This window comes from Thermovibrio guaymasensis, assembly GCF_003633715.1.
GTDB lineage: Bacteria > Aquificota > Aquificia > Desulfurobacteriales > Desulfurobacteriaceae > Thermovibrio > Thermovibrio guaymasensis.
The window spans coordinates 501,042-558,228 of the sequence record NZ_RBIE01000001.1; the positions used below are offsets into that span (position 1 = coordinate 501,042).

Sequence of the window (57,187 nt, forward strand, 5' to 3'; positions counted from 1 at the left end):
TATCTATAAGGGTGTAGATATCAGCTCCCTTACTTCTTAGCTCTCTAAACCTTTCGTAAGCCCAACCTACGTTTAGGTTGTAGATGTAGTCTTTTACAGATTCGTACAGGGAGTTGTAAACTTTCAGGCATGCAGAAGACCCTTTTGCTTTTAAACACTTACCTCCTCTGAATGCGTAGATTCCAAAGGCGTTGTTTGCCTCTGTGAAGAACCTTGAAGTCCCCCAACCACTCTCTACTGCTGCCTGGGCAAGGACAAGACCTTCAGGCACTGTATTTACCCTTTTAAGGAGTTCTCCTATATCCTGTGTTCTGTATTTCTCCATAAGTTTTTTAAGTCTTTTCTCTTCCTCAAAAGTTAACTCCTCTTTATCCTTAACTTTAAGCAAAAACTCTCTCTCCCTTAAAACTTCCTCGTTTGCCCTTCTAATTAGCGGTAACATTACCCTTACAAACTCTCTTTTCCTCTCCTCTATAGGAAGTTCCTTTAAAGAAATGTGGGACGGTAAGGGCCTCTTTACTTCTACCTCTTCCTTAACTTCTACTTTTGGCTCAATAGGAGGCACTAATTGGGCTTCTGTCTGACTACCTTCCTTCTTATCACTACTGTTAATTCCTACAAAAACTCCGGTTAAAACAACCACAGGTGCTAAAAGCGCTGCAGACTTAAACCTCAAGCCTAAACCTCTTATTTGGTTTTTCAGCGGTAAATTTATTTCCTTTTGTTATACTTGAGCGAAAAAGGAAAGGAGGTTTTGCATGTCTGCAATAAGGATTAAAGCTCCTATTACTGACGATTCTGTAGTTGAAAATTTAAAGGCGGGCGATTTAGTTTTAATCTCTGGAGTTATCTATACTGCAAGGGACGCAGCCCATAAGAGGATTGTAGAGGCACTTGATAGAGGGGAGAAGCCTCCAATAGAGTTGAAGGGGCAGATTATCTACTACGCCGGTCCTGCTCCTGCTAAGCCTGGAAGGCCTATAGGTTCAGTAGGACCGACTACTAGTTACAGGATGGATCCTTATGCTCCAAGACTCCTTTCTGAAGGTTTAAAGGGGATGATAGGCAAGGGAACGAGGAGTCAGGAAGTTATTGAAGCTATTAAGAAGTACAAAGGCGTTTACTTTGGGGCCGTTGGTGGAGCCGCAGCCTACCTTGCCCGCTGTGTGAAGAGTGCGGAGGTTGTTGCTTACGAGGACTTAGGACCTGAAGCAATTAGAAGGCTTGTTGTTGAGGACTTTCCAGCCTTTGTCGTTAACGATATCTACGGTAACGACCTTTACAGGATGGGAAGGTGTCAGTTTGAGGAGATTGAGGATTTGGAGCTCTCCAAGTGCAGGTAAGTTGTTAAAAATTTGTTAAAATTTGTATCGCTTTTCTTTTATATTAAAAGATCGTGGAGATGGTAAAGTGGAGAGTTACTTAATCCTCTTCGCCTTTTTCCTTATAGCTCTTACGGTAGCCATTGTCGTTCCAAACGTTAACTTTATTACTAACAGGTTTTTAAAGATAAACAGGGAAGAAAGGGACAAGTACGAACCTTACGAGTGTGGGATACCGAAAGTCTTTCCCTTTGACAGGCATTACTTTGCCTTCTTTTACGTAATTGCTCTTGTCTTCCTCCTTTTTGACCTTGAGACTGTTTTTCTCTTTCCCTGGGCAGTAGCTTTCAGGGAGCTAGGGGTATTTGGGGTTATTGAAGCGTTTCTCTTTGTTGGGATTCTTTTAGTCGGATTTCTCTACGCTTTAGTAAAGGGAGCTCTAAAGTGGGAATAGGAGAGGGAATTTTCTTAACTAAGCTTGAAGAACTTATCAACTGGGGAAGGAAAGGTTCTCTATGGCCCCTTGCCTTCGCGACTGCCTGTTGCGGAATTGAGATGATGGCAGCTGCTGCTTCCCGTTACGACTTTGACCGTTTCGGCGTTATCTTCAGGAACACACCGAGGCAGTGTGACCTCCTAATAATGTGTGGAACGATAAGCAGGAAGATGGCTCCGATCATAAAGAGGCTCTGGGATCAGATGCCGGACCCTAAGTGGGCTATTGCGGTAGGTAGTTGTGCTATAAGCGGTAACATCTTCCAGACCTACTCTACACTAAGGGGGCTTGACTGTATAGTTCCGGTAGACGTCTACGTTCCAGGGTGTGCTCCAAAACCTGAAGCTTTCTACGAGGCTTTAATTCTCTTAAAGAAGAAGATTAAGAGGGATAAGCCAATAATAGTTGGCGGTGGAGAAGGATGCTCTACTTAAGTGATAGTCTGGTTGAAGTTCTAAAGGAAGAATTTAAAGGAAAGGTAAGGGAACTTCCGAACTTAAGGGGTGAGACCTCCCTTGAGGTTGAAAAGGAAGTTCTCTTAACCTTTATGGGCTTTTTAAAGCACGATGACAGGTTTAAGATGGATATGCTTGTTGACCTGACTGTAGTTGATTACCCCGATAGAAATCCCCGTTTTGAGGTTGTTTACCACCTCCGTTCCCTTTCCCTTAGGCACAACTTAAGGGTTAAGTGCTGGGCAGAGGGTGAAGAAGTTCCTTCCGTTGTAGAGCTCTGGAAGGCTGCTGATTGGCTTGAGAGGGAAGCTTACGAGATGTTTGGAGTAAAGTTTACAGGAAGGGAGCTGAGAAAACTCCTCTTACCTCAAAAGTACCCTTACTTTCCCCTTCGTAAAGACTTTCCACTTGAGGGCAAGGAAGCCCCCTGTGACGTTTGGGATTGGGAGTAGATAATGGAGAGAGAGAAGGCCGATTTAATACTAAATATGGGGCCTCAACACCCTTCAACCCACGGAGTTTTGAGGCTCATTCTTGAACTAAAAGGAGAGAAGATAGTTAACGCCGACACGGTAATCGGTTACGTCCACAGGGGTGTTGAGAAGTTAGCAGAACACAGGAAGTACATGCAGATCCTTCCCGTCTTTGATAGGGTTGACTACGTCTCTGCCAATTCCAACGAACTCGGTTTCGTTCTAGCCGTTGAGAAGTTGCTGGGGATAGAGGACAAAATTCCTCGTAGGGCCCAGTTTTTAAGGGTAATAATGGCTGAACTTACCCGTATCTCCTCCCACCTAATATGGCTTGGGACCCATGCCCTTGAGCTTGGAGCTATGAGCGTTTTCCTCTACGCCTTCAGGGAGAGGGAGAAGATACTTGACCTCTTTGAGGAGATTGCCGGTGGAAGGCTCCATACGGGCTATATGAGGATTGGCGGAGTTGCTGCAGATACGACGGATAGGTTTTTAGATGAGCTCAACCATTTCCTTGAGTTTTTCCCTGAGAAGTTAGACGAGTATGAAACTCTCTTAACTGAAAACAGGATTTGGCTGTCAAGGACTAAGGGAGTAGGGATAATTGATAAGGAGACTGCCATAAACTGGGGGATAACTGGGCCAACTTTAAGGGCTGCAGGTTGCGATTACGACGTTAGGAAGTACTACCCCTACTGCGTTTACGATGAGCTTGACTTTAAGGTTCCTGTCTATACCGGCGGTGACGTTTACGACCGTTACAGGGTTAGGATGGACGAGATGAGAGAATCTCTAAAGATTATAAAGCAGTGCCTTGAGAGGATGCCGGAAGGTCCGGTTCAGATAGAGGATACGACTGTCATCCTTCCTCCTAAAGAGGAAGTTTATAACACTATGGTTGGCCTAATACAGCAGTTTGAACTTGTAATTCACGGTATAACTCCACCTCCAGGTGAGGTCTATGCAGCTGTTGAAGGACCGAGGGGAGAGCTGGGCTACTACATAGTGAGTGATGGTTCAAATAAACCTTACAGGCTGAGGATTAGACCTCCTTCCTTAATAAACATCTCAATACTACCACAGCTCTTAAAGGGTCACTACCTTGCAGACGTTATTTCAATAATTGGAAGTCTTGATCCACTGATGGGAGAGGTTGATAGATGACCTATGAAGAGTTTAGGGAGGAGATTAAGAAGTTAAAGGCTTCAAATAAATACCCGAGCCTAAAATCTTACACTCTACCTTCGCTCTGGATTGCTGAGAAGAACTTTTCAAGGATTGATCCGGAGATCATCAGGATAATCGCTCAGGAACTTGAACTTCCTTTAGTTGAGGTTGAAGAAGCTGCCCGCTTCTATGCAATGTTTCATACTAAGGAGAAGGGAAAGTACGTTATAAGAGTCTGTACGAACCTCTCCTGTATGCTAAACGGTGCTGAGGACATCGTGAGCGAGCTTAAAAGGTTGCTTGGGATAGAGGTTGGCCAAACTACTCCTGACGGTCTCTTTACCCTTGAGGAGTACGAGTGTATGGGCCTCTGTGACGGAGCTCCAGCCTTAACGATTAACGAGGAGAGGTTTTTAAGGGTTAAGAAAGAGGAGCTTCCGCAGATTTTGAAGAAGTTTGGCTGGAAAGGGGAGTAGTTGATGGAAAAGCTTTTGCTCAGGAACGTTGATAAGGAAAACTCCCATACCATAGATGTCTACCTATCGGGCGGCGGGTATCGGGCCTTTAAGAAGGCCCTTAAAGAGATGACCCCAGATGACGTGGTAGAGGAAGTTAAGATAAGCGGACTAAGGGGTCGTGGAGGAGCAGGTTTTCCCACAGGTATGAAGTGGGAGTTTGCGGCTGCAGACGTTAAGGAGCCCAAGTTCTTTGTCTGTAACGCCGATGAAGGGGAACCCTGTACCTTTAAGGATAGGGTAATAATTGAAAAGGATCCCCACGCCCTGATTGAGGGAATGTTAATCGGTGCCTATGCAACAGGGTGCCGCTACGGGTACATCTACATAAGGGGTGAATACCCTATAGGGAGGAAGATTTTAGAGAGGGCAATAGCTGAGGCTTACGAAAGGGGTTTTTTAGGAGAGAACATATTAGGAACTGACTTCTCCTTTGACCTTTACGTTCACAGCGGTGCAGGAGCCTACATCTGCGGTGAAGAAACTGCACTTATTGAGTCGTTGGAGGGGAAGAGGGGAGAGCCAAGGATAAAGCCTCCCTTTCCCGTTAATGCAGGTTACCTGTGGAAACCTACAGTAGTTAACAACGTGGAGACCCTTGCCAACGTTCCTCTAATAATTGAAAGAGGAGGAAAGTGGTACTCCCAGATAGGTTCTCCAGACTGCCCTGGTCCGAAGCTCTTTCCGGTTAGCGGGAAAGTTAAGAGGCCTGGGGTTTATGAGCTTCCTATGGGAACTCCTTTAGAGGAGATAATTTTTGAACATGCCGGAGGGATAGTTAAAGATAGGAAGCTAAAGGCGGTTTTCCCGGGAGGAGCCTCAAGCTCCGTTTTAACCAGTGAGGAGATAAACGTCCCTATGGACTTTCCTTCCCTTGCTAAGGCAGGAACAATGCTCGGTTCAGGGGCAATTATGGTTCTTGATGAGACGGACTGTATAGTTAAGGCTACCCTCAGGCTAACTGAGTTCTTCAGACACGAATCCTGCGGTAAGTGTACTCCCTGCCGTGAGGGAACAGACTGGCTGGTTAGGATTTTAAGGAGGATAGAAGAAGGTAAGGGAAGTGAGGATGACCTTGATGTTATCCTCTCTATCTCTGAGACTATGGAAAACTCTTTCTGCGGTCTTGGAATGGCAGCTCACAACCCAGCTGCCTCAACGGTCCGGAAGTTTAAAGATGAGTACCTTCTGCACGTTAAACTTGGAAGATGCCCCTTTAGGAGTGTCTAATGGAGAGCTTTAAGATAGTTATTGACGGTAAGGAGTGTGAAGCTTTTCCCGGAGAAACCGTTTTAGAGGTTGCTCAGAGGAACGGAATAATAATTCCCGTATTCTGTCACCACAAGGAGCTCCGTCCAGAGGGGGCCTGCAGGGTCTGTCTGGTTGAAGTTGAAGGAGCTCCCCGCCTAGTTACCGCCTGCACTTTAAAGGCTATGCCGAACATGGTCGTTAGGACCAATACTGAGAGGGTCCGCCTTGCAAGGGCTAGAGTTATTGAGATGATTCTGAATAACCATCCCCTTGAGTGTCCCATCTGTGATAAGTCTGGTGAGTGTGAACTTCAGATGACGGGCTTTAGGAACGGTCCTAAGAAGAGTCGCTATAGAGAGCCCCGCCGTGAGAAGGATATAGTGATTCAAGGGCCTTTAATTGAGATAGACAACGATAGGTGCATCCTCTGCCGCCGCTGTATAAGGATGTGTGGCGAGAATATGGGTAACAGGGTCTTGGGAATTTTAAATAGGGGATACAGGGCATACATATCTCCCTTTAATGGAGATTTCCTTGAGAGTGGCTGTGAACACTGTGGAAGTTGTGTAGACGTCTGCCCTGTAGGTTCTCTCCTAGATAGGGCTTTTAAGTACAAGGATAGGCCCTGGAGAATGACTAAGACCTGGACTACCTGTTCCCTCTGCGGTAGCGGGTGTAGGGTTGAAATAGACACTTATCACAAGAAAGTTAAAAGGGCTGTTGGAAGAATAGGAATCAACGAAGGCCACAACAAAGGTTATCTGTGCGTTAGAGGGAAGTGGGGTTGGGATATTATCTACTCTGATAAAAGGTTGAAGGAGCCCCTTTTAAAGGAAGGTGGAGAGCTTAAGAAGATTTCCTTTGACCAAGCTCTAGAGGTTCTAAAGGAAAGAGTTATCGGAAAGAGAGTGAACCTCTTCTTAGAGAGTTCCTTAACTAACGAGGAGCTAGATAGGCTTAAAGCTGTTTTTGGAAATCAGGCTGTTAGTGACTCTTTAGGTTACTTTAACCTCCTAAGGGGAATTGCATCTGTAACGGGAGTTCTTAAAACAGATTCCCTATCTTCAATCTATGACTCAGACGTAATCTTCCTAGTTGGAGATTTTGTGGAGGAAATAACCCCTGTTGTCTCAACCCTTTTAAGGCTTGCCGTTATTCAGAAGGGGAAAAGGTTAATCCGCCTTGGTTCTTTCCCTTCAAAGCTTGATTCGGTCTCTTTCTCCACCCTATCTGTTCCTCAAACGGAGATAGTGGATACTTTGAAACACTTAATATTGGGAACTTTTGATACTTCCTACACGAGCGGTAGTAAGGATATAGACTCCGTTGCCAAAGTTTTAAGGGGTAAAAGGGTAGCTTTCATCCTTGCCGGTTTAACACCTTACTCTGTTGAAGCTGAAGAGATAGGTAAAACTGTTGCTTACCTTGCAGATAGGGCCGGTAACTGTAGTTTAGTTGCCGTTCCGCCAAAAGCCAACTCCTTAGGAGTTATTAATAGCTTTAACCTAAAAAGGCCTAAAGAGCTTGAAGGTGAGGTGAACGTTATAGTTAATGCTGAGTTTGATAGGGACTTCTTCGGCCTTGAACTTCCGGAGGCTGGGTTTACAGTTCTCTTTACTCCTTTCTATACCCACGAAGTTCCTCTTGCAGACCTCGTTATTCCTATTGAACTGGGACTTGAGAAGGGGGGAACTTTTACAGGAATTGAAGGAGAACTTTCCCTTAACACCGACTTGGAAGTTGAAAGTTCCCTAATAGACTTCCTCTCTCAACTTCCCGTTTGTGAGATTGAGAGTGAAGAGAAGGTTGAGATTAAAGTCACTAAAGAGCCGGGAGTAAGGAAGTTGGACAGGAAAGAAGGAGATTTCCTCCTCACAGTCCTACCAAACAGAACCGGTTGGAATTCTGTAAGCTATTACTCTAAAAACGTTGCAAAGGTAGCCGGTGAGAGGACTTTATACCTTAACCCGGATGACTTTAAGGGAGAGTTGGTAGTTTTAAAAACAGAAGGCGGTGAAATTACCGTTAAGTCGGTTAAGGATGAGAGAGTTCCTAAAGGTCATGCTCTCCTTAGGGTAGAGAGGTTTACTAGGGACGTTTCAAACCTCTTAGGGGGGGCTTTCCCATTCTTAACGGGAGTTAAATGTGAAATTTCGGAGGAATAGATGGTTAAAGTAGAGCTTGCGAAGGAGTTCCCACTTTTTGAGAATTTTACGGAGAAGGAACTTCAGGAGATAGCCAACTACCTTGATTATAAGGTCTACCCAAAGGATGAGGTTCTATTTGAGGAAGGAGACCCTGGGGATAAGATATTCTTCATAGTTAAAGGAAGGGTGGGCCTTTACAGGCCTGATCCCTTTGGAAATATGGTGAGGGTTGCCGTTAGTGAGGAGGGGACTCCTCTTGGGGAGCTCTCATTTTTCAGCAACAAACTCCACTCTTCAAAGGGAGTTGCCCTTAAAGAGACTCATGCCCTCATTCTAACTAGAGAAGGGTATGAAAAGTTGAAGGAGGAGGATCCCCAACTTGCCATTAAACTCCTTGAGGAGATAGCAAGGATAATTGCCGAAAGGCTTAAAGAGATGAATAAGAAGTTCGTTGATACTACCTGTTTTATCTGGGGAGGTCCCAAGAAGTGATTGATAACTTCTTAAGCCTTCTTTTCATCGTTCTCTTAATGTTGGTTGCCGTTCCTCCTATAACTTACCTTGAGAGGAAAGTATTAGGTCATATGCAGCAAAGACCCGGCCCTATGGTTGTAGGCCCCCACGGAATACTTCAGCCGATTGCCGATGCAATAAAGCTGATTTTCAAGGAGGACGTTATCCCGAAGGGCTCTGATAAGTTCCTCTTTATAGTTGCTCCCTCCTTTAGCGTTTTTTCAGCTCTCCTTGCTGCAAGCGTTGTTCCTATAGGGTTTATAAATGCCGTTCCGATGAAGTCAGGTTTGCTCTTTGTTATGGCGATGAGTGCGATATCAATCTACGCCCTTTTCCTTGCAGGTTACTCCTCAAACGACAAGTACTCCTTTTTAGCTGGGATGAGAGCTGCTGCTCAGGTTCTAGGGTATGAACTTCCTATGGGATTTGCCCTTATGGCAGCTGTAATCCTATTTGGCTCTTTTGACTTTAACGAGATCGTAAAGTGGCAGCAGTCCCACGGTTGGGGAATTCTCTATCAGCCTATAGCCTTTTTAATCTTTTTAGTTATGATGATTGCCGAGATAGGTAGACCTCCCTTTGACCTTCCTGAAGGTGAAAGTGAGCTGGTTGGTGGTTTCCACACAGAGTACTCTGGAATGAGGTTTGCTGCTTTCTTCTTCGGCGAGTACATAAACATTATCGTTCTATCCTTAGTTGTTTCCCTGCTTTTCTTTGGAGGCTGGAGCGGTCCTTTTGCGAAGGAGTATCCAATTCTAGGGGTTCTCTACCACTTACTTAAGGCTAGTTTCTTCGTATTCTTATCCTTTTGGTTGAGGGCAACTTTTCCTCGTTACAGGTTTGACCAGATGTTAGGCATTATGTGGAAAGTTTTCCTTCCCCTTTCTATACTGAACATCTTTATTGCTGCTGCAGAGGCCTTACTCGTTGGTTAGAAGAGGAGAGAAAATGGGAGTTTTGAAGAAAGTTACCTTTTCAGACCTGTTAAAGGGGATGAAGGTTACGCTTAAGACGATGTTTAAGCCTACTGTGACTGTTCACTACCCTTACGAGAAAGTCCCTCCGAGGGATAGGTTTAGGGGGATACACGCTCTAAAGCTTAACCCTGATGGCTCTTATAGGTGTGAAGCCTGTTTCTTGTGTGCCGAAATGTGTCCGAGCAACGTTATAGACATGGAAATGACCGAGGGGAAGGACGGTAAAAAAGAGCTTGTTGACTTTACTGTAGACTTAACCAGGTGTCTCTTCTGTGGCCTTTGCGTTGAGGCCTGCCCGAGGGACGCTATAGTTATGACCGATATCTACGAATTTTCCCAGTATAGGTTAGAGAAGCTCATTCTTCATAAAGAGGACCTTTTAGAGCTGGGGAAGTACTATCAGGAGTGGGAGAGGAAGAGGAAATGAATGACGTTTTCTTCTACTTATTTGGTTTCCTTTCTGTGGTCTTGGCCCTGTTGGCAGTTACCCAGAGGAACGTTATAAGAGGAGGAGTTTTCCTGCTTGGCTCTTTCGTTTCCCTTGGAGCGGTTTACTTTGCCTCAGGAGCCGAGTTTATAGGAATTGTTCAAGTAATTGTTTACGGTGGGGCTATTATAGTTCTCTACCTCTTTGCCCTTATGACTATGGATTTGAAGAAGATTAGGGAGCAACCTTTAAGTTTAGGATTTGTTTCTCTGGGAGGTTTCCTCTCAGGTATCCTCTTCCTCCTGATTGTTTATGGTCTAGCTAACTTAGGTAGAGTTCCGAAGGTAGAGATTTCAGGGGCAAGGGAGCTTGCATCTCCACTCTTTTACAAGTTCCTACTGCCCTTTGAGGTTATCTCTGTTCTCCTTCTCGTAGCTACCATTGGTGCCGTTGCCGTTGGAAGGAGGGAGAAATGATCGGTTATGTAATACTCAGCGCTCTTTTCTTCTGTATAGGCCTTTTTGGGATTGTTGTAAGGAGGAACGTAATCTCCCTCTTTTTCTCTCTGGAGCTCCTTTTAAACAGTGCAAACGTTCTCTTTGTAGGTTTTTCAAAGGTTCATGGGAATCTTTACGGGGAAATCTTTGTCTTTTTCGTCCTTGCTGTTGCTGCAGCTGAAGCAGCCGTTGGCCTTGCTATAGTAGTTGCCCTCTACAGGTTGAGAGGGAGTGTTAATACTGAAGATTACAGCTCTCTGAGGTGGTAGGGATGGGAATAACGTTCTGGATAGCGGCTTTACCCCTTATCTCTTTCCTAATATCTGGCCTTGGGGTCTTCTTTAAAGTTGGTTCCTTAAAGAGAAAGGGCCACTACTTTGGCCTTGTTACAGTTGGTATCTCCCTCCTTCTATCCACTTACCTCCTCTTTGAAGTTATGGGGGGAAGAGTTATAAGTGAGAACTGGTTTACCTGGCTGGTTTCCGGAGGTCTTTCTGCCTCATTTGGAGGGTACGTTGATTCCTTAACTGCTGTTATGCTTTTTGTCGTTAACTTCGTCTCCTTCTTTGTTCACCTCTACTCTATAGGTTATATGGAAGAAGACCCTGGGTACGATAGGTTTTTTGCCTACTTAGGCCTCTTTACATTTTCAATGCTCGTTTTGGTTCTATCACCGAATTTCCTTCAGCTCTTCTTCGGTTGGGAGGCAGTCGGCCTTTCCTCTTACCTGCTTATCGGTTTCTGGTTTAAAAGGAAGAGGGCCGCCGATGCTGCAATTAAAGCCTTCCTGATGAACAGGGTTGGTGACTTCCTGTTTATTCTTGGATTGGTTTCTATTTTCTGGGTTTTCGGTTCTCTAGAGTTTGATCAGGTCTTCTCTCAGGTTTCAAAGGTTTCTGCAGGGGTTCTCAGTTTGATAGCCCTTCTCCTCCTTGGAGGAGCAGTTGGTAAGTCTGCCCAGTTCCCTCTCCACACCTGGCTTCCTGACGCAATGGAGGGACCTACTCCGATTTCGGCCCTCATCCACGCAGCAACCATGGTCGCTGCTGGAGTCTTTATGGTGGCTAGGTGTTGGCCTATTTACGATGGCAGTAGCGTTCTTGGTGTTGTTGGGATAATTGGGGTAATTACAGCCTTTGGAGCGGCCACCGTAGGTTTGACCCAGTTTGATATAAAGAGGGTTCTTGCGTACTCAACCCTTTCTCAGCTTGGGTACATGTTTGCAGCCTTAGGTGTAGGGGCTTACGTTTTTGCCATGTTTCACCTCTTTACCCATGCCTTCTTTAAAGCCCTTCTCTTCCTTGGTTCTGGAAGCGTAATTCACGCTATGGACGGTGAGCAGGACATAAGGAAGATGGGAGGGCTCTTCAAGTACATGAAAGTTACCGGAACCACTTTCATAATTGGAAGTTTGGCTCTGGTTGGAATTCCTCCCTTTGCCGGCTTTTTCAGTAAGGACAAGATAATCCTTTCAACTTACGCAAACGGTTACCTGTTGTGGTGGCTCTTTTTGACCCTCGGAGCTCTCCTGACTGCCCTCTACATGGGTAGGTTAATCTTCCTCGTCTTCTTCGGGGAAGAGAGGTTCGGCCAAAGGGAGAGAAAGCACCTCCATGAATCTCCCGCTGTTATGACGGTTCCGTTAATTGTCCTCTCCGTCCCTTCCATTTTTGCCGGTTTCCTTGAGGGATGGTTTACTGAGTTTTTGGGAAGGAGCGTTCCCAACCACTTGAGGGAGGTTTCCCACTCTACTGAACTTTCCTTAGTATTCATAACGGTATCCCTTGCCCTTTTGGGCCTCATAGTTGCCGCCCTCTTCTACTACTGGAGGAAGCTATCTCCAGAAGTTATTACGGAAAATCCCCTCGTAAAACCCCTCTACACTGTCGTTTACAACAAGTACTACTTTGATGAAATATACTACTACCTGTTTGTTAGAGGGGTTGGCTTTAGAGTTGGTAGGATTTCTGCCTTCGTTGATAAGTACGTTATAGACGGAATTGTGAACTGCGTTGCCCTCTTCAGCAAGTATTTTGGAGAGGTTTTAAGGCTGAGCCAAACGGGGGTTGTTAACGCCTACGCCCTTTACTTTGCTCTCGGTTTAGTCCTTGTTATAACAATTATCTGGCTGGTTTAGGGGTGGATTGATGGTTAGCTTAATGTTGATTTTGCCTCTTTTTGGAGCTCTCTTAGTTGCCCTCTGTAGGAGTGAGGAGAGGGCTAAGTGGATAGCTTTGGTTACCACAGGTCTCGTCTTAGTCCTTGCCGTTTTACTACTCTTCCAGTTTGACCCTTCTAAGTCCTCCTCCTTCCAGTTTATTGACTACGGCCACTGGTTGCCGAGCCTCTCAATTAAGTACAAGGTTGGAGTTGACGGTCTTAGTTTGGTGATGGTCCTCATGACCGCCCTCTTAACTTTCATAGCCGTTCCCTCTGCCTGGAACTACATTGGTAAGAGGAAGAAGCTCTTCTACGCCCTCCTTCTCCTCTTAGAGACTGCCATGTTAGGGGTTTTCGTTTCCCTTGATCTCCTACTCTTTTACATCTTTTGGGAAGCGATGTTAGTTCCGATGTCCTTGATAATTGGAATTTGGGGAGGGGAGAGGAGAATTTACTCTGCCTTAAAGTTCTTCATATACACCTTTGCAGGAAGTATCTTCCTCCTCGTCGGAATGGTTGTTTTGGTCGTCTTTTACACCTCTTTAACTGGAAACTTCACCTTTGACCTTCAGCACCTCCTAAGCGTAAAACTCCCTCTGGAGCTCCAGAAGTGGCTCTTCTGGGCCTTCTTTATAGCCTTTGCAGTTAAGGTTCCCGTTTTCCCTTTTCATACTTGGCTTCCAGATGCCCACGTTGAGGCTCCAACTCCCGGTAGTGTAATACTTGCCGGAGTTTTACTGAAGATGGGAACCTACGGATTTTTGAGGTTTTCCCTTCCCCTCTTTCCAGAGGCTTACAGGATGTACGCTCCCATAATTTTCGTTTTGGGGGTTATTGCTGTTATCTACACTGCACTTGTAGCCCTTGTTCAGAAGGACCTTAAGAAGGTTATTGCCTACAGTTCTGTTTCCCATATGGGGTTCGTTATGATAGGTCTTTTCTCTCTGACTGTTCAAGGGATAGAGGGAGCCATCTTTCAGATGTTAAGTCACGGTCTAGTTAGTGGGGCCCTCTTCTTCTTGGTAGGAGTTATCTACGAAAGGCTCCATACCAGGGAGATATCAAAGATGGGAGGGTTAGCTGCCCTTGCTCCAAAACTTGCTACCCTTGGTATGCTCTTTACTATGGCAAACGTTGGCCTTCCTGGAACGAGCTCCTTTGTAGGGGAGTTCCTTACAATACTTGGAGGTTATAAGGCTTCGCACCTTACTGCTTACCTTATGGCCCTTGGCGTTATATTTGGAGCTGCTTACATGCTCTATACCTACAGGAACGTCTTCTTCCTTGAGCTGAAGGTTCTCTCCTTTAAAGACCTTGATAGGAGGGAGCTCCTTTCGTTAGGCCTTTTAGCGATTTTAGTGGTTTGGTGGGGCTTTAACCCCGAATTTATAATGAAGTTTCTTCACGTATACACCCATGAGCTTTTAGGGGGCGTTTAAGATGAACTTAAACATTTCTCTCTTTGTTCCTGAGCTTTTTCTAGTTAGCTCTGCTATTCTCTTAATTCTTCTAGACCTATTCTTACCTTCAAGGGGGAAAAACGGCCTCTTTTCCACTATAACTTTTGCCGTTACCTGTGTTGCTGTTGTTCTCGTTGCCCTTTACTCTCCCTTCTCCCCTCAAGAGGCCTTTAACGGCTTTATAAAGAAGGACCTCCTCTCTGCTCTAGCGCAGCTTTTAATACTCTTTACTCTCCTTTTAACCGTTCTGGTCTCTTACGACTACATTGAGAAGTTTCCAACGGGCTACGTCGGGGAGTTTTACTATACGCTTATATTTGCTGCCCTTGGTGGGATGTTGATGGTGGAGGCCAACGAACTTGCCACCCTCTTCGTCTCCCTAGAGGTAATGTCAATTTCAATCTACATCCTTATGGCCTTGTTTAGGGGAGACTACAGGGGTAAGGAGGCGGCTTTAAAGTACTTTATTCTAGGTTCAATCGGAGCAGCGGTTATAGCTTACGGTTTTGCCGTCCTGTACGGAATTACAGGTAGCACTCTCTATCCAGAGGTCTCTTCTAGCTTAAACTCCAACTTCTCTGTGGCTGCCTTAATTGGAATAGCTCTCGTTCTATCTGGTTTCCTCTTTAAAGTCGGTGCTGTTCCCTTTCACGGATGGATGCCGGATGCCTATCACGGAGCTCCAACTCCGGTTACCCTCTTTATGGGAGCTTCAGTTAAAGTTGCCGTCTTTGTTGCCCTTTTAAAGCTCTTTTTCCCGGTATTCCTTCCGGCCTTTGAAAGGTGGGATGAGGCCGTTCTTATCTTCGGTCTAGTTTCAGCCCTGTTTGGGGCCTTTGCAGCTTTGGAACAGGAGAACTTTAAGAGGATGCTTGCCTACTCCTCAATATCCCACGCTGGAGTTATCCTTACTGCCGTTGCAACCCTTCCAGCCCTTGCGGTTTATTCTGTTTTCTTCTACCTTTTTGCCTACACATTTATGACGATTGCAGCCTTTGGAATTATTTCACTTTTAACCGTGAAAGGCTTTAAAGGAGAGAACCTCACAGAGTGGAGGGGTCTCTACGGGAGGAGTCCCTTCTTGGCCCTCCTGTCCGTAGTCATCTTTATGGCACTTGCCGGAATTCCGCCTCTTCTTGGTTTCTGGGCTAAGTTCTACGTTCTTGTTGCCCTAATAAAGGCTGGAAAGGTCCTTCCTGCTGTTATCGTTATGTTGGCAAGCTTAATCTCCCTCGGTTTTTACTTAAAGCCGATAGTCTTTGCCTTTATGAAGGAGGGGAGAGAGGAAGGAGTTCCGGTTGGCTTTTCCTCCTACGTAGCAGTTTTTATATCCTCATTTATACTAATAATTCTGGGGCTTTTCCCCGAAGTTGTTTCTCAAGCCTCTTTGGTTAGTTTAGCCTCTTTTATAAAGGGGACAATGTAGATGGAGGAGCTCTACAGGCAAATTCCGAAAGTTGATAAGTTTTTAAAGGATAAGGACTTAATTGAAATCCTTGACGGTCAACCTGCTTTTTTCCTGAAGAAAGCGGTAAATCAAGTTCTTGGGGAGCTCCGCTCCCAAATAGGCAAAGGAGAGGTTAAAGAGGTTAACTATGAAGAATTAAAGTTGCGGGTAAAAAGGGTACTTAAGGAGCTCCTAAGGCCGAGACTTCACAGGGTAATTAATGCAACGGGAGTAGTCCTTCATACCAACCTTGGAAGGGCTCCCATCGGGAATAAGGTTGCCGAAAACCTAGTTTCTGTAATAACTGGTTACTCTAACTTAGAGTACGACCTTGAAGAAGGAAGGAGGGGGTTAAGGTACAGGAACCTTGAGTGGATTTTGAAGGAACTAACGGGTGCTGAGGACGTTTGTGTAGTTAACAACAACGCCGGAGCAGTTCTTCTAGTTCTCTCTGCCCTTTCAAAGGGTAAGGAAGTCATAGTTTCAAGGGGAGAACTGATAGAGATCGGAGGTTCCTTCAGGATACCCGACGTAATGGCGCAGAGCGGGGCCATTTTAAGGGAGGTTGGAACTACGAACAAGACTCACACTTGGGATTACGAATCTGCTATAAACGAGAATACCGGTCTCCTCTTAAAGGTCCACACCAGTAACTACAAAGTCCTCGGGTTTACCCACTCTGTCTCAACTAAGGAGCTAGTTGAGCTTGGAAGGAAATACGGAATTCCTGTTTATGAAGACCTTGGAAGCGGTAGCTTTATAGATGTTAGGAAACTGGGGCTCTCCTACGAGCCTACAGTTCAGGAAGTTTTAAAGGCTGGAGTGGACGTTGTCTCTTTTAGTGGTGATAAGCTCCTCGGGGGAGCTCAAGCCGGGATAATTCTCGGAAAGAGGGAGTTTATTGAAAAAATAAAGAAGCATCCTCTAAACAGGGCTTTAAGGGTTGATAAGATGACCCTATCCGTCCTTGAAGCTGCTTTAAGGTATTACCTTGATGAGAAGCTTGCCCTAAAGGAAATTCCCGTTTGGAGGTTTCTCTCCCAGAGTAAGGAAGACATCTTTAACAAGGCAAGGGAGCTCGTTAGAGAGCTTAAGCTTAAAGGCTTTAGGGGAAAGGTGAGGATAGTTGAGGATGAGGCTGAAGTTGGAGGGGGAGCTCTTCCTCTTCAAACTCTTTCAACTTACTGTGTTGCAGTTGAGGTTGACGGTTTGTCCCCTCAAGAAATTGATAGGAGGATGAGGAGATGTCAGGTTCCGGTAGTTGGTAGAATAAAAGATAATATCTATCTGGTTGATATGTTGACAGTTTTTGAAAAGGAAATTCCTGAGATAGCTGCAAACTTCCTTAAGATTTTGGAGGAAGAATGAAGAGAATTCTCCCTTTAGTTATTTTGTCTATCCTCCCCGTTGAAGCTTCTCTTTCTCAGGAGAACTTTTCCTACTACATTCTCAATCAGGAGCTTAAGGTCCTCTCTGCTACCGGTGAGGAAACCTCACTTTCAGAGGTTCCAAGGCATACCATCGTTATAACTAGGGAAGAGATAGACCGTTTAGGGGCAAAGAACCTTTTTGAGCTCCTTGATAAACTTCCGGAGTTTTACGTTCGCAGGTCTTTCTTCGGCTTAAGGGCTGTTGGGGCCCTTGGGATTCGCCAGAGTTATTTCTCAGAGAAAGTTCAGGTTCTAATTGATGGAGTATCTACACTTGACCCTTCGAACGGTTCATCTTTCAGCACTAACAATAACTACTCCCTTGATAACGTTAAGCAGGTTGAGATAATCTACGGTCCTATGACCTCCCTTTACGGGTTTAACGCCTCCTTGGCAGTTATAAACCTTGTGACCTACGACTCAGATGATGTTAACTCCGACTTCCGTGTAAGTGGAAGTACAGGTGGCGATGATGACTTTAACTTTATAAAGTCCTTTTCAAAGGGAGGTTTTAAGGGAATCCTATCGGTTAACTACAATCAGTGGAAGACTCCTCACGGCAGTTATAGAGATTCTCTTGGAGTTTCGGGAGTTTACTCTCCTTTCAGCAAACACTCTTCCTTTTACCTTAAGTTGAATCACGAATCGGGGTTCTTCCTTAAGAGTTATGTTGTTGATAGGGACGACCACTTCCCGGTTTCTATGTCTCACCTCTTTTCAGGAGGGGATAGTACCTATGCAGATAGGAGGGCTTTTATTAACCAGCTGGGATTTAGGAGTGAGCTGGGGGGGTGGGGGTTAGAGTTAAAGGGGAACTTAAACTTCTTTTTCCTTGAGAGGGGATATAACCTCTGTCCGAAGAACCATCAGATATGTAGTCTTGTTCCTTACGGTGTCTTAGCAGTTGAAAAAAGGCACGTTAGGGAACCTGGGGTTGGTTTGAAGCTTGATAGAAAGGGCAGTCTTGGGGATTTCTTAACTGGCGTTGACTATTACGAGGTAGATTTATATAAGAGTACAATTTCTGCAACCTTTTTCCCTTCCTCCTTGAGGGAGGTTGCTCCTCAAATTGCAGCAATGGTGGCTGGCTTTCCGGTGGATATGAATTCTATTGTTTCAAAGCTTGATAATTTCCCTAAGAGGGAGCTCCCAAGTAGTGAAAGCCTCTTAATGGAGAAGTCCCGCTACGTATTCTCCCCCTACGTTCAGTACTTCTACTCAAACGGAAACAACTTTTACCTCTTTAACTTAAGGTGGCATAGGACGAATGACGTAGGAAGGGACTTAAGTGCTTCTTTCTCCTACAGGAGGAATTTAACGAGGAACTTAAACTTTAAGCTCAACTTGGGAAGGGCGGTTAGGATACCCTCCTTTGAGGAGATGTACATAAAGAATAACTCGTTCCTCCTAGGAAATCCTAAGCTTGATAGCGAAAAGGAAGACTCTATAATGCCTTCTTTAGAGTATAATGGAGATACCTTCTTCATTTCCGGTTTCCTGTACTATTCACGGTTTCACGACTTTATCTACAAGAGGAGGCTTTCTCCTGTCACCTGGAAGTGGGATAACAGTAACACTACGGTAAAAGTGAGAGGTCTCTCTCTGTCTTTGAAAAAGATTTTAAGTGACTCTTGGGAGTTAAACCTTTCCTTTAATAGGGTTTTTTCCTTAAGTGGAGTGCCTGGAAAAGGAACTTCTTTCCCCCGTAGTAAATTTACAGGAGGGATTACTTACAGTAGAGATCCTCTTAGTTTAAATCTCTCCACAGTTGCCTATTCGCGGGTTTCTTCTACTCCTGGTTTCTACAGAACTGATTTAAATTTACGTTACTCTCTTACAGAAAGGCTATCTTTAATGTTTCAAGTTATTAACCTAACCAATCAGAACTATACTTATCCAGACAACGTTCCAGGAGAAGAAAGAGCCTTATGGTTAGGGTTACATTACTCCTATTAATTTTAATACCTTGTATAGCTTATGCTGGCAAGGAAGAAGTGTGTATTTACAACAGTTATAACGTTCCTCCTGCTTTAAAGCTTAAAAAGAAATTGGAGGAGATTTTAGAAGAGAAAGGATACGATGTTAGTTATATGGCTGACAACTGTGATGTTAAGTTGGTAATAGGAACTCCAGCTCTTATTAGAGTTTTGAAGAAAGAGGATTTTAAGAAACTGATTTATACTTTTGTTCTCTTTCCTGAGGAACTCCATATAATAAGGGAAAATGTTTATGGAATAAGGATTTTTCCTCTTCCTGAAAGGAGCGTAAGAGTTTTTATGAAGGAAAAGGGATTAAATAACATTGAGGTTGCTGTTCCGATTAGCCGTAAAATGCTACCTATAGCTAAGAAATATTTACCTAAAAAGTATTTTAAAATTTTTGTTTTTAAAAAGTCCCCATCTGAAGTTTTTGGTAAGCTTATAAAGTATAAGTACGTTTATATTTTTCCGGATCCTAAAATTTTAAAGGTTGTAAATTTGGTTAATTTAATCTCCTTTGGGAAAGAAAATGGGATACTTTTTTTGACAGGTCTAAAGGATTTAAAGAATTATGATGTTGATTTCGTTCATGGGGTTTCTTATGAAAAGCTTGCCAATGAAATGGTTGAACTTATAGATAAAGAACCTAAGGAAAAGATTCTTCCTTGTCCGGTTGAGGAGTAATGGTATCTTTTAGAAGATATGTATTACAAAGAGTTTTTGTTGTAGGATTTATTCTTTTTACGATAACCGTTTTATTTAGTTACTTTTCGGCTAAAGCTGTGAGGGAAGTTTATTACAAAAACTTAATTTACCTTTCAAATCTTATTGAAACTAACTTTCAAATTTTATTTGATCTTTATAGTAATGAAAGGTTTATTAAATATCAGTTATCGGAAACTGTTTTGAAAATTCCCGAGTTAGAAGGAATTTACATTGAGCATGATGGAAGGAAATTCGTTTTTCCAGATAGACTTCATACTGTTGTAAGGGAGATTAAAAAGGATAATGCTTGTAGTAAATTGTCTTTTTGTAAAGATTTTATTGTTGTCTGTTTGCCTTTTGAAGAAAAGTATGCTTCTGTTTTTGTTGAATCCAAGAAAGAAGGTAGATTTGTTACTATCTTTAATAGAAGTCAAGAAAGAAAATTTGTTTATGATTGGATGGCGAATGTTCTTATTTTAACTTTTGTCTTTACGGGTTTTGGATTTCTCCTTATTTCTTCCATTTGGGGAGAGGTAGGAGAGAACCTTTTTAAATTACATAGGTTAATATCTGTGATTGAAAAGAGCTTATCGGAGGGAAGATTTTTAGTAAATGAAAGAAAGATAGGGAATTTATTAAATAGGTTTTCAATAAAAGAGTTTGAAACTGTTGCTTCTCTTATTTTATATCTTGTAAACCGGGTAAATTCCCTAAATGAGGAAATTGAAAAGTTAGCTATAATGGATCCTCTTACTTCTTTATATAATAGAAATTATTTGAGACTATTTGTTGAGGAAAAATTTCTTCCCCTTTGGAAAAGGAAAAAATTTCCCATTTCAGTTGCAATGCTTGACTTGGATAACTTTAAGAAGATAAATGATACCTATGGTCACCAGAAAGGAGATGAAGTTCTGAGGAAGTGGGCTCAAATAATTAAAAGTGAGTTAAGAAAGGCAGATATTCCTGTTAGGTTTGGTGGTGAAGAAATTTTAATTATCTTTCCCTATTCTAGGAAAGAGGAAGCTTTTAAAGCCCTTGAAAGAATAAGGAAGAAGTTACTCGAAGTGGATTTTGGAATAGGAAGAAGGGTCTCCTTTAGTGGAGGAGTTGTAGGTTATCCAGATGATTTGGACAATATAGATTCCCTTGACGATTTAATTAAAATTGCTGATGAGAGATTATACAAGGCTAAAAGGCTAGGAAAAAATAGAATTGTTTTAAATTAGGGGGGAATTCCCCCTAAATCATTTAATTATTTCATCCTTTATGTCTTCGTATTTCTTATAATCTTCTTCTTTCAAGATAGAGTCAATGAACTTATCTATGTCCTCTTTTTCAAGGAATGTTCCAGTTAGGAGTCTCCCTGTATACTCGTCGTTCTTTATCTCCCAGAACATATAAAAATCAGGGTAAATTTTCTTTATTTCTCTATAAGCAGTCCCATACTTACTGGGCTTTGTAGGATTCTGCTCAAGGAAAAAGTGGTTCGGAGCTACTACAATTCTCCAGAGCTCCACTCCAGTCTTTGTTACTACTTTCTGAAGTCTCAGTTCACGGCTCTCCTTCACTCTCATTTCTTACACCCCTTACACAGGAAGTAGTCGGTTGCACTTTGGGGAACTTCTTCAGCCTTAACAGGGCCAACTTTCTTTGGTTTAACTCTTGGAGGTGGTGGAGTCCTGAGGGCCTCTCTCCTTGCCTCAATTATATCCTTGCAGGTAATATCCCTCGGTATCTTAAGTTTCTGTTTGGGGAAGATAAGGTGAGGGTTCCTAATCTTATCCCTGTTTGCCTTATAGATAAGGGGCCACTGCCAAGGGTCTCCGTAGATGTAGTCCTTAGAAGCAATACCCCATAGGGTATCTCCTTTCTTAACTTTGTAAGTCTTTGGAAGGCTCTGCCACCTTCTGAGCATCTCCTCACAACTTGAGAGCTTACTTTGAGCTTCTCTCTGCAGCTCTGCTAATCTCTGCTGGAGAGCCTCTATCTCAGCGATCTGCTGTCTTAACTTTTGAACCTCAGAGGATAGATCTCCGTACCTCTGTCTTAGTTCCTTCTCCTTAGCCCTTAGGAGTACAAGTTCCTCTTGACACTTCTGGAGTTTTAACTTGAGCTCCTCATTCTCCTTTAAGGCTTCCTTGTAAGCCTTAATTAAACTCTCCGGGTAGAAAGCAAAATCTGGTGGGTAGAGAACGAACTTATCCGTTGGGCTGGGACATCCAGCCTGTGCTACTCCTATTCCAGAAAGGAGGGCTATTGAAAAAGCAGCTATTAGTTTCCTCATCTTACCTACCTCCCCAGCCTGCTTTCAAGTTCTTCTATTTGTGATTCAAGCTCTTCTTTTGAAGGTAGAGAAGCCAGTTTTGCCTGGAGTTTCATCTTCTCTTCTTCTAAGAAGCTAATTTGGCTCTTTAAGTTTTCAATTTCTGCCTTTACTTCTTCTTTCTCACTTTTACAATTTTGAAGCTTTTCCTGAAGTTCTCTATTTTCTTCTTTAAGCTTCTTGTACTTTACAGGAAGGGTCATCTTTTTACTTTCGGCTTCAGGCTTTACGCTGCAGATATCCCCCGCGAAAGATCCTATAGGAAGGGCAAATACCCCTAGGAGAATTGTTGTAATCAGTTTTCTTTTCATAGCTCCTCCCGAGTTGATAGTTCCTCTTTATTGTATCACTTTAGCTCTTTTGCCAGTTTCTCTTCTCTACCATGTAATATATAACCGGGATTACAACGAGGGTTAACATGGTAGATGCAAAAACTCCAAAGAGGAGTGAAATTGCAAGTCCTTGGAATATCGGGTCAAGGAGGATGACCGCTGCTCCTACCATTGCAGCTGCTGCAGTTAGGACAATAGGCCTGAACCTAACGGCTCCAGCTTCAATTATGGACTCTTTTAGGGGAGCTCCCTCCCTCTTCCTCATGAGGATAAAGTCAACAAGGATTATTGAGTTCCTTACGACGATTCCTGCAAGTGCTATGAATCCAATCATTGAGGTTGCCGTAAAATAGGTAATTTTCCCAAGGAGTTTAGTCATAAGCCAGTGGCCGGGAATTATTCCGATCATAGTAAGGGGAATAGGTACCATTATGATTATAGGGATAATGAATGACTGGAACTGACCTACGATTAGAAGGTAGATAAGGATTAGTGCAACGATAAAGGCTGCTCCCATGTCCCTAAAGGTTTCGTAGGTAATCTGCCACTCACCGTCCCACTTCATCGTTGGTCTAAAGTCGTTATCGGGGATAGAAGGTGGAATAAAGGTATACTCAAGTTTGTATCCCTCTGGAAGAGGGTGTTCAGATAGGTACTTGTTGATTGCCAATATTGGGTAGATTGGAGCTTCGTACTTCCCTGAAACGTCTCCAATTACGTAGGATACGGGATGAAGGTTCTTATGGTAGATTGTCTTATCTGCAGGGACTTTCTTGATTTCAACTAGTTCCCTCAGAGGTATCAGTTTACCTTTATCGTTCATTATGTTTAGGTCAAGGACTTTATTTATATCGTCCCTCTGTTCCCTTGGAAGTCTAACCCAGATTGGGACAGGATCAGAGTCCCAGTCGGTATGGGCAACTGAAACCTGAGCTCCGTGGAGGGCCATTGCAACTGTATTTGCAATTTGCTTTTCAGTAACTCCAGACTCCCTAGCCTTTCTCCTCTTAACTTTTATCTCGTATTTGTAGTAATCGTCGTCAACTAGAGTATCAACGTCCACAACTCCCGGAGTTTTCTTGAAGATCTCTTCAATCTCTTTTGCAATCCTTCTCCTTACCTCATCGTCCTTACCGTAAACTTCAGCAACTAAAGTTGAAAGAACAGGTGGCCCCGGAGGGACTTCAACTATCTTAACGTTTGCCCTTGGATCTACCTTCCTTGCAACTTCCTGAATTTTTGGCCTTTCTTCCTTTGCTATATCGTGGGACTGCCTTTCCCTCTCATGTTTGTCTATGAGGTTGATTCTTATGTCTGCAACGTTTCCACCCTTCCTGAGGAAGTAGTGTCTTACTAAACCGTTAAAGTCAAAGGGAGATGCAGTTCCGATGTAAGATTCATAGTCTGTCACTTCAGGTATTGTTTGAAGATAGTTTGCTATAGCCTTTGTTACCCTTGCCGTATCCTCTAGAGAGGTCCCTTCCGGCATGTCTATTACTACCTGGAACTCGCTCTTGTTGTCAAATGGAAGTAGCTTAACTACAACTGCTTTTGTAAAGAAGAGGCTCACTGAGCCTGCCATCATTAGTAAAACTATAAATAGGAAGGCCCACCTCTTTACTGCTGAGTCAAGGAGGGGTCTGACTATCCTGTTGTAGATTCTGTAAGTTAAAGTTTTCTCAAGGACTATCTTTTCCTCTTCCTTTTCTGCTTCCTTCTTAAGGAGGTGGTATGCAGCCCAGGGAGAAATTACAAAGGCTACGATTAGTGAGAAGAACATTGCGATTGATGAGTTAACAGGTATAGGTTTCATGTAAGGGCCCATGAGGCCCCTAACGAAAGCCATAGGTAAGAGGGCTGCTATAACCGTAAAGGTTGCAAGTATTGTTGGGTTACCTACTTCAGCAACGGCGTAAATTGCAGCCTGAAGAGGAGGCATTTCCTTTAACTTCAGGTGTCTGTGGATGTTTTCAACGACGACTATTGCGTCGTCAACTAAAAGTCCGAGTGTGAAGATTAGAGCAAAGAGGGTAACCCTGTTTAAAGTGTAGCCTGTTAGTAAGTCAATAAAGAGCGTTAGAGCAAGGGTTGTCGGTATCGCAATAGATACGACTAAAGCCTCCTTTATTCCGAGTGTTACTCCGATGAACACAACTACTGCTGTAATGGCAACGCCGAGGTGGAACATTAACTCTTCAAACTTATCCTCTGCAGTCTTTCCGTAGTTCCTCGTTACCGTTACGTGAACGTCGGCTGGAAGTATGCGGGGTTTTATCTCCTCAAGCTTCTTTAGTATCTCGTTTGCTACGTTAACAGCGTTTGTTCCCTTCTTCTTTGCAACTGCAATTGTTACTGCGGGGAACTGGTTTCCGTGCTCTTTGAGGAATTCCTTGCTTACTCCTTTCTTTTCAGAGTGGGGGCCAAAGCCGATAAAGACGTAGTTTTCCGGGTCAATTGGGGCATCTGTAACCTTAGCTATGTCCTTTAAGTAAACAGGTTTCCCGTTGTAGACCGCTACTACTATATTTTCAAGGTCTTTAACTGTCTTTATGAACTCTCCGGCTTCTACGGGAAATTCTGTATTCTTCTCGTCTACCTTCCCTGCCGGTAGTTTAACGTTTGCAGACCTTATGGCATTCGCAATTTGAAGTAGTGAGAGGTGGTAGTTCTTTAGTTTATCTTTATCTACCAGTACTTTAAACCTTCTTACATCTCCTCCAATTATCCAGGACTTTGATACGTTCTCTACCTGTTTAAGCTGGAGGCAGATTTCCTTTGCAAACTTCCTCAGCTCGTAAGGACTCCTGTCGGGGCTCCAGAGGGTTAAAGTTACTATGGGAACGTCGTTTATATCCTTTGGTTTAACTAGCGGTTGGAGGGCTCCCTGAGGGAGCTTATCTAAATTTGACATTAGCTTGTTGTAAAGCTTTACTAAAGAATCTTCCATATCCTCATTTACTTTAAACCTTGCAATGATTAAACTCATTCCTGGTTTAGATATGGAGTAGACGTAGTCCATTCCCTTTATTTCCCAGAGCAGTTTCTCAAACCTAGTTGAGACTTTCCTCTCTACCTCCTTTGCAGAAGCTCCGGGGTAGGGAATGAAGACGTCAACCATAGGAACTACGATTTGGGGTTCCTCTTCCTTAGGGGTTAGTACGACAGCTGCAATACCTATTAAGAGTGAGGCTACAAGGAAAAGGGGAGTTATCTTTGACGTTATGAAGGCTTTGGCTATCCTTCCTGCTATTCCTAAGTCTATGTTTTTCATCCTCTTTTACCCCTCTACTCTTGCTCCGTCAACTAGCTTGTTAACGTTGCTTACGGCAATCTTTTCTCCCTTATGGAGACCTGAGAGGATTATGACCATGTCTCCAAAGGTTTCACCCGTTTTAACTGGTCTTAGGTGGGCCACTCCACTTTCAACTACGAAGACGAACTCAAGAGCTCCAACCCTGTAAATAGCGCTCTTTGGAACGGCCAATGACTCAACTTTTACTGAAGGGAACTCAACTACGGCGTACGTCCCTGGAATTGCTTTTATAGGTTCTTCAGTTTCAACCTTTACTCCAAACTTGTGGGAGATAGGGTCTGCACTTTTGTCTATTTCAACTACCTTACCTGAGTACTTTTTACCCTTTATCCTTACAATAACTTTACTTCCAATACCAATCTTATCTGAGTAAACGTTATCTATGAAAGCTCTAACCCTAAACGGGAAAGATCCGATTTTATAGACTGGGGTCTGGGGTGAGACAAGATTTCCCTTGTCAACGAGCTTCTGAAGGACAATCCCATCAACCGGGGATTTTAGGTAGGTGTAGGAGAGGAAGGCTTTAGCTTTCTTTAAGGATGCCAAAATTTGTTCTTCCTTTGCTTTTAGCTCCTTCTTTCTTTCAAGGATCTGTTTCTCCTTTGCCTTTACAGCTTCAAGCTGTGCCTTTGCAGCCTCATACTGGGTCTTTACCTGGTCAAACTTCTGCTTTGATATCGCTTCTCCCTCTAGGAGGGCTTTAAACCTTTCGTAAGTCCTCTTAGCGAAGGAGTAATTAGCTTCTGCTGCCCTTTTGTTGGCTCTTACTTCCTCTAGAGCTTTGTTGAGCTCTCTTTGAGCAGCATCTATTTCCCTTAAGGCTGCTTTAGCCTTATCTATGTCAGGTTTGATATCAGAACTGTCTATAACTGCCAGTACCTCTCCCTTCTTTACTCTCTGCCCGGTTTTAGCCTTCTCCTCAATTAGGTATCCGACGACTTTTGGTGAAGTGAAAATCTCCTCTTTCGGAATTACCGTTGCAGAGAAGGTTGCCTTTCTTACAAATTCAACTACCTCTACCGGTTTTGTTTGAACGCCTGATACCTTTTTAACTTTTACAGGTTCTGCCTTTTCCTCTTTTGCCCCGCAGGAAGAGAGGGCTACAAGTAAAGCTACGGCTATAGCAGTCCTTTTACCCATTTTTAGACCTCTATCATCCTAAGTTTGTCGGCTTCATTATCTTATTAGAATTTAGTATGATGTCAAGGTTCTTTTTATAGTTTCAGGAAGTATTCTGTAAACACGTCTGCGTAGAGTTTAAGCTTTTTCCAGTCAGACTCCTTTCCCTTTATTTCCTCAGCAGATATGCCCTCCTGTTGAAGTTCGTTTTTGTATCCTTCAATCCACCTCTCAATTCCCTCAGGGTTCACTTCCAGGTGAAACTGAAGACCGATGACTCTGTTTCCAACTCTAAATGCCTGATTTGGGTACATTGCAGATGAGGCCAGCTTTACGGCTCCCTCTGGAATCTCAAAGGTATCTCCGTGCCAGTGGAACACTTTTATTTCATCCCGGTATATTATTTCAAGGTCACTCTGAGGGAATATCGGTTTCCAGCCAATCTCTTTCCCCCACTGGCCCTTTTCAACTTTCGCACCGAATACTTTTGCTATTAGCTGAGCTCCAAGGCAGATACCCAGGACTTTCTTCCCTTCCTCAAAGAACTCTTTTATCAGCCTCTCTTCCTCCCTTAAAAAGGGGTACTCCTCTTCCTGGTAGACTCCCATAGGACCGCCTAATACTACCAGCACGTCATAATCCTGAGGGGATGGAAACTCACCTTCGTACCCCTTAAACTCCTCAGTCTTAACTCCTCTCCTTTCAAAGGTCTCTTTGAAAGTTCCCAAGTCCTCAAACTCTACGTTCTTTATTGCTGCTAACCTCAACGGGTACCCCCTACGGTAATTTGTGGAATCCTAATTGTTGGAAGGCCGTCTGAAACGGGAACTCCTTGACCGTCCTTCCCGCAAGTTCCTATTGAAAACCCGAGATCATTTCCTACAGCGTCAATTTCCTCAAGGACTTTTGGACCGTTTCCTATCAGAGATGCTCCCCTTATGGGCTCTGTAACTCTTCCGTTTTCAATCATGTAGGCTTCAGAGACTTCAAAGACGAAATCTCCGTTAACCGTGTTTACCTGACCTCCTCCCATTTTGACGACTAAAATTCCTTCCTTCGTATCCTCAATTATCTCCTTTGGGTCTGTCTCTCCGGGAGCTACGTAGGTGTTTGTCATCCTTGGAATGGGAATGTGCATGTACGACTGTCTCCTGCCGTTTCCCGTTGGAAGGATTTCCTCGCACTTCATAGCTTCAAGGATGTCTGACATGTACCCCTTTAGAACACCATTCTCTATTAGAACGTTTTTCCCCGTTGGAGTTCCCTCGTCGTCGTACCCACTTGAGCCGTACATTCCCTTCATCTGACCGTCATCTATTACAGTTATGAGTTCCGATGCAACTTTTTGTCCTACTTTCCCTGAATAGACGGATAGCCCTTGGTTTGCAAGGTCGGCTTCAAGGCCGTGTCCTACAGCCTCGTGAATCATAGTTCCACCTGCCTGGGAGGAGATAACTACCGTGAACCTTCCTGCTGGTGCCGGTTTTGCCTTTAACATCTTTAAAGCCCTTTCTGCAGCTTTTCTAGCTACATCTTCAGGAGGGTTCTTCTCAAGGAGCGAGTAATCTCCGAGGTGACCAATAGGTTCGTAGCCTGTCTGAAGTTCAACTCCATCTGAGGCTACAACTAAGGTGTAGAAAACGATCCTCGGCCTAACGTCTTCAACTATGTTCCCTTCAGTGTTTACTATAAGTACTTCCTGTATTTGGTCCCTTAAAACTACTGTAACTTGCTTAATCCTATCGCTTATACTCCTTGCTGCGTCGTTTGCCCTTTTAAGGTATTCAACCTTTTTCTCAACCGGGATTTCAAAGGAGAGTCCCTCTACAAGCTCGTTGTATCGGGGCCTTTTCTCGTTAAAGTCTACTATTACCTCCTTTTCCTCCCTTGCAGCTGCCGATATCCTGTCAATTAGTTCCTCAATACTCTTCCTGTTAAGCCTGTTTGTAAAACCGTAGTAAGTTTTAAAGTTCTTTATAAACCTTATTCCCACTCCGACTTCAATTCCGCAGGAAAGGTCCTCTACTCTGTTGTCCTCACACTTTCCGGAGAAGGTATACCTCCTTTCAAAGAAGAGGTCTCCGTAATCTGCTCCTTTTCTCTTTAAAAGGAGAGCTCCAAAAGTTCCAAGTTCTTTAAAGTCCACCATCTAAAGCCCCCAATCTCTAAAGTAGAGGAAGTCTTTATCAACAGTTCTCCGGGCAATTTTACAGATTATAGGTAGTTTCCTCTTGTACTGGCTCCTCTTAACCATGCTTAAAACTCTATCAACAACTTGAGGTTCAAATCCTGCCCCTATTAGGTCCTCTCTTCTTAGCCTTAAGTCAACGTAGCCTACTAAAATCTTGTCAAGGGTTTTGTATGTTATTCCGATTTCCCCTTCATCGGTCTGGCCGGGCCAAAGGTCCGCAGAAGGTTTCTTCTTAACTATCCTATCTGGAACTCCAATGAAGGAGGCCATATCCCATACCTGGGTCTTATAAAGGTCCCCTAGAGGGTTAATGTCGTGAGCGCCGTCTCCCCACCTAGTTGAGTAGCCTATTAGGAGCTCACTCTTATTGCTGGTTCCAAGGACTAGTCCTTTCTTCTGGTGGGCAAAGTCGTAGAGGATGGCCATCCTCTCCCTGGCCATCTTGTTTCCCCTTCTAACAAAGTCTGCATCGGGGAATAGCGAAAAGTAGGCGTCTACCTGTGGGGTTATATCTATCTCGTGGAACTCAATTTCAAGGACTTCTGCAACTAACCTTGCATCCTCCCTTGATGATTTGGAAGATGTTTTGTAGGGCATTGAAACTCCGATAACGTTTTCCTTCCCTAAGGCCTCAACTGCCAAGAAGGCCGCTAGGGAAGAGTCAACCCCTCCAGAGAGGCCAACAACTGCCCTCTTAAAACCTGCCTTTAGGAACTCTTCCCTTATGAAGTTTACAAGGACGTCCTTTACAAATTCCTTATCCTCTATTCTGAGCTCCTCTGCCAACCTATCTTTCATCAACGATTCTCCTAAGGTTCTTTAGGGTGGTGAGGGGTCTTTCATCCCTTAAAAGGGGTAGGTTTATCCTTGCAGAGCGAATTAGTGTAGGTTCTACCTCAACTATGAGAAGCTCCTCATTAAAAGAACCTGCTTGGGCAACTACTTTCCCGTAAGGGTCACACACGAACGATTTTCCAGAGAAAACAAATCCGTCCTCTACCCCAACTCTGTTTGAGTAGATGAAGTAGCTTCCCGTTAACCTTGAGTAAAATTCTCCCATGTTCAACCATACTTCGGCATTTCCGAACATTCCCCTTTCTCTGTATCCCCTTCCGGGGCTTGACGAGAGGGCTATTAGATATTCAGTTCCCTGAATGAAAGAGAGGTAGACTGTTGAGAAGTGCCACAGGTCCTCACATATAAGGATAGAGGTCTTTCCGAGCTTTGAGTTGAAAGCCCTTACCTCTTCTCCGTGTCCCGTGAACCTTCCTTCGTCAAACATTCCGTAGGTGGGAAGGTATAGCTTCCTGTGTACGTGCTTTACCTTTCCTCCTTCAATGTAGAAAGCGGAGTTGTAGAAGATGTGCCCCGGACTTTCCTCTATCAGACCTACCACTATTGATATTTCCCTACTAAGCTCAAGCAGGGGGATTAACTCTTTACTTTCAGGAGTTAAAGCCACTTCAAAGGTTGAATCCTGTAAGTTATAACCGGTAAGTGAAAGTTCAGGGAAGACAATGAGCTCTGCTCCCTTTTCCTTTGCCTTTTCTGAAAAGTGAATGCACTTTTCTACGTTATCCTTTATTTCTCCCAGCTTTGTCTTTATCTGGGCAACGGCTATTTTCATTTCCTACCACCTGAACGAGAGTTTGAAGTAACTCTGAGTATCTGCCTTACTTCCAAGACCTCTAAAAAGTTTGAACTTAATGATACCATCAGCCAGCCTTGCCCAGAACGCTGTTACCTCAACTCCTGCAGAAATCAGTATGTCGTCTGGGGTGTTCTCAAAGGAGTCTCCTACCCAGAAGGAGGGTTTAACGAAAATGCTCTTATCAACTACTGGGAACCTGTAAGAAAAGTTCCCTGCAACGTACCTTTTGTTTTCCATCTCTTCAGATTTATAACCTGGGATTGGGGAAGAAACGTTGTACCCGTTCCCGCTGTAACCGACTTTCGTTCCAAGGAATACCTTGTACAGGAAGGTTTTAAGGTCTCCCCTTTTTATTGATTTTAAGTAGGAAAGGTCCAGTTTCCCGGTAAAGACTGAGGAGATTTCCGGCGCAGCTAAACTCCCACCTATTGAGAAACTTTTTCCTAAGGTGTAATAAACCATATCTGTTGAGTAGTCCTTTGTGTAGCGTAAGTTGAGGTAGTACAGGTGTTTATCGCTTGTTAACGTATCTGGGAAGGAGAGGTATGGGGTCAGCCCGAAAGTTATCTGGTTTATCTTTTCCCTATCAAGATAAAGCCTAACGGATACCGGAAAAGTGTAGCTCTTTTCCTTGTAGTCTCCTAACTTCTTTCCCTTCTTAATCAGGCTTTTGTAATCTTCTTGGTAGAAGGCTCCGAAGGATAGGTCTGCAGTGTTGTAGATTATCCTGTAGAGGCTAAGGTTAACAAATACTTTCTTTGACGGTTTGTCTGTGTTGTACCACTTAACATAGCCGGTGTAGAGTTTATGCCCCATTCCGAAGAGGTTGTAGTGCCTAACTTCCATACCGGCCTTATAGGAACCGTCATCTTTAAACCTAACTCTTGGGAGCGGAACTATTGGGAACTTCTCCTTTAACCTGAGCTTTACTGTTACTCCCTCCTTATCTTCCTTTACGGAAGTCTCTACCCTGTAGAAAAGGTGGGTGTTTAGAAGGTTCCTTACCGATAGAGAGAGGTCTTTGGGGTCGAACTTTTTTCCCTCTTTAATGAGGAGCTCTCTCCTAACAAACCTTTCCTTTGTCCACTTCAGTCCTTCTATCTCAATCCTTTTTACTACAGCTGCGTAGGAGTTTAGACTGGAAAAACTTAAAAGCAGTAAAATTAAAAGGCTAAACTTTCTCATTGTTTCCTCATTGCAATAAATAAAATGAAGGATACCAGAGTTAGGATTAAGCTTATCAAAATGCTCGTTCCGAGGGGAAAGTAAAAGACGATGTTGTCCCTTTTTATTACGATGTCTCCTGGGAGTTTTCCAACTGGAATGTTCCCGAGTTTGCTTAGAATGAGGATGAGAGCTCCTAAGACTACGAGGAAGAGCCCAGTAAGTATTAGTAGTTTCCCTAAATCTTCTACCATGTCAACCTCTTAACTATTTCCGGCAAAAGGAACTTTACATCAAGGGCTAGGGCAAAGAGCCCGATTGACAGAACCGCTGCAGCAGAGGCGTCCTTTGCCAGCTTAGCGCTTTCCCGATACTCTCTAGTTGCCGTATCTACGGCCCTTTCAACTGCAGTGTTAATAAGTTCAGCTACAAAGACCAGGTAGTTTGAAAGGGCTACTATTAATGATAGTTCTCCTTTAAGGAAGGCTATTGATAGCCCCGTTCCAAGCATACTTAGGAAGAAGTTTATCCTATAGTGTCTATCCTCCTTGAAGGCACCTTTGTAGCCGTCAAGTGCGTAGCTAAGTCCCTTTACTATTCCTAGTACTGTCTCTTTCATCTTCCGGGTACTCAATCCTGTTATGGTAGATTCCGGAGAGGACCTTTTTAAAGACCTTCTCTATAATGGAGATGTCCTTTAAGGAGAGTCCACTCTGGTTAAGCTGCCCATCTTCAATGATGTCCATTATTAACTGGTGAATAACCTTGTCAAGGTCAAACTCTTTACCACTATTCTTCATTGAACGGACTGCTGCCTCAACTGTATCTGCAAGCATTACGATTCCAGACTCCTTAAACTGGGGTTTTGGACCCGGGTAGCGGAACAGCCTTTCATCAACCTTATCTTCACCGTACATCTCCTTTGCTTTATGGTAAAAGTACTTCATTAACTTCGTTCCGTGGTGCTGCTTTATTATATCTATGACCTTTTTGGGTAGTTTGTACTTCCTTCCAAGCTCCTCTCCGTATTCTACGTGGGAGCGCAAGATTGCAGCGCTCTTTTCTGGGGGTAGTTTGTCGTGGATGTTGACTCCTCCTATCTGGTTCTCTATAAAGGCTTGCGGGTTTTTGAGCTTCCCTATATCGTGGAAGAGAGCTCCTGCCTTTGCAAGCAGGGCGTTTGCTCCAATCGCTTCGGCTGCTGCTTCAGAGAGGGTTGCCACCATTACAGAGTGGCTGTAAGTTCCCGGGGCTTTTAGGATTAACTTCCTCAGGAGGGGATGGTTAAGGTTGATTAGCTCCATATAAACTATATCTGTAGTAAAGTTGAAGAGGTTTATTATTATTGGACTTAACCCGTTTACTACTACTGCGGTTATTAGAGCTCCTACGAACATTAAAATAGGCTCAAACCAGAGCTCTCCCTTTACCCTGTTTCCAAACAGGTAAATGTAAAGTAGGAGGTTAACGAAGATAGTTACTGTAAATCCCTTAAAGGCTGCTTTGTATATTACCTCCCTGCTTTTGAACTTCCTTGAGTCAAAGGCACTGAAGAAGGAGCCTACTGAAACCGGAATTATGAGGAGGAATGGTTTTGAGAGCGTAAAACCTGAGATAAAGGTTACAGGCACAGAGTGAATTACCGCTACTTTCTTGTTTATAAACATTGAAGCAAAGATGACCGACGTAACTACGGGAACGTAGATTAAACTCTCTTCAACCGGTAGGTTAAGGCTCTGTATTGTTAACTTTGCAAGGAAGGTGAAGAACTTAATAAGGAAGATATCAAGGGTTATCACTGAAAAGGAAAAGAGAACGTTTTTAACGTTAAAGGCAGAAGGGCTTATGATTTTGTAGAGCCTGATTACAGAGTAGTAGAGGATCAGAGATAGTAAGAAGATGGATATATACTTATTTAAGCTCCTCCCTCTGCTCTTTGCTTCCCTCAGGGCCTCAAGTTTTAGTTCGGCTTCCGGGGTTACCCTTTCTCCCTTCCTTAGGATTATCTCTCCCTTTTTAAGTTCAACTACTACAGGCTTAACGCTCTCTCTGGCCTTTTCCCAGAGTAGGGAGCTCCTTTCTCTGTTAAAGACGTAGTTAGGTTTGATTTTTAATCTATTTACAGTTTCCTCTACAGTTTTTTTGTCCTTTATAAACTTTGAGAGGTCTTCCTTTAGGAGCCTTTTAACGTCTTTCTCCCTTAAGAATACATCAACTTTCTCCTTTTTCTTCTTTCCCGGACCGTATGATACTGTGACTTCACTGTAGCCTTCAGGTAGTTCTGAGAGGATTCCCCTTTTGTAGTATGAGGAGACTATTTCCTTTAAGACTTCTTTTTCTTTCTTTGAGAGGAAGGGAAGTTCCTCTATCTCTCTAAAAGTCTCCCTCTCGTTTTTGGGTTGGTATTCAACTATTGGAAGGACTTTCTTTACTGCCTCTTCCCTCAGTTTCTCAGTTGCCCTCTTGTTTTCAACCTTTAAGTTGACAGGTGAGCGGACATCAACAGAGCTCACTTGGCCAACCTTCAGGTTTGGCAAGTTTATAAAGTTAAAGGGAAGCATAAAGAGGGTTGCAAAGATACTTGCAACTAAGAGAGCCCCGTATATCGTGAGTTTAGTCTTCTTCTCTTCCTTCATGCTCTTCATAAGCCTTAATAATCTCCTGAACCAGTCTATGCCTTACTACGTCTTCCCTTGAGAACTCTACTATCTCTATTCCCTTGATTCCCCTTAAGATTTTAACTGCTTCAACGAGTCCTGAACGTTTCTTTGACGGTAGGTCAATTTGTGTAACGTCTCCCGTTATGACAACCTTTGAGCCGAACCCAAGTCTCGTTAAGAACATCTTCATCTGCTCTCTCGTTGTATTCTGAGCTTCGTCAAGGATTATGAAGGCTTCGTTTAAGGTTCTTCCCCTCATGTAGGCAAGGGGAGCTATCTCAAATATGTTCCTCTCAAGGTAAGAGTTAACTTTTTCAGGTTCAATCATTTCAAATAGTGCGTCGTAGAGGGGCTTAAGGTAAGGGTCTATCTTTTCCTGAAGGGTCCCCGGTAGGAATCCTAACTTCTCACCGGCCTCTACTGCGGGCCTTGTAAGGATTATCCTGTTAACCTTTCCCTTCTTGAAGTAAGAGACTGCCATTGCTACTGCTAAGTAAGTCTTTCCGGTTCCTGCAGGGCCGATTCCGAAAACTACATCGTTGTTCCTTATAGCTTCGGCGTACCTCTTCTGGGTAGGTGTCTTTGCAACGATTTTCTTTCCCCTGTAAGTTGTAACTATTACATCCTGGGAGAGCTCCTTCGCTTTTGACTCCCTTCTAGCTGAGAGCTGAGTAAGGTACATATCAACGTCTGCCTTTGTTAATTTATGGCCTGATTTAACTAGTCCTTCTAAGTCCTTCAAAAACTCCTTGGCTCTTTCCTCACTTTCGGCACTTCCGTTTATGAGGATTTCATTTCCCCTTGAGCCCAGTTTCACGTTAAGTATCTGCGCTAGCTTCTTTAGGTTTTCCTCATGGTGACCTACTATGGTGTAGAAGTCTTCAGGCTCAAGTTCAAGAATTACCTTTATCAATTTTTTCCTCCTGATGGTTTTTCTATCTCTAATTTAAGCTTATTCCTGAACCAAATATCGTTCTGAGGGAACGGAATTTCTATTCCCTCCTCCTTTAGTTTGTACCAGACTTTGTAGTAGAAGTCGCTGACAACTCTCTTTACCCATACGTTTTTCCTAACATCTATCCAGAACATGGCTTTAAATATGAGAGCGCTATCTCCAAGTTCTTCAAACTGAACGTTCTTAGGGAGGAACCTTACAACGTAGGGAAGTTCATCAATAACCCTTTCCAGGATTTCCTTTACTTTGAGGGGGTCTGAGGAGTAGGCTACTCCGATTGGAACTTTCAGCCTAACGAAGGGGTCTTTGAGTGAAAAGTTTACTATCGGAGAGTTTATGAAGTTAGAGTTTGGGATTGAAATCTCAACTCCGTCGTTTGTCCTGACAATCGTTGAGAGTATTCCAATGTCTTCAACCTTACCAAATACGCTCGTTTGGACTTCTCCTAGAGTTGAGATGGATATGGAGGGGAGTTCCACTATATCTCCAACTTTCAACTTTTTGCTGAATAGAAGTATAAATCCACTAACGTAGTTGTTCATAATGGTTTGGAGTCCAAATCCCAGTCCAACTCCCAACGTTCCTGCAATTGGTAAGATTACTTTCCACGTTATTCCTAAAGTTGAGAGGAGAATGATTGAGTTAAAGAGAACTCCCAAGTTGAAAATCAGCGCCTCTGCAGAACCTCCCTCAACCTCCCTCCTCTCCTTTGGGAAGAAGAGCTTTACTAGTTTCTTTCCAATTCCTAAAAGGCTGAAAAGGATTAAAGCAGTTACTGTAAAGTCTACAATGTTTCCTATAGAAATCTTTACTAGGTCTGTCTTTATTAAGTAAACTCCGTATATCTTGGAGAAGAAATCTGAGAAGTTTGAGGATAACTCAAGTATTTTAATGGCGAGAATGGCGTAGATTACTGTAACCAACCTTTTTGAGTTTGCAGTTACTACATCTATATCTTTATCTGTAAATTCTTCTAACAGCTCTTCTGCCGCTTTTGGAATTAGTTTTGAGTAGATTATTGTGTATACTGCAGTTAGTAAAATAATTAAAGCTATTCCAATTAGCGAATGGAAGTTGAATTTAAGGTACTCAAAGAGCCATAGGAAGAAAATTGCAGTTAAGATAGAGAAACTCGTATATCTGAATACTCTAGATATCGTCTCGTTCTTAAACGTGTAACTTAACTGCCACGTTACTGATAAGATTCCAAGGTAAATGAAGAACTTCTTTCCGTAAATCAGTAACTTTAAAACCTTTTCATTCTGTACTGGAAGGTAGATGAAAAGGAGGGAGAGGATAAGTGCAGAAGTGAAGGATAGGTAAGCTAGGATTTTTCCTATTTTCCCTTGTTGAGTTATTAGGTTAGTAGCCCTTGTTAAGTAAAGTGCAGAGACAAAGAGGGTTAAATTCCTTAAGGTTTCCTTTAGGTTCCACTCCTTGTATAGGTTAGAGAGTTCCCAGCCGATCCAGAAGAGAATGAGGGAGAAAAGGACAAAGACAACTGCGTCCGCTAAGAGTTTCTCCCTTATTTTCCTGAAGGCGAATTTCCTCAGCAGGTTTTCAATGAGGAGAGAGAGAATAACCGATAAGGTAAAGAAGATTATGGGCTGAAGGTTAATCAATCTCAACTTCTGAAAATCCCCCTACTTTCCTAAGTTTTATTACCCTGTCTGCCACTACTTCAAGCTCTTGGTCGTGAGTAACTATCACCATTTGAGGTATCGTTCCCTTTAATTTCATGAGGAGCTCTGTGAGGGCAATTCTCCTTTCCCTATCAAGGTGAATCGTTGGCTCGTCAAGAATTAGGGTTTTCAGGCTCATCTTTGAAAACTGTTTAGCCATTGCAAACCTTAGTGCTAGGGCAAAGGCTATCTGTTGGCCTCCTGAAAGTTCTTCAAGGGACATCTCTCCCATTGAGGGAACCACTACTTTAATTGAGAGGTCTTCATCAACCTTAATCCTGCTGAACTCAAAGCCAAACAGTTCAAATAGTTCTTTAGCATGTTTCTCAATTTGGGGGAGAAGTCTCTTCCTCACGAGTGTGAGAAAGCCCTTTTCAGGGTGAACGGTTTGAGAGAGTTTCTCAAGGATTAACAGCGAATCTCTCAGCTTCAAAAGGCCTCTCTTCTCCCTTTCAACCTCTTCCATTTCCCCCTTTAGCTCTTCAACCTGTTTCTCTATCTGTTTTATCTCTCCTGAAATCCTTGAAATCTCCGAAATTAAGTCTTCCTTCTCCTCTTCCTTTTGCTTTACGTTCTCCTCAAGGAGTTTATAGTAGTCCTCGTTAAAGTCTATCCCACCGATCTTTTTACCAATTTGTTCCAGTTCTTCTTCCTTTTCCTTTCTCTCTCGGGATAGCTTCTTGAGCCTGTCCTTTAGGAAGGTTTCGTTTTTGAGCTCTCCCTCAAGTTTGTTCTTTTCCCTCTCTTTCCTTAGTAGTTCTTCATACTTCTTTTCAACCTTATGTAGATCGTGGTTTAACCTATCTCCCCACTCCTCCTCTAGAGTTTTTAACTCTTCCTTTAAATTTGAAATATCTTTCTCTAAATCCTTTGAGCTCCTATTTTTCAAATTCCTTTCAATCTGCTCCTCTTCCCTCTTGAGAGCTCTAACTTCCCCCTGAACTTCATTAAGTTCTTTCCTTACTCTCTCCCACTCTTTCTCTAGACTTTCAACTTCCTCCTTTAGCTTTTCTAGTGGTTCTGAAGGAAGTTCCCCCTTTAACTTCTCCAGTTTACTTTCAACTTCACCCTTCCTCTCTTTAAATCCCTTTAGCCTCTCCGACTTTAGGCTCTCCTCCCTTAAAGCTTTCCTTAGGATTTCAATTTCTCTCTTTAGTTGACTTTCTCTCTCCTTCAGTCCTTTAAATCTCTCCCTTAGACTTTTAAACTCTTCCCTCATTCTGTTTAAAATTCCTTCCCTTTCTTCCTCTGAAAGGGGTCTTCTACATACTGGACATTCGGCTTCAGAGCTCTCCTTCAGGAGCTCCCCTCTCTCCTTTAACTCCTTCAATTTCTCCCCAACTTCGGCCTTAAGGTTTCTAGTCTCTTCTAATTCCTTCTCTACCTCCTTTAGCTTCCTCTCAATCTCTTCTAACTTTACTTCTCCAAATGCCTCTATCCTTTCATTAACCTTTTTAAGCTCTTTTGAGAGTTCATTTAGGTACTTAAGAACCTGTTCTGCCCTTGTTAACTCCTCTTTTTTTTCCCTTAGCCTGTTGTTTAACGCACACTCCTCTTCCTTTAGTACTCCTTCCCTCTCTCTGAGTTTTGGTAGGAGCTCTTTTAACTCTCCTAACCTTCTTTCCTTCTCCTTAATGTCCTTAAGCTCTCCCTCTCTGATCTCTATCTCCCTCCTTAAGTTCCTAACCTTCCTCAGAATCTCAAGGAGGTTCTTGACCTTCTCTATCGGTTCAGTTTCCCTTTCCAAGATGGCAATCCTCTCCCTTACACCCTCTAGCTCTTTTAACTTCTTCTTTACGCTAACCTCTTCCTCTGAAAGCTTTTCTATTTCCCTCTCTAACCTTTCCTTAGTTTCACTTAACCTTAAGTAAAGGTTCCTCTCTTCCTCTAACTTTGAGAGCTTTTCCTTTAGTTCTTTTAGCCTTTCTTCAACCTTTCTCTTTTCTTCCGATAGCTTCTTTCTCTCCTCTTCCTTTTCCCTTAGGAGTTCAATGAGTTTGCTTTCCTTCTCCTTCAGTCTCTCTCCCTCTAAAACTTTTTCCTCAAGGAACCCTTTAATATTTCTGAGCTCTTTAAGCTTTAGGTTAAGGGCCTCATACTTCTTTCCAAACTCCTCAAGGCCTAAGAGCCTGTTGAGTATCTGTCTCCTTTCCTTTGGAGTTCCCTTAAAAAGTTCTGTAATCTCCCCCTGAGGAACGAAGATTGTATTTTTAAGGGTGTTTGGCTCGAGTCCTAGGTTTTCAGATAGGAACCTGGATACCTCTTTTGTCCTTTCGGCAACTAGAGTATCACCTTTAAAGAGCCTTGCCTCGTTTTTCCTTACGGATATTACCCTTTCAACTCTGTATCGGTTTCCTTTACTTATGAAAGTTAGAGAGAGCCTTGCGGAGTTTGAAGTTCTGTTTATCAGGTTCTCCCTCTTTACTTTCCTTCCTTCAAGGTCCTCTCCAAAGAGGGCAAAGAAGATTCCCCTTAAGATCGAGGTTTTTCCAGATGCGTTGTGGCCGATTATTACGAAGGTTTCATCTGTGAAGGGAATTGTAGTTTCCCTGTGAGAGAGGAAGTTCTTGAGTTTTAATTCCCTTAGACTAATCAAGTTATCTCCTCCCTTTCAAACTCGTTCTCCACTTCCTTCCTTTTATTGACCTTTCTCTTTCCTTCCCTCAGGATAACTGTAAAGCAGAAGACTACAAAGGAGAAGACAACTATCCAGGCAAAGTTCATAAATAGGAGGGAACTTCCTTTCATTCTTCTAACCTCCTTCTCTTTCTATCTGCAAGGTAGACCATGAAGAGCTGAAGTGCCAGTATGAGAACCATTACAAACCTTGCAAACCATACTTGAGGATCGCTCTGGAGGAGCTTTGAGGGAAGAGATGAGATCGTCCACGCAGAGAGGATGATGAGTAGAGAAACTGGTGTAACGTACTTTAGGATGTAGTAGTAAACCCTGGGAACTTTAAAGAGAGCTCCCCTGTTAATCTCCTCCCAGGCCCTCTTTCCTCCGAAGAACCAGAAGAAGACTATAACTTCAAGGAAGGCAAAGAGGACTACGAAGAAAGTTCCGGCCCAGAAGTCCATCTCGTCAAGGGCCTTAGGCATAAATATCGGAATCTGGGCTACCAGAAATGTAAATATTACTGTAACCGTTACTGCCGTTTTCCTTGAAAGGCCGAATTCGTCCTCAAGGAAGGCTATTATTGGCATACTTATTGCCACAGAAGAAGTTGCTCCTGCAAAGAAGAGGAGGAAGAACCAGATAAACCCCAGGAAGTTTCCTCCCGTTAAGTTTGAGAAGATTGCGGGAAGGCTAACGAAGGCAAGGTTAAAAGCTCCGCTGTGAGCAACGGCAGTTGCGTTCATAACTCCGAAGAAGGCCACTGCAGCCGGTATTGCAATTGAACCTCCGAGTATTACCTCTGCAAGCTCGTTGAGTGAAGCTGAAGCAAGCCCTGAGGCCACTATGTCATCGTCCTTCTTTATGTATGAAGCGTAAGTTATTATTGCTCCAAAGCCTAGTGAGAGGGTGAAGAAGACCTGGCCTGCAGCTGCAAGCCATACCTTTGGGTTTGAGAGCTGACTGAAATCGGGATGCCATAGGAAATCTAGACCTTGAACGGCCGTCCCGTTAGGCGTTTCAATGAGGATTACCCTAACCATTAGTGCAAAGGCAAGTATGAAAAGAGTCGGCATCGCAACTTTTGCGAACTTCTCAATTCCTCCCTTGATTCCCCTGTAGAGGATGTAGGCGTTAAAAGCTACCGTTAAAAGGAAGAATACGTAAGCAGTTACAGAAGGCCTTGTATAGTTCTCTAAGAATTCCTGAAATGGCTTTAGGAACTGGCCCTGGGACAGGTTAGGGTCGGGATGGGGAAGGAGCCCCAGGAGAGAGAATACGGAGTAGCCTAGTGTCCACGATTCAATGTATATGTAGTAGCACAGAACTATGAATGGGACGAAGAGGCCTAGAGCTCCGATGTACTTTGAAATTGGATTTTTCCATAGGAGCTGAAATATTGCAGGTGTCGTTCCATGGCCCTTAGCCCCTCCGTACCTTCCTATGGCCCACTCAGTCCACATTAGAGGTATTGCAATTATTAACATTGCGATCATGTAGGGTATCATAAAGGCACCGCCGCCGTTGTCTGCTGCCTGAGTTGGAAACCTTAGGAAATTTCCAAGGCCAACTGCGTTTCCCGCCATCGCAAGAATCAGTCCCAGCCTGCTTCCCCAGTGTTCTCTAACTTGAGCCATACTTCCCCTCCGCTGAAAGAGTGCTGGATTATTATAGCTTTAAAGGATATGTTTATAATTTTTGAAATTTTTATTCTGGAGAACAGAGATGAAGTACATCTTCGGCCCCGTATTTTCTAGAAGGCTGGGACTTTCGCTGGGAGTTGACCTAGTTCCCCACAAAGTCTGCAGTATGGACTGCCTCTACTGTGAAGTTGGTCCAACTACCGAGAAGACTCTGGAAAGGGCTGAGTACGTTCCCCTATCGGGAGTTATTTCCGAACTCAAGGAGTACCTTTCCTATAAGCCGGAAATTGATTACGTGACCTTTTCAGGATACGGAGAGCCTACCCTCTTTTCCCGTTTAGGAGAGCTTGTTGACTTCTTAAAGGACAATTACCCTTACAGGCTGGCCCTTTTGACGAACTCCTCTCTCCTTAAAAGGGACGATGTTTTAAAAGATGTTAAAAGGATTGACCTGGTTCTCCCCTCCCTTGATGCAGGTTCTGAGGAAGTCTTTAGGAAAGTAAACAGGCCCGTTCCCGGCCTATCACTTAAGGACGTTGTTGAGGGAATTGGTAGGTTAATTAGTGAAACTTCCTGTCAGGTCTGGATTGAAACCCTATTTGTTAAGGGTATAAATGACTCTCCTGAAGAGGTAGAGAGGATAGGTAACCTTATCCACACCCTTAAGCCCCATAAGTGGCAGTTAAATACCGTTTCAAGGCCACCTGCTTACGGAGTTAAAGGGCTTTCTTACGAAGAGCTTGAGGAGATTTCAAGGAGGGTTGGGTACCCTTCTACAGAGATTATCTCTAAGGGAGTAGCCAGTAGGAAGAAAGTTCCAATCTCTCAGGTAAAGGAAGAGGTTTACGATATCGTTGTAAGGAGGCCTTGTCCGATTGACGAGCTCTGCGATGCCCTTGGAGTTTTGAGGGAGGAAGTTGAGGAGGCAGTTAAGGAGCTTATAAAGGAGGGCAAGGTTAAAGAGCTTTACTTTGGAGGGGAGCCATACGTAAAGGGTATTTCTGGTTAGTTCTCCTATTGCTTTTCCCTTTAAAGCTCTACTCGGCCACTTTGGAGCTCTCCCCTTCAGTTAAGGGCTGTATTGATGAATCATTAATTAAGCAAATTGAGGAGCAGAGTAAGAAGGTCTGTTCCTTTTCAGACTGCAAGGAAAATCTGAAAATCCTTTTAAATCACCTTGGCTACAGCGTAGAGGTTCAGGGTAATAGGCTATTAATTAACGACTACAGACTAATTAAGAAAGTTAGGTTTATCGGTTTGCCTAAGGAGCTGCTTCCCGTTAAGAAGACGGTTACTCTGATGGCAGAGGGTAAGCTCATTGACTCGGTGAACTTAGAGAATATTAAACAGATTTTAAGGTTAAAGCTCCACTCTTTCGGTTACTCTGAGCCGAACCTCTCCCTAACTCTTAAAAGAGAGCACTGCGGTTACGTTCTTTTAGTTAAAGTTGAGAGTGGCTACAGGCTCGTTGTAAAGGAAATTTCTGTTGTAGCTCCCAATCCCTTTAAGGAGTTAGCCCTTTCCCTCTTTTCCCCTTTAAAGGGTAGAGCCGTTAACTACGTAACTTTGAGGGAAATTGAGGAAAAACTTGAAGAGGAACTGTCAAAAAGGGGGTACTACAACGGTAGAGTTTCAATATCTGTTATACCTGAGAAAGTAAGTTCTTTCAGCCTTGAGAAAGTTAAACCCGTCTCACTATTTATTAAAGTTGAACCTGGTAAGCTGTATAAAGTTAGATTCAAGGGGAATAAGCACTTTGATTCAGGAAAACTTGAGAGTTTAACCACTTTTAAAAGGGCCCGCTCTGTTGATGAGTTTGAGCTTGAAAATAGCAAAAGGAAAATAGAGGAGTTCTACCGTAACAACGGGTTTCCTTTTGTAAAAGTTAGTTATTCTGTCATTGAGAAGGGAAGTACTGCCATAATTACGTTTACGGTTGAAGAGGGTGTTAAGGTAGTCGTTAGGAGGGTAGAGTGTAAAGGTTTTAATTTAGAGGAGAAGAGATTAAAAGCTCTTCTGGGTAAGCCTTTTAACTACGAAAAAGTTAAGGAAATTTTAAGTGAGATAAAGGCTCTTCTAAAAGAAAAAGGTTACCTTTCTCCCTCTGTCTCTTACGAAGTTGATAGGGGCGGAGATTTAAGGATTTTAGTTAGAAAAGGACCCATTTACAGGGTCGTTTCTGTAAGCATTTTCGGAGATAGGCTCTCCTGTTTTAAAGTTCCACACCTTCCTCTACCTCTTACGTATAAGCTTAAAAAGAGGATAACAGACTCAATATACCGCTGTTATTCAAAGAAGGGATATCCCGACGTTAAAGTAGACTTGGAAGAGGAGCTTATTTCCTCTTCACCATCTTATAGGGACTATAAGCTTATCTTAAAAGTCTCTCCCGGTCAGTTTTACAGGTTCTGTTACGTTTTAGTTAGGGGGTTAAAGAGGACTAAGCTCTACACGGTTAAAAATTTGATTATCATTGAGCCTGGAGAGGTCTATTCAAGGGAGAAAATTACAAAACAGTACTCAAAACTCCTTGACAGTAGACTCTTTTCCTCAATAAGGATAAGTGAAGTAAAGGGAGAGGGCTGTTTTAGTCAAGTAATAGACCTTAAAGAAGGAGCTCTCTTTAGGGCAAAGGGATTTGTAGGATACGGTACGGACAGCGGTTACGTTTTAAACGGCCTTGTCTCTTCAACTTCTCCCTTTGGTATGGGAGTGAAATACTTCCTTTTTGGTAACTACAGGCAGAAGGAGGGTTACGACGCTGTTTTTAAGCTCCTAAAGCCAGCCTTTCCGTTTAAGGACTACGACGTTTCCTACTCAATAGTGAAGAAGGAGCAGATTTACGAGAGTTTTAAGTTTGATCGGGTTTACTACGATTTCTCCATTCACAGGAAAGCTTCACGCTCTTTTTCACAGGAGTTTTCATTCAAAATATCCCGTTCTAAGCTTAAAGATACGTCTATTAGGGACAAGAAACTTACACTTGAGAGGAAGTTTTCCTACACTCAGCTTTACGATAAGAGGGATAACGTTTCCAATCCTAAGAGGGGTTTCCTTTCCAAAACTGTAATTTCCCTTTCAGGCCTCTTACTCGGAGGTAATACTTCCTACTACTTAATTGAAGAGAGGTTTAACTACCTTTACAGTTTCGGCAGGAGTGTTCTCTCCTTCAGGTTTGGGGCTGGAGCTATTACCTCCCTTGAAGGTAAAAAGGTTCCCGTTGAAGATAGGTTTTTCCTCGGAGGTGCGGAGAGCGTTAGAGGTTATAAGTACGGAACTATCTCTCCAGTTGATGAGAAGGGGAACTTTGTCGGTGGTAGGGCATACGGACTCTTTAGCTTGGAGCTGAGACATCCTCTGAAGGGGAACCTTGAAGGGGCTCTCTTTTACGACTCTGGAGAGGTCTTTCCTTCACCTCAAGACTTTAGACTCTCAGGCTGGTACTCCTCCGTTGGAGTAGGCCTTCGTTACATAACCCCGGTAGGTCCTCTAAGGGTTGATTACGGCTACAAACTCAAGAAAGTTTCTAGTCAAGGAAGGGGAAGGTTCCACATCTCTTTCGGCTTTCCCTTTTAAAGAATGCTCTTATAGTAACTTTCCTCAAGGGCTAACTCAATCTCTTTAAAGAGCTTTGACTTTATCTCTTTAAGGTCTCCCTCAGTTTCGTACCCTGCAGCCATCCTGTGGCCTCCTCCCCCTAACTTCTTAGCTATCTTTGCTACGTTGACCTTTCCCTTTGAACGTAGGGAAACCTTCCACTTTCCTTTGCCTTCAACTTCTTTGAAGAAGACTGCTACTTCAACTCCGTTTATGGATCGGGGATAACTTATAAAGCCTTCCGATTCCTCCGGGTAGGCTCCTGTCTCCTCAAGGAACTTCCTGTAGAGTGTTATGTGGGCAACTTTCCCGTTAAGTGCAAAGTCTAGAGTTTTGAGTACGAGCTCAAGGAGTTTAAACTTGTTAATTCTGTTCCTCTCAAAGAGTGAACTATAAACTCTGTAAGGTTCAACTCCCCTTTCCAATAACTCTGAAGCTATTTTAAGCGTCCTTGGGCTCGTGTTTGAGTAGTTGAAACTCCCCGTATCTGTAACTATTCCTGTGTATAGCGAAGTAGCAATAGGAGTATCTATAAGTTCTGGTTCAGCTATTTTCATTATTCCGTAGGAAAGCTCGCAGGTACTTGATATGTCCGGCTCAACTATGTAGTAGTCTGTAAACGGCTCAGCAGTTATGTGGTGGTCTATTACAAGGCTCTTTTTAGCCGGAATGTTTTCAAACCCGGTTCTTTTAGGGTCTGAGACGTCCGTTATTATTACCCAGTCAAACTCCCCCTTTATCTCTGGTCCACTTTCAACTTCATTAACTCCAGGTAGGAAGTCAAAGAAGTAGGGGATTCTATCCCTGTAAAAGATTTTTACTTCCTTTCCAAGCTTCTTAAGGAAATGGTACCAGCCTAGAGAGCTCCCGATAGCGTCTCCGTCTGGGTTTTTATGGGTTGTTATAAGGATCTTTCCCGTCATTCCCTTTATAAGTTCAGCTACTTCACTTCTGGTTAGTCCTTTACTCATAGCATTACCTCTGGAGCTACTATGAACTCTGGTTTTGGAACCGTCCTTACCTTTATCCTCTTTCCAAGTAAGTGTCTTATGTATCTGCTTGCCCTGTTTAGGACTTCAACTGCCCTTATTGCGTCTTCCTTTTTTAGTCCTGATATAAAAACGGTTGCTTTACTGCCATCTTTTGAGAGCTCTACCCTCTGAACGGTTATGAACACGTCCTCAGGGAGGTCTATTTCCCTCCTTATAATCTCAGAGATTTCCCTAAGGAGCGTTGACTTTAGCCTCTCTCTTCTAATGCCTTTCATCTACTCTCCACTTACAGTAAGTTCTTTTACTAAGACCGAGGGACTGCAGACGTTTCCCAGCCACTTCTGATCTGATCCTACTTCGGTTATTCCGTTAAGGAGCTCCTTAACGTTCCCTGCGACTGTCATGCCGCTTACGGGAGTAACTTTCTCCCCATCGTGATAGTATATTCCACTGATTCCTATTGAAAACTCTCCTGAGATAGGGTTTATTGTGTGGATACCCATTGCATCAGTTATGAGTAGAACCTCTTTTGGAGTCTTTATCAGTTCCTCAAGGCCGAGAGCTCCCCTTTCAACAACTAGGTTTGTAACTCCGCAAGTAGGAGGGTTACTAATACTTGGCCTTATTCCGTTTCCCGTTGGGTTGAGCCCGAGCTTTTTGGCAGTGTAGAGGTCAACGAGGAAGTTCTTCAGCGTTCCCCTTTCAATTATTGCCTTTTTCTTCGTTGCCGTTCCTTCATCGTCGTAAGGGGCGCTTCCCGTACCGTCTTTGTGGAGTGGATCGTCGTACAGGTTGAGGACATGGCTTGCAACCTCGTGGCTTAGTTTATCTGCAAATAGGGATTTCCTCCTTAAGACGTTGTGGCCTAAGAATGCAGACGAAAGGGCCTCTATGAGCTCTGCGAAGACTCTATTTTTGAAGATGACTGGGATTCTGCAGGTTTTCATTGGTTTTGCTCCAAGGAGTTCCACTGCACTGGAAGCTGCTCCTACTGCCACTTCAACGGGATTGAGTTCAGAGAAGAAACGTTTACTCTGGTAATCCCAACCTATTTGGGAACTATCCCCTTCCCTTGCTGCAAGGAGGATGCTCAACCAGTAGTTAGTTGTTGAGTATGAAAAAGAGTTGCCATTTGAATTGTAGTAGTAAACGGTCGTAAAGCTGTCTCCGTAGGAAGCTTTCCTTACCCTTTCAACTCTTCTATCCTGGGTTCTTGCCCTCTCCTCAAGCTCCAGCGCAATTTCAATTTTCCTCTCAGTCGGTATCTTTTCAAACTCCTCATCTGCGAGGGGGAATCCTACGTCGTTTTCTGAAGGCGTTGAGAAGACGTAATCATCAGGCTCGCAGCTTTGGGCGTTGTCCCTTGCACACTCTATTGCAATCCTTACTCCATCTTCTGAAGTGTCGTTTGTATAAGCAAAGCCTAGTTTTCCATCAATTACAACTCTTATTGCTACGCCCTTCCTTTGGGAGCTCTTTAACTTCTCAACAGCTCCGTCTTTCACCTCGACGGTTGTTCCTTCCCCTAAGAGGGCGTAGATATCGTACTTCTCAACCCCTAGCTTCTTAAGGATACTTGATGCTTTTTCTATTAGTTCAACCATTGTTTCACCTCTTTTTAGTTATTTTAGATTAGCAAAGAACTTCCTTACCTGCTCAGGTTTTCCGCAGCTCTTTTTTCCCTCTGTACAGTAACCTAGGTAGTAGCAGTTAGGACCTACGTTATTAAACAAGTTTGGGAAATTATTCCTTAGAATCCTGAGAATTTCTATTGCCATTTCCCTTATCTCCCACTGGGCCCTTGAGCAGGTTCTGAGCCTTAAGAAGTGAACGAGTTCTTCTCCGTTCATCGTGAAGACAATTCTTGTTGTACAGGCGTTTGGGAGTACAAATCTGGCATCCTCTTTCGGTACTCCTTTTTCTACCAGTTTTTCGTAGAACTTCCCTATGAGCTCCATTAGATCTTTAAAGGAGACTTCCTCATTATTAACTTCTACCTTAACTCCTTTAACGCTTTCAGGCTCTACGTATGGGAATTTCCTCATTGCAACGTACCTTTGGGACTGCTGGCTGTAGGAAGCCGGTCTGTGGCGAACGAGCTGGTGGGAACATGCCCTTGAGATTCCATCAACGAGAAAAGTAAACCAGGAGTGGCGAAGGGCTTCCTCCCTTCTTTCAAGCTTAGAAACACTTGAAGATAGAAGGAGAACTTCCAAGAGGAGAACCTCCGAATTTTTACTTGCAGACGGAAATTATAATTTATTTTTCTTCTTGAAACTGAATTAGTGGAAGATTTGCCTCTTTCGCTATTTCCTTTGCAAGCCAATCGGGATAGCCTTCTTTGTAGATTACCTTTTCAACTCCCGCATTTATCAACATCTTTACGCACAGCGAACAGGGACAGTGAGTACAGTAGAGAACGCTATCCTTCGTTGATACTCCGTGTAGGGCAGCCTGGATTATCGCGTTCTGTTCAGCATGGAGGCCTCTACAGAGCTCGTGCCTCTGGCCGCTCGGAACTCCCAACTTCTCCCTTAAGCAGCCAACCTCTTCAGGGTGTTTAAGGCCTGATGGAGGACCGTTGTATCCGGTAGCTATTATCCTTTTATCCTTAACCAGTACAGCTCCTACTTTCCTCCTTAAGCAAGTAGAACGGGTAGAGACCATCTGGGCGATAGACATGAAGTACTCGTCCCAGGATGGCCTTGGCAACTAGTGTCCTCCGAGGATGTGGTGATAAGCCGTGCTAATGAGGGTAATGAACATAATTATGTAGAGGATAATTTCAACGGAGGCTATCCACTTTCTAAATCCGAAAATCGTTTTAAGGGCTTTGCTTGCCATCTTCCCTCCCTACAGCCACATAAAGAAGGATTCTGAGTACCAGTGAACAAACTTAACGAACCAAACTCCCAGAATCGGAAGGAGGAGTATTGCTAAGGTTGCTGCAAGTACTATCCATGCTTCCTTTTCTATGTCCCTTGAACTAACTTCCCTTGCCATTTCTTAAACCTCCTATTTGTAAGAGGGCTTTTCACTGTGGACCTTTTCCGTGTGGAAGAGTTTGTACCTATATAGGGCATCAAGGCCGTGACAGTCTACACAGATACTTCCCTTTAGGTCTCTATTTCTCAAGAAGCTGTTGAGTGCGTTGCCCTCAACCGGTTTCCTTGGAGCCTTCTCCTGCCACTTGCTCCAGATGTGCGGTTCGTGGCAGGTTTCACAAGCGATCTCTCCACCGATACTTACTCTTTTACCATTTTGTGTAAATATAGGCCAGTCTCCTGCCCTTCCAGGCCTATCAAGGTTTTTAACTATCACGTCCTTCTTCGGGTGGTAGTACTCAGTTACTACTTTCTCTTTAGCTGTACCTTCTTTTGAATGGCAGGTTAGACAGTAGTTTGACATCCTGTTATCCGTTATTTCCTTAACCTTAAAGGCCCAGAGTAAGTCATCTTCAGCCCTGTGGGGAACGTGGCACGCAGAACATACGCCGTCCTTTAGAACCTCTTTACCTAACGAGTTCTTAAAGTTTTTCTTAACGACTCTCATGTCGTGGTCGGTTCCAATTACCTTAGACTGTTGGGTGTGGCATGAAGTACACAGAGGGCTGTCTCCCTCAACAACGTATCTGATTAACCTTTTCCTGTCTGCTCCGTTGTGGGGTTCGTGGCAAGTTCCACAGTCAAAGACTCCAATTTCTCCCTTCTTAGCCGGATGGCCTGTCATCTGGTTTATTATGGGGAGTTTGGAGTTTTCAATCATTTTAATGTTCTTCTCGGTAACTTCTTTTCCTATTGGGTGAGAGTGCTCTCCTATTAGAGCCTTCTCTGCCATCTTCCCTTTTGCGTGGCAGGAGAAGCAGAGTTTCTCTCCTATAGTTTTACCTCTAGACGGTTTTCTGGCCCATAGGACTTTAAACTCTGGGTTGTGAGGCGTATGGCAAGCGGAGCACTTACCGTTCTTAGTAAGTTTCTCCTTTTCCTCCTTACTTAAATTAACGTTCGGATTGTTGAGTACATCGTGAGGAGTTCCATCAAGGCTCTGGTCTGTGTGGCAGGTTAAACAGAGCTTAGAATCATTCCTAACAGGAATTCTTAGTAGTTCTTCTTTGTGGGTATGGGGATCGTGGCATGTAGCACAGGAGATCTTCTTTCCAGGTAGTTTGTTAGTTGGGTTATCTACTCCAACTGGGTGCTCGTTGAACACAGATTGTTTGACCTTGTGTTTTGCCATTCCTTCAGGATCGTGACATGCTAAACAGAAACCGTCAACCGGAGGTTCCATAGGAGAAATCTCACCATAAACGACCCTTGATAGGTAACCTCCTTTTGCCTTGTGGACGTTATGGCAAGCGCCACAGTCTCCCTTTTTCCACTTCTTCTTGTCTATTTCTCCGTGGGGACCTTCCTTAACTTCTGCTTCTTCCTTATGACACGTGTAACAAAGTTCTAGCTTTTCTTTCCTTAAAAACTTGCCTTTAGGTTTTTTGTCAAATGAGTGGTGAGGGTCGTGACATGTAGTACAGGAGAGTTTCCCATCAGGTAGGGGAAGGTGAACTTTCTCTTTTACCCCCTTTCCTGTTGAGTGAGTTAGTGTTCCAACGTCCGGAACCTCTTTTCCGTTTACCGTACTCTGCGGGTAGTGACAGGATAGGCAGAGGATATCGTCTCTTCCCCCTGCCTCAATTATTGAAGCGTAGTCGTAGGCTTCTTCCGGTATTGTTCTGCTCCACAGGTTTTTACCTTTGGCCTTGTGGGGAGTGTGACAGCTCTTACAAGAATTGCCGGCTATGTTGTGTTTCGTTTTGTTTACCCACTTCTGGTCGGTGTGGCATAGGATACAGAGCTCTTTCTCAGGAATGACTACTAGGTGTTTATTCTCCTCTCTATGGACCTTGTGGCAAGTCATACACTCAACGCTCTTTGTAATAGCCTTCTTCTCTTTAAATAGGGCAACGTCTGCACCTTTCGGAAACTTCTTATGTATAGGGTGGTTCCTGAAGTTTGGATGTTCCTTTGAGTTAACGTTCTCCATGTGGCAGACTGAACAAAGGTTTGAGTTATCTATCCTTTCAATTAGGGCCTTCTCTGCCTTACCCTTGTGGGCTGAGTGGCAGGATTCACAGGTAACTTCATTCTCTTTTGTTAACTTTCCACCTAAGTTTTTAACTTTCTCTGCAACTTCCAGTTTGATTTTGTTATTCGTATCCTCAAGGATTGGATGGTTAATACCGTGTTCGGAGTTTTCCTTGTGGCAAGCTATACAGAGAGCTGAGTTTACGTTTGGTTTCCTCATGAAGGTATAGTCAAGTTTTTTCTCACTTCCGGTCTCTGTGTGAGGGGTGTGGCACGTTCCACAGTAAAGTTTTCCCTTTTTAAGTGGAAAACCTTTAGGTATTTTAAAGTCTTCAGGTACTTCTTTATCTACAGGGTGTGAAAAGTGGTTAAATCCTAAGAAGGTGAGCCTATCATCAGCCATTGAGCCGTCGTGACAGGATAGGCACATGAGTTTATCTGTTGCCGTTAAGGATTGCCTGGTAAGGAGTTTTGGAGACTTTAATTTAGCTTCAAGAAGCCAGTTTTCGTGGCAGATAAGACACTCCTTTTTCATACTCTTTTTGAGCTTTGCTTCTGCCGTGTTTGTAACAGCCAGTATAGTTAGGAGGACTACGAGTGATTTCCTCATTACTTGTCTCCTTGGACTCTAAATATGGATATCCTGTTTTTCAGGGGTTCTAGAACAAACACTTCACCATCATAACAGGCTAGAGCTGTTGGATAGTAGAGTCCCTTTGCAATGACTTTCTCAAAGCCTCCGTAGACGTCAAAGAGCTGAACTGCTCCGGTTATTCCGTCGGAGACAGCAACCTTTCCATTTCCGCAGTAGGCCACTCCCTTTGGCCTGAAGAGGTCTCCTTCCTCTATTCCAAAAACCCCGAAACTTCTAATGAACTTTCCATCCTTATCAAATTCCTGGATTCTGGCATTTACGCTGTCAACTACAAAGAGGGTGTTCTTTGCTGAGTCAGTAAGGAATACTCCAACGAAGTTGCCAGGGGCACTTCCCTTTCCTCCGAATCTACCTAAGAGCTTTCCGTCTGTTGAGTAAACGTCAACGCTTTCAAATTCACCGTTTGTTATGAAAAGCTTTCCGTATAGCTTCTCTACATCTATCGGCCTTCCCTCTACTTTAAAACTCTTCTCTAGGTTTCCAAACTCATCAAGGATGTATACCCTTCCCTTCTGGCTTACAACGTAGAGGAGTCCATCTGAAGCGTCAATTCCGTAAGGGCTATCAACCTTTATGTTGGTAAGGAAATTTCCGTACAAGTCGTAAACTTCTATTCTGTTGTTGAGGCCGTCTACTACGTAGAGCTTACCGTTAGAAACGGCAATGTCTGAAGGGAACTTCCAGTTTCCCTTTATCTCCTGACCTAACGCCGGTACTGAAAATAGTAAGAGGAAAATCGCTATGAGGAAACCTCTCATTCCCATCACTCCTACCAGATAAATTTAGGAAAGTGTAAAGTTTCGTACTCTTTTAGACCTTTAACAATTTCGTTCTCTTCAAGGTCTTTTACCCTTTCAGGGCTGAATCCAAGTTCTCTGAAGTCAAGCTTTCCGTTTTCCTTGTGGCAGTCTTCACACTTTAGGGCTTCCTTTGTTAGTGAGTTGTGCATCTTTGCAACTGCTCTTTCATCCTTTAGAAGATCTTCGTTTCCCTTTAGGGGGAGCTCTACAGGTGTGCCTTCATAAATCGGAACTATTTTTGCCTGGCTGTTCTGTCCCGATAGCATAACTCTATCACCGACCTTTACGTACTTAAGGCCGTAAAAATCTCCACTGTCAAGGACGACAACTTTCCCATTTTTGATTTCAGCCCACTTGTAGGTTAAACCTTCCTTCACAAAGTGGCACACGTTGCAGCTCATGAAAGTTCCGTGAGCGTTATAAAAAGGAGCGTACTTACTGTCCTTTTTGTGAGCTGCAAAGGTATGGCATGCACTACAAACGTCGTTCATCTCGTATTTGTAAGAGTTAGGAGAGTGGAAAGGTTTGGGATACTCCTTCAGGTTTGGTAGTTCAGGCCTTTCCATCTCCTTTATTTTCTCTCCCCACTTTGCAGAGTCTGTTGCTGGAGCCTCAAGGAGAGGATTACCTCCAGCAACGGCCGTGACGGGTATTATTAGGGCTATTAGAAGTTTCCTCATTACGCTTTCCCTCCTTCAACTTCCTTCTCAAGAAGGTGGTGAGCATATTCGTGCATCCTCTTTATCATCTCCTCTTCAGGAAGTTTCTCCACCTCCAAGACGAACTGATACCTCTCCTTTAGGAATGGGTATTTCTCAAGTAGGTGAGGCTCATTCTCTGCAACTGCTTTGATAATTCTCCTGTAGCTCCTCGGCCTTTCCTCAATCCACTCAACTTCTGAGGCTGTTCCCGTAAGCCAGATCCAGTCCATAGGGAACTTGTTCGGTCCGTAGTGGACTATGTACATGTGTACAAGGGCAATCCAACCAAGGGCTAACACCGCTTCGTCCGAGTGCATAAGGTAAGCAATTTGAATCGTTTCAGGTGGTAGACCTAGGTAACCTGTAAATACCTCCGGAAGCCACAGCATCCATCCTGTAATACCGATTGCCAGCATACCCCAGCCAACTGCCCAGAAGTCAAACTTGTCAACCCAGATGTACTCGTCCCAGTCAGGGGGTACTTTCCTAAAACCGAGGAGGTATTTTATGTAGTGAACAAAGGTAATGTCTGACGGGCCGGGAACTATTTTGAAGTATCCGAAGAAGTCCTTCTTTGCTAAGTCCCAGTTAGCTAATAAGATGAGAATCATGTATACAACAGTTAGAAGGAAGTCTGAAAACATTATGAAACCGGAAATCCTGTGAATTGTCATCTCACCACTTATTCCGCCGAGGAGTTCTATGAGGGGCTTTGCCCACTCAAGCTCGTAGAACTTTATTGGATATCCGGTAATAATCTGCCAGATAAAGGTTGAGAAGATTCCTACGTGGAGCAGCCTTTGGAAGAGAGTAAACTTCTGTATCATTATCTTCTCACCGTCAACGATGAGAAGCTTATCCTGTTCTGCCCTTATCCTGAATCTTCTTTTGAAAGCCTCCCAGAGTCCCATTAGTGTTTCCTCCTCAGGTTTTTAAGAAGGTCAAGACCTACGATTGTAACTGCAAAGAGAAGAGTTCCAGTGGTTAACCAGAACATGAATTCTTCAACAATCTTTACAATCTTCTGTCCTAGTGAATCTGGAATTGGGTGCATGTGAACCCACTTAGTCGTTGCCATGTTCTTCATATCTTTTGCTGGAACGAGTGGATGACACTCGGTTGAGCGACCGCAAGTTAACTCAATGTTCTTCTCGTTAATTGAGGAGCGAGGGTCTTCCTTGTGGAATATATCGTGGAAGTTTCCGTCCTTATTCGTATGACAGTCTAAACAGTCTGCTGCTCTTGTGTCGTTCCTATCCAGGTAAAGCATCTTTGAGTGCATTGTGACTTTGTATGACTCAACAGCCGTTAAGACGTGTTCCTTGGCAAACTCATCGTGGATACCTTCTATTTCAAGTGCTTTTTCCATCTTCTTCTCATCTTCGTGACAGGAGGCACAGAGTTCAACTATCTCCCAGCCGTCCCTCCTTGTTTTAATGAACTTGTGGGTAAAGCCGTTTTTAATTACCGGAATAGGTTCCCTGCTTGCAACGTGGGAGAGCCTATCCTTGGTCCAATCTTTATTTTCGTGACATATAGAACACCTGTTGAGGCTCATCTTCATTGATTCAAGCTTTGTTACGTCAATTAACAGGTCGTTTGTATGGCAGTAACTACAGTAGGGGTAGATATCCGGGGCCTTTTGGTAGTTCTTACCGTGAACGCTCTCTTTCCACGTTTCAAAGACACTTTTGTGTGAAAAGGGTTTTTTCGTTGAAGGATCAACTACGTGACACTTATTTGCACAGTTTACGGCAGCGTTTTCGGGCTTGTGAGGGTACTGTTCAATTTTGTCGTGACACTCGGTACACCCAACGTTCCTGTGAATTGAATGGGCATAGAGGGCATCTGAAATGCTACAGTCCTTTACTTTGTTTTCCTCGGTTACGACCGATAGACCTTTAAGTCTGTGGCATACGAGACATCCATCGTCGGGAATTCCGGCTCCTACGGCCGCTCCAGTTATAGCTATAGCCCCGCTCAATCCTAAAATCAAGGCTTTCACTCTCTACCCCCTACTTTAGCGAGTTAATTGAGTGGCAAACTTGACAGAGTTTTCCACCTTTAAGCTGGTAGCTCATTAACTTTACGCCTTCTGTGTTTATTTTGAACCTGTTTAGTTCAAGTTCTAGTTTCCTTAGTTTATACTTAAGCTCCTCTTCCCCTACCTCTGTCCACTCCTTTGGTAACCCTTGGGCGGGAACTGCAATTTGAGGGTGGGGATTGTGGCAAGTTATACACTCAATTCTCCCTTTAACTAGGATGATTTTAGGCTTCCTGCTCTTAAGCTCTTTTTCATCTATCTTTGGTTTAAGCTGTTCCATTTCCTCAATTTCAACTAACTGGGCCTTTCCCTTTACCAGCTCTTTAACCTTTTCTGGTTTTGCAAGTAGGTGTTCAGGAGCTCCAACGTGAGGCGTCTTTGTGTGGCAACCTACGCATGCCTTATAAGCTTCAAGTTTAGCCCCAACTCCATGGCAGTAGATACAGGCCTTTCTCTTTTCCTGCCACTTAGCGTTTGACCCTATCGTTTTGTGAGGGTTAAACTTCCTGTAGCACTCCTCGTTGTGGCACTGGAAGCAAAAGTCAAACCTCTCCCTCAAAGGCCTATTGGCTCTGAGGAATTTTTCACTTTTCCCATTCATATCGTGGCAGGTTGTGCAGGTTAATTTCCCTCCATTCAGCGGAAAGCTTGGAGGAACTTTTATACACTCCGTTTCCCTTACTTTACACTCTGTTGGATGAACTATTGGGCACCCTTGTGTGTGGCATTTAGTGCAGAATTTTGGGTCTGTTCCAGAGTAGCCAACTCCTCCACACTCCTTGGAGTGGGCATTTCCTACCAGTCCTGTTAGTAAAAGTAGAGCAATCAATCCCTTTCTCATTTTGTCCAGTTCCCCTTTGTATGGCATTCCATACAAAATGTTGGCCTGTGGCATCTACTACACTTTGCAGGGTCTGCAGCTGCCTCTATGCTGTGGGTGTACTCGTAGTTCCTCGGGTGGACCATATGTTGAACAGTGTCCCTTCTTGCATGGCAGTCTATACAGAACTTCTGCCTGTGACATTCGTCACACTTTTCAGCTTTTGCTTCATAGGCGAATTTGTGGGTTTTGAGCCAATCTCCGGTTTTGTGATCTGCCGGCTCAATTTCTTTCATGTTAAAGTGGCACAGGTAACATTTTGTTGGTGCATTTGGAGCGGGAGATTTTCCGGGATTGTTGTGGCAGTAATGACACGTAACCTTTGAGGGCATTATCACTTTTTTTGAGCCTTTTTCGGCCGCTTCTATATCTGCCCAGCTCATTTCAACGTTCATTTTGTGGCAAGGGATACAGCCGTTCTTATCTATAAAGGACTTGTGGTCCTTATGGTGGAACCTAGCTGTAGCTCCGAGCTCCTTCTTGTAGTCAACTTTTCCCTCGTTTACGCAGGAGGAAACCGTTAAAGCTATTGCAATAAGGAGTAGTTCCTTCCTCATTTCTTATCCTCTACCCTTTTTTCCTCTCCGCCCCAGAAGAGGAGGTTGTACCTTAAAATTAGCCTTAAGTCCCTGTCAAAGTCCTCGTTTTTCCTGTAGTCAATACCGAATTCAAAGTTTGAGAATTCCGTTGCTTGATAGGTTCCCTTTAGGTAGTAGGAGTTTGCCCACTGCTTCCCGTAGGTGACTTTGTCGTAGCGGGCTATGTCAACCCTTCCTGAAAGGGAGAGCTTCTCGCAGAGGTACTTTGTAAACCCAAGCTCAACTCCCCTTAAGATTCCTATCCAGCTGTTTTGATAGAGGAAAGCTCCGTAGGTCCTGAGGCCTTCAGAGAACCATGTATCCCTTATAGCTCCAACTTTAATAAGGTGGCCGTTGTCCTTGCCGTTTTTCTGAATGTCGGTTCCTGTGTATGAACCAAACAGTGACCAGACTTTGTTAAGTTCGTAGTAGGTGCTCTGGGTAAAGCGGAGCTCCCTACCTTGAGAGGAGAAGTTTGAGAATATCGGGTCTTCAATCCTTCCGGCGTAGTAGTAGGAACCGTCGTAGTACTCAACCTCTGTTGTTAACCTTAACTTCCTGTTTGGAAAGTAGTTAAAACCTAGGTTTCCATTCAGGAACTCCCCGTGGGCTAAGTCAAACTCAAGCCTGCTGAACTGTACCAGCTTCTTTGTTAGGTAGGAGTAGTTTCCAATTGAAATGGCGGTCTTTTTAACTTTCCCGTCGTCCCTTAAGTGTTCAAACCCAAAGAAGTAGTTTTTATATTCAAACTTAATACCGGTTAGGAAGTCGTCTCCGCTCTTAACTCCCGGC

At 43.6% G+C, this 57,187-nt stretch carries 56 protein-coding genes (2 of these 56 only partly in view); 22 read left to right on the forward strand and 34 right to left on the reverse strand.

Annotated features, from left to right (window positions below; translation table 11 throughout):
• Positions 1-676: the 5' portion of a glucosaminidase domain-containing protein gene (locus C7457_RS02790; RefSeq protein WP_245939564.1), read on the reverse strand. It extends 125 nt beyond the left edge of the window; 676 of the gene's 801 nt are visible here — the first part of the coding sequence; it begins with the start codon at positions 674-676; its stop codon lies beyond the left edge, outside the window.
• 82 nt (positions 677-758) lie between these two features.
• Here C7457_RS02790 and C7457_RS02795 point away from each other — a divergent pair, with 82 nt between their 5' ends.
• The 20 genes from C7457_RS02795 to C7457_RS02890 all read left to right on the forward strand — a co-directional run bounded on the left by C7457_RS02795 (position 759) and on the right by C7457_RS02890 (position 20,647).
• Positions 759-1,343 carry a Fe-S-containing hydro-lyase gene (locus tag C7457_RS02795; protein WP_121169917.1) on the forward strand — a complete coding sequence of 195 codons (585 nt, stop codon included), beginning with the start codon at positions 759-761 and terminating at the stop codon, positions 1,341-1,343.
• Between the two features lie 67 nt (positions 1,344-1,410).
• The gene (locus C7457_RS02800; protein WP_211321808.1) at positions 1,411-1,776 is read left to right on the forward strand and encodes an NADH-quinone oxidoreductase subunit A; all 366 of its coding nucleotides are present in this window, start codon (positions 1,411-1,413) and stop codon (positions 1,774-1,776) included.
• Complete coding sequence (locus C7457_RS02805) at positions 1,767-2,252, forward strand: NADH-quinone oxidoreductase subunit B (protein ID WP_121169918.1); 486 nt, start codon at positions 1,767-1,769, stop codon at positions 2,250-2,252. The genes C7457_RS02800 and C7457_RS02805 overlap by 10 nt, the downstream gene beginning before the upstream one ends.
• On the forward strand, positions 2,240-2,725 hold the full coding sequence (locus tag C7457_RS02810) for an NADH-quinone oxidoreductase subunit C (RefSeq protein WP_121169919.1): 486 nt from the start codon (positions 2,240-2,242) through the stop codon (positions 2,723-2,725). The genes C7457_RS02805 and C7457_RS02810 overlap by 13 nt, the downstream gene beginning before the upstream one ends.
• Before the next feature lie 3 nt (positions 2,726-2,728).
• The gene (gene nuoD / locus C7457_RS02815) at positions 2,729-3,910 is read left to right on the forward strand and encodes an NADH dehydrogenase (quinone) subunit D (protein ID WP_121169920.1); all 1,182 of its coding nucleotides are present in this window, start codon (positions 2,729-2,731) and stop codon (positions 3,908-3,910) included.
• Positions 3,907-4,389 (forward strand): NADH-quinone oxidoreductase subunit NuoE family protein, encoded by a 483-nt coding sequence (locus C7457_RS02820; protein WP_121169921.1) that lies wholly within the window; start codon positions 3,907-3,909, stop codon positions 4,387-4,389. Before nuoD ends, C7457_RS02820 begins: the two co-directional genes overlap by 4 nt.
• Entirely contained in the window at positions 4,390-5,658 is a 1,269-nt protein-coding gene (gene nuoF / locus C7457_RS02825; protein ID WP_170137332.1) for an NADH-quinone oxidoreductase subunit NuoF, read from the forward strand.
• Positions 5,658-7,844, forward strand: a complete 2,187-nt coding sequence (locus C7457_RS02830; RefSeq protein ID WP_121169923.1) for a 2Fe-2S iron-sulfur cluster-binding protein — start codon at positions 5,658-5,660, stop codon at positions 7,842-7,844. The genes nuoF and C7457_RS02830 overlap by 1 nt, the downstream gene beginning before the upstream one ends.
• On the forward strand, positions 7,845-8,318 hold the full coding sequence (locus C7457_RS02835) for a Crp/Fnr family transcriptional regulator (protein WP_121169924.1): 474 nt from the start codon (positions 7,845-7,847) through the stop codon (positions 8,316-8,318). It begins immediately after the preceding gene.
• Complete coding sequence (nuoH, locus tag C7457_RS02840; protein WP_121169925.1) at positions 8,315-9,274, forward strand: NADH-quinone oxidoreductase subunit NuoH; 960 nt, start codon at positions 8,315-8,317, stop codon at positions 9,272-9,274. The genes C7457_RS02835 and nuoH overlap by 4 nt, the downstream gene beginning before the upstream one ends.
• A gap of 13 nt (positions 9,275-9,287) precedes the next feature.
• Positions 9,288-9,743, forward strand: coding sequence for an NADH-quinone oxidoreductase subunit NuoI (gene nuoI / locus C7457_RS02845; RefSeq protein WP_121169926.1), 456 nt, complete (start codon positions 9,288-9,290; stop codon positions 9,741-9,743).
• Positions 9,740-10,219, forward strand: a complete 480-nt coding sequence (locus C7457_RS02850) for an NADH-quinone oxidoreductase subunit J family protein (protein ID WP_121169927.1) — start codon at positions 9,740-9,742, stop codon at positions 10,217-10,219. The genes nuoI and C7457_RS02850 overlap by 4 nt, the downstream gene beginning before the upstream one ends.
• Positions 10,216-10,509, forward strand: coding sequence for an NADH-quinone oxidoreductase subunit NuoK (nuoK, locus tag C7457_RS02855; RefSeq protein ID WP_121169928.1), 294 nt, complete (start codon positions 10,216-10,218; stop codon positions 10,507-10,509). Before C7457_RS02850 ends, nuoK begins: the two co-directional genes overlap by 4 nt.
• A gap of 2 nt (positions 10,510-10,511) precedes the next feature.
• Positions 10,512-12,377: an NADH-quinone oxidoreductase subunit L gene (gene nuoL / locus C7457_RS02860; RefSeq protein WP_121169929.1), complete on the forward strand. Its 1,866-nt coding sequence runs from the start codon at positions 10,512-10,514 to the stop codon at positions 12,375-12,377.
• Between the two features lie 10 nt (positions 12,378-12,387).
• Positions 12,388-13,839 (forward strand): complex I subunit 4 family protein, encoded by a 1,452-nt coding sequence (locus tag C7457_RS02865; protein ID WP_121169930.1) that lies wholly within the window; start codon positions 12,388-12,390, stop codon positions 13,837-13,839.
• 1 nt (position 13,840) lies between these two features.
• The gene (locus C7457_RS02870; RefSeq protein ID WP_121169931.1) at positions 13,841-15,286 is read left to right on the forward strand and encodes an NADH-quinone oxidoreductase subunit N; all 1,446 of its coding nucleotides are present in this window, start codon (positions 13,841-13,843) and stop codon (positions 15,284-15,286) included.
• On the forward strand, positions 15,287-16,675 hold the full coding sequence (selA, locus tag C7457_RS02875) for an L-seryl-tRNA(Sec) selenium transferase (protein ID WP_121169932.1): 1,389 nt from the start codon (positions 15,287-15,289) through the stop codon (positions 16,673-16,675).
• Positions 16,672-18,693 (forward strand): TonB-dependent receptor plug domain-containing protein, encoded by a 2,022-nt coding sequence (locus tag C7457_RS02880; protein WP_121169933.1) that lies wholly within the window; start codon positions 16,672-16,674, stop codon positions 18,691-18,693. Before selA ends, C7457_RS02880 begins: the two co-directional genes overlap by 4 nt.
• Positions 18,666-19,400 (forward strand): hypothetical protein, encoded by a 735-nt coding sequence (locus C7457_RS02885; protein ID WP_121169934.1) that lies wholly within the window; start codon positions 18,666-18,668, stop codon positions 19,398-19,400. Before C7457_RS02880 ends, C7457_RS02885 begins: the two co-directional genes overlap by 28 nt.
• Positions 19,400-20,647 carry a GGDEF domain-containing protein gene (locus tag C7457_RS02890; protein WP_121169935.1) on the forward strand — a complete coding sequence of 416 codons (1,248 nt, stop codon included), beginning with the start codon at positions 19,400-19,402 and terminating at the stop codon, positions 20,645-20,647. Before C7457_RS02885 ends, C7457_RS02890 begins: the two co-directional genes overlap by 1 nt.
• Before the next feature lie 18 nt (positions 20,648-20,665).
• Here C7457_RS02890 and C7457_RS02895 read toward each other — a convergent pair whose 3' ends face one another.
• From C7457_RS02895 to C7457_RS02975, 18 genes are all read right to left on the reverse strand, one after another.
• The gene (locus C7457_RS02895; RefSeq protein ID WP_121169936.1) at positions 20,666-20,995 is read right to left on the reverse strand and encodes a DUF7132 family protein; all 330 of its coding nucleotides are present in this window, start codon (positions 20,993-20,995) and stop codon (positions 20,666-20,668) included.
• Entirely contained in the window at positions 20,992-21,705 is a 714-nt protein-coding gene (locus tag C7457_RS02900) for a LysM peptidoglycan-binding domain-containing protein (RefSeq protein WP_121169937.1), read from the reverse strand. The genes C7457_RS02895 and C7457_RS02900 overlap by 4 nt, the downstream gene beginning before the upstream one ends.
• A 5-nt stretch (positions 21,706-21,710) precedes the next feature.
• Positions 21,711-22,055, reverse strand: coding sequence for a coiled-coil domain-containing protein (locus tag C7457_RS02905; protein WP_121169938.1), 345 nt, complete (start codon positions 22,053-22,055; stop codon positions 21,711-21,713).
• Between the two features lie 40 nt (positions 22,056-22,095).
• Positions 22,096-25,347 carry an efflux RND transporter permease subunit gene (locus C7457_RS02910; protein ID WP_121169939.1) on the reverse strand — a complete coding sequence of 1,084 codons (3,252 nt, stop codon included), beginning with the start codon at positions 25,345-25,347 and terminating at the stop codon, positions 22,096-22,098.
• 6 nt (positions 25,348-25,353) lie between these two features.
• Positions 25,354-26,529, reverse strand: a complete 1,176-nt coding sequence (locus C7457_RS02915; RefSeq protein ID WP_121169940.1) for an efflux RND transporter periplasmic adaptor subunit — start codon at positions 26,527-26,529, stop codon at positions 25,354-25,356.
• Positions 26,530-26,603: 74 nt separating this feature from the next.
• Entirely contained in the window at positions 26,604-27,275 is a 672-nt protein-coding gene (locus C7457_RS02920; RefSeq protein WP_121169941.1) for a glutamine amidotransferase-related protein, read from the reverse strand.
• Positions 27,272-28,657 (reverse strand): TldD/PmbA family protein, encoded by a 1,386-nt coding sequence (locus C7457_RS02925; protein ID WP_121169942.1) that lies wholly within the window; start codon positions 28,655-28,657, stop codon positions 27,272-27,274. Before C7457_RS02925 ends, C7457_RS02920 begins: the two co-directional genes overlap by 4 nt.
• On the reverse strand, positions 28,658-29,497 hold the full coding sequence (locus C7457_RS02930; RefSeq protein WP_121169943.1) for an NAD+ synthase: 840 nt from the start codon (positions 29,495-29,497) through the stop codon (positions 28,658-28,660).
• A complete protein-coding gene (locus C7457_RS02935) occupies positions 29,487-30,326 on the reverse strand; it encodes a nitrilase-related carbon-nitrogen hydrolase (protein WP_121169944.1) in 840 nt (279 codons plus the stop codon). Before C7457_RS02935 ends, C7457_RS02930 begins: the two co-directional genes overlap by 11 nt.
• A gap of 3 nt (positions 30,327-30,329) precedes the next feature.
• The gene (locus C7457_RS02940; RefSeq protein ID WP_121169945.1) at positions 30,330-31,535 is read right to left on the reverse strand and encodes a POTRA domain-containing protein; all 1,206 of its coding nucleotides are present in this window, start codon (positions 31,533-31,535) and stop codon (positions 30,330-30,332) included.
• Positions 31,532-31,768: a DUF2905 domain-containing protein gene (locus C7457_RS02945; protein ID WP_121169946.1), complete on the reverse strand. Its 237-nt coding sequence runs from the start codon at positions 31,766-31,768 to the stop codon at positions 31,532-31,534. The genes C7457_RS02940 and C7457_RS02945 overlap by 4 nt, the downstream gene beginning before the upstream one ends.
• Positions 31,762-32,133 (reverse strand): diacylglycerol kinase family protein, encoded by a 372-nt coding sequence (locus C7457_RS02950; protein WP_121169947.1) that lies wholly within the window; start codon positions 32,131-32,133, stop codon positions 31,762-31,764. Before C7457_RS02950 ends, C7457_RS02945 begins: the two co-directional genes overlap by 7 nt.
• Positions 32,096-34,159: an HD family phosphohydrolase gene (locus C7457_RS02955; RefSeq protein ID WP_121169948.1), complete on the reverse strand. Its 2,064-nt coding sequence runs from the start codon at positions 34,157-34,159 to the stop codon at positions 32,096-32,098. The genes C7457_RS02950 and C7457_RS02955 overlap by 38 nt, the downstream gene beginning before the upstream one ends.
• Complete coding sequence (locus C7457_RS02960; protein WP_211321809.1) at positions 34,128-35,087, reverse strand: PhoH family protein; 960 nt, start codon at positions 35,085-35,087, stop codon at positions 34,128-34,130. The genes C7457_RS02955 and C7457_RS02960 overlap by 32 nt, the downstream gene beginning before the upstream one ends.
• On the reverse strand, positions 35,084-36,757 hold the full coding sequence (locus C7457_RS02965; protein WP_121169950.1) for a mechanosensitive ion channel family protein: 1,674 nt from the start codon (positions 36,755-36,757) through the stop codon (positions 35,084-35,086). The genes C7457_RS02960 and C7457_RS02965 overlap by 4 nt, the downstream gene beginning before the upstream one ends.
• On the reverse strand, positions 36,744-39,407 hold the full coding sequence (locus C7457_RS02970; RefSeq protein WP_121169951.1) for an AAA family ATPase: 2,664 nt from the start codon (positions 39,405-39,407) through the stop codon (positions 36,744-36,746). The genes C7457_RS02965 and C7457_RS02970 overlap by 14 nt, the downstream gene beginning before the upstream one ends.
• A complete protein-coding gene (locus C7457_RS08745; protein WP_170137333.1) occupies positions 39,404-39,559 on the reverse strand; it encodes a hypothetical protein in 156 nt (51 codons plus the stop codon). Before C7457_RS08745 ends, C7457_RS02970 begins: the two co-directional genes overlap by 4 nt.
• A complete protein-coding gene (locus C7457_RS02975) occupies positions 39,556-41,064 on the reverse strand; it encodes a sodium:neurotransmitter symporter family protein (protein WP_121169952.1) in 1,509 nt (502 codons plus the stop codon). Before C7457_RS02975 ends, C7457_RS08745 begins: the two co-directional genes overlap by 4 nt.
• An 88-nt stretch (positions 41,065-41,152) precedes the next feature.
• Between C7457_RS02975 and C7457_RS02980 the strand changes: the two genes are divergently transcribed.
• Positions 41,153-42,079: a radical SAM protein gene (locus C7457_RS02980; protein WP_121169953.1), complete on the forward strand. Its 927-nt coding sequence runs from the start codon at positions 41,153-41,155 to the stop codon at positions 42,077-42,079.
• An 8-nt stretch (positions 42,080-42,087) separates the two neighbouring features.
• Positions 42,088-44,646, forward strand: coding sequence for a BamA/OMP85 family outer membrane protein (locus C7457_RS02985; RefSeq protein WP_121169954.1), 2,559 nt, complete (start codon positions 42,088-42,090; stop codon positions 44,644-44,646).
• Here the strand turns inward: C7457_RS02985 and C7457_RS02990 are convergent.
• The 15 genes in view from C7457_RS02990 to C7457_RS03050 are tightly spaced (at most 43 nt apart) and all read right to left on the reverse strand, a layout consistent with a single transcriptional unit that may run on beyond the window.
• On the reverse strand, positions 44,643-45,638 hold the full coding sequence (locus C7457_RS02990) for a DHH family phosphoesterase (protein WP_121169955.1): 996 nt from the start codon (positions 45,636-45,638) through the stop codon (positions 44,643-44,645). The genes C7457_RS02985 and C7457_RS02990 overlap by 4 nt on opposite strands.
• On the reverse strand, positions 45,635-45,934 hold the full coding sequence (gene rbfA, locus C7457_RS02995; protein WP_121169956.1) for a 30S ribosome-binding factor RbfA: 300 nt from the start codon (positions 45,932-45,934) through the stop codon (positions 45,635-45,637). The genes C7457_RS02990 and rbfA overlap by 4 nt, the downstream gene beginning before the upstream one ends.
• Positions 45,935-47,263: a TldD/PmbA family protein gene (locus C7457_RS03000; protein WP_121169957.1), complete on the reverse strand. Its 1,329-nt coding sequence runs from the start codon at positions 47,261-47,263 to the stop codon at positions 45,935-45,937.
• Positions 47,264-47,281: 18 nt separating this feature from the next.
• Positions 47,282-47,875: an FAD-dependent thymidylate synthase gene (gene thyX, locus C7457_RS03005; RefSeq protein WP_121169958.1), complete on the reverse strand. Its 594-nt coding sequence runs from the start codon at positions 47,873-47,875 to the stop codon at positions 47,282-47,284.
• Between the two features lie 43 nt (positions 47,876-47,918).
• A complete protein-coding gene (locus C7457_RS03010) occupies positions 47,919-48,371 on the reverse strand; it encodes a deoxycytidylate deaminase (RefSeq protein WP_121169959.1) in 453 nt (150 codons plus the stop codon).
• Positions 48,372-48,503 carry a hypothetical protein gene (locus C7457_RS08955; protein WP_274540967.1) on the reverse strand — a complete coding sequence of 44 codons (132 nt, stop codon included), beginning with the start codon at positions 48,501-48,503 and terminating at the stop codon, positions 48,372-48,374. It lies immediately after the preceding gene.
• A gap of 9 nt (positions 48,504-48,512) precedes the next feature.
• The gene (locus C7457_RS08750; protein WP_170137334.1) at positions 48,513-48,662 is read right to left on the reverse strand and encodes a hypothetical protein; all 150 of its coding nucleotides are present in this window, start codon (positions 48,660-48,662) and stop codon (positions 48,513-48,515) included.
• Between the two features lie 12 nt (positions 48,663-48,674).
• Complete coding sequence (locus C7457_RS03015; RefSeq protein WP_121169960.1) at positions 48,675-51,347, reverse strand: cytochrome c3 family protein; 2,673 nt, start codon at positions 51,345-51,347, stop codon at positions 48,675-48,677.
• Complete coding sequence (locus tag C7457_RS03020) at positions 51,347-52,150, reverse strand: NHL repeat-containing protein (RefSeq protein WP_121169961.1); 804 nt, start codon at positions 52,148-52,150, stop codon at positions 51,347-51,349. Before C7457_RS03020 ends, C7457_RS03015 begins: the two co-directional genes overlap by 1 nt.
• 11 nt (positions 52,151-52,161) lie before the next feature.
• The gene (locus tag C7457_RS03025; RefSeq protein WP_121169962.1) at positions 52,162-52,872 is read right to left on the reverse strand and encodes a hypothetical protein; all 711 of its coding nucleotides are present in this window, start codon (positions 52,870-52,872) and stop codon (positions 52,162-52,164) included.
• Complete coding sequence (locus C7457_RS03030; RefSeq protein WP_121169963.1) at positions 52,872-53,804, reverse strand: formate dehydrogenase subunit gamma; 933 nt, start codon at positions 53,802-53,804, stop codon at positions 52,872-52,874. Before C7457_RS03030 ends, C7457_RS03025 begins: the two co-directional genes overlap by 1 nt.
• The gene (locus C7457_RS03035) at positions 53,804-54,898 is read right to left on the reverse strand and encodes a hypothetical protein (RefSeq protein WP_121169964.1); all 1,095 of its coding nucleotides are present in this window, start codon (positions 54,896-54,898) and stop codon (positions 53,804-53,806) included. The genes C7457_RS03030 and C7457_RS03035 overlap by 1 nt, the downstream gene beginning before the upstream one ends.
• A gap of 10 nt (positions 54,899-54,908) precedes the next feature.
• The gene (locus C7457_RS03040) at positions 54,909-55,778 is read right to left on the reverse strand and encodes a cytochrome c3 family protein (RefSeq protein WP_121169965.1); all 870 of its coding nucleotides are present in this window, start codon (positions 55,776-55,778) and stop codon (positions 54,909-54,911) included.
• On the reverse strand, positions 55,775-56,374 hold the full coding sequence (locus C7457_RS03045; RefSeq protein WP_121169966.1) for a hypothetical protein: 600 nt from the start codon (positions 56,372-56,374) through the stop codon (positions 55,775-55,777). Before C7457_RS03045 ends, C7457_RS03040 begins: the two co-directional genes overlap by 4 nt.
• A protein-coding gene (locus C7457_RS03050) for a hypothetical protein (RefSeq protein WP_121169967.1) crosses the window boundary here: on the reverse strand, positions 56,371-57,187 show its 3' portion. 446 nt of this gene lie beyond the right edge of the window; 817 of the gene's 1,263 nt are visible here — the last part of the coding sequence; its start codon lies beyond the right edge, outside the window — the gene reads right to left on this strand; the stop codon is at positions 56,371-56,373. Before C7457_RS03050 ends, C7457_RS03045 begins: the two co-directional genes overlap by 4 nt.

What these genes read in the sequence shown, in the direction of transcription:
- C7457_RS02940 (WP_121169945.1), bottom strand. Translation starts at nt 31,535, where the DNA reads ATGAGAAAGTTTAGCCTTTTAATTTTACTGCTTTTAAGTTTTTCCAGT.
- nuoD (WP_121169920.1), top strand. Translation starts at nt 2,729, where the DNA reads ATGGAGAGAGAGAAGGCCGATTTAATACTAAATATGGGGCCTCAACAC.
- C7457_RS02795 (WP_121169917.1), top strand. Translation starts at nt 759, where the DNA reads ATGTCTGCAATAAGGATTAAAGCTCCTATTACTGACGATTCTGTAGTT.
- C7457_RS02865 (WP_121169930.1), top strand. Translation starts at nt 12,388, where the DNA reads ATGGTTAGCTTAATGTTGATTTTGCCTCTTTTTGGAGCTCTCTTAGTT.
- C7457_RS02930 (WP_121169943.1), bottom strand. Translation starts at nt 29,497, where the DNA reads ATGAAAGATAGGTTGGCAGAGGAGCTCAGAATAGAGGATAAGGAATTT.
- C7457_RS03025 (WP_121169962.1), bottom strand. Translation starts at nt 52,872, where the DNA reads ATGAGGAAACTTCTAATAGCCCTAATAATACCCGTCACGGCCGTTGCT.
- C7457_RS02810 (WP_121169919.1), top strand. Translation starts at nt 2,240, where the DNA reads ATGCTCTACTTAAGTGATAGTCTGGTTGAAGTTCTAAAGGAAGAATTT.
- C7457_RS08745 (WP_170137333.1), bottom strand. Translation starts at nt 39,559, where the DNA reads ATGAAAGGAAGTTCCCTCCTATTTATGAACTTTGCCTGGATAGTTGTC.
- C7457_RS02905 (WP_121169938.1), bottom strand. Translation starts at nt 22,055, where the DNA reads ATGAAAAGAAAACTGATTACAACAATTCTCCTAGGGGTATTTGCCCTT.
- C7457_RS02935 (WP_121169944.1), bottom strand. Translation starts at nt 30,326, where the DNA reads ATGAAAATAGCCGTTGCCCAGATAAAGACAAAGCTGGGAGAAATAAAG.
- C7457_RS03020 (WP_121169961.1), bottom strand. Translation starts at nt 52,150, where the DNA reads ATGAGAGGTTTCCTCATAGCGATTTTCCTCTTACTATTTTCAGTACCG.
- C7457_RS02870 (WP_121169931.1), top strand. Translation starts at nt 13,841, where the DNA reads ATGAACTTAAACATTTCTCTCTTTGTTCCTGAGCTTTTTCTAGTTAGC.
- C7457_RS02890 (WP_121169935.1), top strand. Translation starts at nt 19,400, where the DNA reads ATGGTATCTTTTAGAAGATATGTATTACAAAGAGTTTTTGTTGTAGGA.
- rbfA (WP_121169956.1), bottom strand. Translation starts at nt 45,934, where the DNA reads ATGAAAGGCATTAGAAGAGAGAGGCTAAAGTCAACGCTCCTTAGGGAA.
- C7457_RS02850 (WP_121169927.1), top strand. Translation starts at nt 9,740, where the DNA reads ATGAATGACGTTTTCTTCTACTTATTTGGTTTCCTTTCTGTGGTCTTG.
- nuoL (WP_121169929.1), top strand. Translation starts at nt 10,512, where the DNA reads ATGGGAATAACGTTCTGGATAGCGGCTTTACCCCTTATCTCTTTCCTA.
- C7457_RS02910 (WP_121169939.1), bottom strand. Translation starts at nt 25,347, where the DNA reads ATGAAAAACATAGACTTAGGAATAGCAGGAAGGATAGCCAAAGCCTTC.
- C7457_RS08955 (WP_274540967.1), bottom strand. Translation starts at nt 48,503, where the DNA reads ATGGCAAGCAAAGCCCTTAAAACGATTTTCGGATTTAGAAAGTGGATA.
- C7457_RS03000 (WP_121169957.1), bottom strand. Translation starts at nt 47,263, where the DNA reads ATGGTTGAACTAATAGAAAAAGCATCAAGTATCCTTAAGAAGCTAGGG.
- nuoI (WP_121169926.1), top strand. Translation starts at nt 9,288, where the DNA reads ATGGGAGTTTTGAAGAAAGTTACCTTTTCAGACCTGTTAAAGGGGATG.
- C7457_RS02895 (WP_121169936.1), bottom strand. Translation starts at nt 20,995, where the DNA reads ATGAGAGTGAAGGAGAGCCGTGAACTGAGACTTCAGAAAGTAGTAACA.
- C7457_RS02980 (WP_121169953.1), top strand. Translation starts at nt 41,153, where the DNA reads ATGAAGTACATCTTCGGCCCCGTATTTTCTAGAAGGCTGGGACTTTCG.
- C7457_RS02900 (WP_121169937.1), bottom strand. Translation starts at nt 21,705, where the DNA reads ATGAGGAAACTAATAGCTGCTTTTTCAATAGCCCTCCTTTCTGGAATA.
- C7457_RS02835 (WP_121169924.1), top strand. Translation starts at nt 7,845, where the DNA reads ATGGTTAAAGTAGAGCTTGCGAAGGAGTTCCCACTTTTTGAGAATTTT.
- C7457_RS03040 (WP_121169965.1), bottom strand. Translation starts at nt 55,778, where the DNA reads ATGAGAAAGGGATTGATTGCTCTACTTTTACTAACAGGACTGGTAGGA.
- C7457_RS02820 (WP_121169921.1), top strand. Translation starts at nt 3,907, where the DNA reads ATGACCTATGAAGAGTTTAGGGAGGAGATTAAGAAGTTAAAGGCTTCA.
- C7457_RS02925 (WP_121169942.1), bottom strand. Translation starts at nt 28,657, where the DNA reads ATGGTGGACTTTAAAGAACTTGGAACTTTTGGAGCTCTCCTTTTAAAG.
- C7457_RS02950 (WP_121169947.1), bottom strand. Translation starts at nt 32,133, where the DNA reads ATGAAAGAGACAGTACTAGGAATAGTAAAGGGACTTAGCTACGCACTT.
- C7457_RS02975 (WP_121169952.1), bottom strand. Translation starts at nt 41,064, where the DNA reads ATGGCTCAAGTTAGAGAACACTGGGGAAGCAGGCTGGGACTGATTCTT.
- C7457_RS02945 (WP_121169946.1), bottom strand. Translation starts at nt 31,768, where the DNA reads ATGGTAGAAGATTTAGGGAAACTACTAATACTTACTGGGCTCTTCCTC.
- C7457_RS02955 (WP_121169948.1), bottom strand. Translation starts at nt 34,159, where the DNA reads ATGAAGAGCATGAAGGAAGAGAAGAAGACTAAACTCACGATATACGGG.
- C7457_RS03045 (WP_121169966.1), bottom strand. Translation starts at nt 56,374, where the DNA reads ATGAGGAAGGAACTACTCCTTATTGCAATAGCTTTAACGGTTTCCTCC.
- C7457_RS02885 (WP_121169934.1), top strand. Translation starts at nt 18,666, where the DNA reads ATGGTTAGGGTTACATTACTCCTATTAATTTTAATACCTTGTATAGCT.
- C7457_RS02990 (WP_121169955.1), bottom strand. Translation starts at nt 45,638, where the DNA reads ATGAGTAAAGGACTAACCAGAAGTGAAGTAGCTGAACTTATAAAGGGA.
- C7457_RS02880 (WP_121169933.1), top strand. Translation starts at nt 16,672, where the DNA reads ATGAAGAGAATTCTCCCTTTAGTTATTTTGTCTATCCTCCCCGTTGAA.
- C7457_RS02915 (WP_121169940.1), bottom strand. Translation starts at nt 26,529, where the DNA reads ATGGGTAAAAGGACTGCTATAGCCGTAGCTTTACTTGTAGCCCTCTCT.
- C7457_RS08750 (WP_170137334.1), bottom strand. Translation starts at nt 48,662, where the DNA reads ATGGCAAGGGAAGTTAGTTCAAGGGACATAGAAAAGGAAGCATGGATA.
- nuoK (WP_121169928.1), top strand. Translation starts at nt 10,216, where the DNA reads ATGATCGGTTATGTAATACTCAGCGCTCTTTTCTTCTGTATAGGCCTT.
- selA (WP_121169932.1), top strand. Translation starts at nt 15,287, where the DNA reads ATGGAGGAGCTCTACAGGCAAATTCCGAAAGTTGATAAGTTTTTAAAG.
- C7457_RS03015 (WP_121169960.1), bottom strand. Translation starts at nt 51,347, where the DNA reads ATGAGGAAATCACTCGTAGTCCTCCTAACTATACTGGCTGTTACAAAC.
- C7457_RS02830 (WP_121169923.1), top strand. Translation starts at nt 5,658, where the DNA reads ATGGAGAGCTTTAAGATAGTTATTGACGGTAAGGAGTGTGAAGCTTTT.
- C7457_RS03030 (WP_121169963.1), bottom strand. Translation starts at nt 53,804, where the DNA reads ATGGGACTCTGGGAGGCTTTCAAAAGAAGATTCAGGATAAGGGCAGAA.